This window comes from Idiomarina solivarensis (assembly GCF_033052755.1).
Taxonomy (GTDB): Bacteria; Pseudomonadota; Gammaproteobacteria; order Enterobacterales; family Alteromonadaceae; genus Idiomarina.
In genome coordinates, this window is the sequence record NZ_JAVFHZ010000002.1 from 288,358 (window position 1) to 346,028 (window position 57,671).

At 47.8% G+C, this 57,671-nt stretch carries 51 protein-coding genes and 1 tRNA gene (1 of these 52 running past the window's edge); 28 read left to right on the forward strand and 24 right to left on the reverse strand.

The window, feature by feature from the left end:
• Positions 1-525 carry the beginning of a cryptochrome/photolyase family protein gene (locus RBK99_RS05365; protein WP_317503614.1) on the reverse strand. The gene continues 1,032 nt to the left of window position 1, outside the view, so only the first 525 of its 1,557 coding nucleotides appear in the window; it begins with the start codon at positions 523-525; its stop codon lies off the left edge, out of view.
• 119 nt (positions 526-644) lie between these two features.
• On the opposite strand from RBK99_RS05365, the gene RBK99_RS05370 reads away from it, so the two are divergent.
• Entirely contained in the window at positions 645-1,421 is a 777-nt protein-coding gene (locus RBK99_RS05370; RefSeq protein ID WP_317503615.1) for a glycosyltransferase, read from the forward strand.
• A gap of 5 nt (positions 1,422-1,426) precedes the next feature.
• Entirely contained in the window at positions 1,427-3,412 is a 1,986-nt protein-coding gene (locus RBK99_RS05375) for a 3-deoxy-D-manno-octulosonic acid kinase (RefSeq protein WP_317503616.1), read from the forward strand.
• Between the two features lie 71 nt (positions 3,413-3,483).
• Here the strand turns inward: RBK99_RS05375 and RBK99_RS05380 are convergent, their stop codons facing one another.
• The 4 genes from RBK99_RS05380 to mutY all read right to left on the reverse strand — a co-directional run bounded on the left by RBK99_RS05380 (position 3,484) and on the right by mutY (position 7,328).
• Positions 3,484-4,737, reverse strand: a complete 1,254-nt coding sequence (locus tag RBK99_RS05380; RefSeq protein ID WP_317503617.1) for a glutamate-5-semialdehyde dehydrogenase — start codon at positions 4,735-4,737, stop codon at positions 3,484-3,486.
• Positions 4,734-5,849, reverse strand: coding sequence for a glutamate 5-kinase (gene proB / locus RBK99_RS05385; protein WP_317503618.1), 1,116 nt, complete (start codon positions 5,847-5,849; stop codon positions 4,734-4,736). The genes RBK99_RS05380 and proB overlap by 4 nt, the downstream gene beginning before the upstream one ends.
• A 155-nt stretch (positions 5,850-6,004) precedes the next feature.
• On the reverse strand, positions 6,005-6,277 hold the full coding sequence (locus RBK99_RS05390; protein WP_317503619.1) for an oxidative damage protection protein: 273 nt from the start codon (positions 6,275-6,277) through the stop codon (positions 6,005-6,007).
• A 7-nt stretch (positions 6,278-6,284) separates the two neighbouring features.
• A complete protein-coding gene (gene mutY, locus RBK99_RS05395; RefSeq protein ID WP_317503620.1) occupies positions 6,285-7,328 on the reverse strand; it encodes an A/G-specific adenine glycosylase in 1,044 nt (347 codons plus the stop codon).
• A gap of 115 nt (positions 7,329-7,443) precedes the next feature.
• On the opposite strand from mutY, the gene RBK99_RS05400 reads away from it, so the two are divergent.
• Together RBK99_RS05400 and trmB are read left to right on the forward strand one after the other, a co-directional pair.
• The gene (locus tag RBK99_RS05400; protein WP_317503621.1) at positions 7,444-8,541 is read left to right on the forward strand and encodes an OmpA family protein; all 1,098 of its coding nucleotides are present in this window, start codon (positions 7,444-7,446) and stop codon (positions 8,539-8,541) included.
• A gap of 113 nt (positions 8,542-8,654) precedes the next feature.
• A complete protein-coding gene (gene trmB, locus RBK99_RS05405; protein WP_317503622.1) occupies positions 8,655-9,371 on the forward strand; it encodes a tRNA (guanosine(46)-N7)-methyltransferase TrmB in 717 nt (238 codons plus the stop codon).
• A gap of 22 nt (positions 9,372-9,393) precedes the next feature.
• Here trmB and hemW read toward each other — a convergent pair whose 3' ends face one another.
• Together hemW and rdgB are read right to left on the reverse strand one after the other, a co-directional pair.
• On the reverse strand, positions 9,394-10,545 hold the full coding sequence (gene hemW, locus RBK99_RS05410; protein ID WP_317503623.1) for a radical SAM family heme chaperone HemW: 1,152 nt from the start codon (positions 10,543-10,545) through the stop codon (positions 9,394-9,396).
• On the reverse strand, positions 10,542-11,153 hold the full coding sequence (gene rdgB, locus RBK99_RS05415) for an RdgB/HAM1 family non-canonical purine NTP pyrophosphatase (RefSeq protein ID WP_317503624.1): 612 nt from the start codon (positions 11,151-11,153) through the stop codon (positions 10,542-10,544). Before rdgB ends, hemW begins: the two co-directional genes overlap by 4 nt.
• Before the next feature lie 133 nt (positions 11,154-11,286).
• On the opposite strand from rdgB, the gene RBK99_RS05420 reads away from it, so the two are divergent.
• The gene (locus tag RBK99_RS05420) at positions 11,287-13,017 is read left to right on the forward strand and encodes a potassium/proton antiporter (protein WP_317503625.1); all 1,731 of its coding nucleotides are present in this window, start codon (positions 11,287-11,289) and stop codon (positions 13,015-13,017) included.
• Here the strand turns inward: RBK99_RS05420 and RBK99_RS05425 are convergent.
• The 4 genes from RBK99_RS05425 to RBK99_RS05440 are packed head-to-tail and all read right to left on the reverse strand — an operon-like array spanning position 13,014 to position 15,532.
• The gene (locus RBK99_RS05425) at positions 13,014-13,439 is read right to left on the reverse strand and encodes a DUF4426 domain-containing protein (RefSeq protein WP_317503626.1); all 426 of its coding nucleotides are present in this window, start codon (positions 13,437-13,439) and stop codon (positions 13,014-13,016) included. The genes RBK99_RS05420 and RBK99_RS05425 overlap by 4 nt on opposite strands.
• 22 nt (positions 13,440-13,461) lie before the next feature.
• Complete coding sequence (locus RBK99_RS05430) at positions 13,462-13,989, reverse strand: YggT family protein (RefSeq protein WP_317503627.1); 528 nt, start codon at positions 13,987-13,989, stop codon at positions 13,462-13,464.
• An 8-nt stretch (positions 13,990-13,997) separates the two neighbouring features.
• Positions 13,998-14,822, reverse strand: a complete 825-nt coding sequence (proC, locus tag RBK99_RS05435) for a pyrroline-5-carboxylate reductase (RefSeq protein WP_317503628.1) — start codon at positions 14,820-14,822, stop codon at positions 13,998-14,000.
• A complete protein-coding gene (locus RBK99_RS05440; RefSeq protein WP_317503629.1) occupies positions 14,822-15,532 on the reverse strand; it encodes a YggS family pyridoxal phosphate-dependent enzyme in 711 nt (236 codons plus the stop codon). Before RBK99_RS05440 ends, proC begins: the two co-directional genes overlap by 1 nt.
• A 36-nt stretch (positions 15,533-15,568) precedes the next feature.
• Here RBK99_RS05440 and RBK99_RS05445 point away from each other — a divergent pair, with 36 nt between their 5' ends.
• Together RBK99_RS05445 and RBK99_RS05450 are read left to right on the forward strand one after the other, a co-directional pair.
• The gene (locus tag RBK99_RS05445; protein ID WP_317503630.1) at positions 15,569-16,603 is read left to right on the forward strand and encodes a type IV pilus twitching motility protein PilT; all 1,035 of its coding nucleotides are present in this window, start codon (positions 15,569-15,571) and stop codon (positions 16,601-16,603) included.
• Complete coding sequence (locus tag RBK99_RS05450) at positions 16,603-17,643, forward strand: metallophosphoesterase family protein (protein ID WP_317503631.1); 1,041 nt, start codon at positions 16,603-16,605, stop codon at positions 17,641-17,643. Before RBK99_RS05445 ends, RBK99_RS05450 begins: the two co-directional genes overlap by 1 nt.
• Here the strand turns inward: RBK99_RS05450 and RBK99_RS05455 are convergent.
• On the reverse strand, positions 17,621-19,177 hold the full coding sequence (locus RBK99_RS05455; RefSeq protein ID WP_317503632.1) for an amidase: 1,557 nt from the start codon (positions 19,175-19,177) through the stop codon (positions 17,621-17,623). The genes RBK99_RS05450 and RBK99_RS05455 overlap by 23 nt on opposite strands.
• Before the next feature lie 126 nt (positions 19,178-19,303).
• Between RBK99_RS05455 and tsaD the strand changes: the two genes are divergently transcribed.
• Positions 19,304-20,341 (forward strand): tRNA (adenosine(37)-N6)-threonylcarbamoyltransferase complex transferase subunit TsaD, encoded by a 1,038-nt coding sequence (gene tsaD / locus RBK99_RS05460; RefSeq protein ID WP_317503704.1) that lies wholly within the window; start codon positions 19,304-19,306, stop codon positions 20,339-20,341.
• On the opposite strand, the gene plsY is transcribed toward tsaD, so the two are convergent.
• Positions 20,325-20,915 carry a glycerol-3-phosphate 1-O-acyltransferase PlsY gene (plsY, locus tag RBK99_RS05465; RefSeq protein ID WP_317503633.1) on the reverse strand — a complete coding sequence of 197 codons (591 nt, stop codon included), beginning with the start codon at positions 20,913-20,915 and terminating at the stop codon, positions 20,325-20,327. The two genes, tsaD and plsY, sit on opposite strands and share 17 nt — an antisense overlap.
• A gap of 97 nt (positions 20,916-21,012) precedes the next feature.
• Here plsY and folB point away from each other — a divergent pair, with 97 nt between their 5' ends.
• Positions 21,013-21,396, forward strand: coding sequence for a dihydroneopterin aldolase (gene folB, locus RBK99_RS05470; protein WP_317503634.1), 384 nt, complete (start codon positions 21,013-21,015; stop codon positions 21,394-21,396).
• 12 nt (positions 21,397-21,408) lie between these two features.
• Complete coding sequence (folK, locus tag RBK99_RS05475) at positions 21,409-21,918, forward strand: 2-amino-4-hydroxy-6-hydroxymethyldihydropteridine diphosphokinase (RefSeq protein ID WP_317503635.1); 510 nt, start codon at positions 21,409-21,411, stop codon at positions 21,916-21,918.
• Here the strand turns inward: folK and RBK99_RS05480 are convergent.
• Positions 21,915-23,027 carry a tRNA nucleotidyltransferase/poly(A) polymerase-related protein gene (locus tag RBK99_RS05480; RefSeq protein WP_317503636.1) on the reverse strand — a complete coding sequence of 371 codons (1,113 nt, stop codon included), beginning with the start codon at positions 23,025-23,027 and terminating at the stop codon, positions 21,915-21,917. The two genes, folK and RBK99_RS05480, sit on opposite strands and share 4 nt — an antisense overlap.
• Positions 23,028-23,138: 111 nt before the next feature.
• Here RBK99_RS05480 and RBK99_RS05485 point away from each other — a divergent pair, with 111 nt between their 5' ends.
• The 4 genes from RBK99_RS05485 to RBK99_RS05500 all read left to right on the forward strand — a co-directional run bounded on the left by RBK99_RS05485 (position 23,139) and on the right by RBK99_RS05500 (position 27,597).
• Positions 23,139-24,554 carry an ExeA family protein gene (locus tag RBK99_RS05485; RefSeq protein ID WP_317503637.1) on the forward strand — a complete coding sequence of 472 codons (1,416 nt, stop codon included), beginning with the start codon at positions 23,139-23,141 and terminating at the stop codon, positions 24,552-24,554.
• A 3-nt stretch (positions 24,555-24,557) separates the two neighbouring features.
• Positions 24,558-25,277: a general secretion pathway protein GspB gene (locus RBK99_RS05490; RefSeq protein WP_317503638.1), complete on the forward strand. Its 720-nt coding sequence runs from the start codon at positions 24,558-24,560 to the stop codon at positions 25,275-25,277.
• A 108-nt stretch (positions 25,278-25,385) separates the two neighbouring features.
• Positions 25,386-27,170 carry an acyl-CoA dehydrogenase C-terminal domain-containing protein gene (locus RBK99_RS05495; protein ID WP_317503639.1) on the forward strand — a complete coding sequence of 595 codons (1,785 nt, stop codon included), beginning with the start codon at positions 25,386-25,388 and terminating at the stop codon, positions 27,168-27,170.
• Positions 27,157-27,597 carry a hypothetical protein gene (locus RBK99_RS05500; RefSeq protein ID WP_317503640.1) on the forward strand — a complete coding sequence of 147 codons (441 nt, stop codon included), beginning with the start codon at positions 27,157-27,159 and terminating at the stop codon, positions 27,595-27,597. The genes RBK99_RS05495 and RBK99_RS05500 overlap by 14 nt, the downstream gene beginning before the upstream one ends.
• A 46-nt stretch (positions 27,598-27,643) precedes the next feature.
• On the opposite strand, the gene putA is transcribed toward RBK99_RS05500, so the two are convergent.
• Positions 27,644-30,811: a bifunctional proline dehydrogenase/L-glutamate gamma-semialdehyde dehydrogenase PutA gene (gene putA, locus RBK99_RS05505; RefSeq protein ID WP_317503641.1), complete on the reverse strand. Its 3,168-nt coding sequence runs from the start codon at positions 30,809-30,811 to the stop codon at positions 27,644-27,646.
• 225 nt (positions 30,812-31,036) lie between these two features.
• Between putA and RBK99_RS05510 the strand changes: the two genes are divergently transcribed.
• Positions 31,037-32,536 carry a CYTH domain-containing protein gene (locus RBK99_RS05510; RefSeq protein WP_317503642.1) on the forward strand — a complete coding sequence of 500 codons (1,500 nt, stop codon included), beginning with the start codon at positions 31,037-31,039 and terminating at the stop codon, positions 32,534-32,536.
• 7 nt (positions 32,537-32,543) lie between these two features.
• Complete coding sequence (glnE, locus tag RBK99_RS05515) at positions 32,544-35,390, forward strand: bifunctional [glutamate--ammonia ligase]-adenylyl-L-tyrosine phosphorylase/[glutamate--ammonia-ligase] adenylyltransferase (RefSeq protein ID WP_317503643.1); 2,847 nt, start codon at positions 32,544-32,546, stop codon at positions 35,388-35,390.
• On the opposite strand, the gene lpxL is transcribed toward glnE, so the two are convergent.
• On the reverse strand, positions 35,384-36,310 hold the full coding sequence (lpxL, locus tag RBK99_RS05520; RefSeq protein WP_317503644.1) for an LpxL/LpxP family Kdo(2)-lipid IV(A) lauroyl/palmitoleoyl acyltransferase: 927 nt from the start codon (positions 36,308-36,310) through the stop codon (positions 35,384-35,386). The two genes, glnE and lpxL, sit on opposite strands and share 7 nt — an antisense overlap.
• A 99-nt stretch (positions 36,311-36,409) precedes the next feature.
• Positions 36,410-37,792, reverse strand: a complete 1,383-nt coding sequence (gene tolC, locus RBK99_RS05525; protein WP_317503645.1) for an outer membrane channel protein TolC — start codon at positions 37,790-37,792, stop codon at positions 36,410-36,412.
• A gap of 185 nt (positions 37,793-37,977) precedes the next feature.
• Here tolC and RBK99_RS05530 point away from each other — a divergent pair, with 185 nt between their 5' ends.
• The 6 genes from RBK99_RS05530 (at position 37,978) to rraB (ending at position 44,417) form a co-directional block, all read left to right on the forward strand.
• Positions 37,978-38,595 (forward strand): NUDIX domain-containing protein, encoded by a 618-nt coding sequence (locus RBK99_RS05530; protein WP_317503646.1) that lies wholly within the window; start codon positions 37,978-37,980, stop codon positions 38,593-38,595.
• A gap of 9 nt (positions 38,596-38,604) precedes the next feature.
• Entirely contained in the window at positions 38,605-39,066 is a 462-nt protein-coding gene (locus RBK99_RS05535) for a DUF1249 domain-containing protein (protein ID WP_317503647.1), read from the forward strand.
• Between the two features lie 66 nt (positions 39,067-39,132).
• Positions 39,133-41,025: a DNA topoisomerase IV subunit B gene (parE, locus tag RBK99_RS05540; protein ID WP_317503648.1), complete on the forward strand. Its 1,893-nt coding sequence runs from the start codon at positions 39,133-39,135 to the stop codon at positions 41,023-41,025.
• A gap of 26 nt (positions 41,026-41,051) precedes the next feature.
• Positions 41,052-43,295: a DNA topoisomerase IV subunit A gene (gene parC / locus RBK99_RS05545; RefSeq protein ID WP_317503649.1), complete on the forward strand. Its 2,244-nt coding sequence runs from the start codon at positions 41,052-41,054 to the stop codon at positions 43,293-43,295.
• Between the two features lie 13 nt (positions 43,296-43,308).
• Positions 43,309-44,049 carry a 1-acylglycerol-3-phosphate O-acyltransferase gene (locus RBK99_RS05550; protein ID WP_317503650.1) on the forward strand — a complete coding sequence of 247 codons (741 nt, stop codon included), beginning with the start codon at positions 43,309-43,311 and terminating at the stop codon, positions 44,047-44,049.
• Positions 44,046-44,417 (forward strand): ribonuclease E inhibitor RraB, encoded by a 372-nt coding sequence (gene rraB, locus RBK99_RS05555; RefSeq protein WP_317503651.1) that lies wholly within the window; start codon positions 44,046-44,048, stop codon positions 44,415-44,417. The genes RBK99_RS05550 and rraB overlap by 4 nt, the downstream gene beginning before the upstream one ends.
• Positions 44,418-44,430: 13 nt before the next feature.
• On the opposite strand, the gene RBK99_RS05560 is transcribed toward rraB, so the two are convergent.
• The 4 genes from RBK99_RS05560 to pepA form a co-directional block, all read right to left on the reverse strand.
• Positions 44,431-44,868, reverse strand: coding sequence for a hemerythrin domain-containing protein (locus RBK99_RS05560; protein ID WP_317503652.1), 438 nt, complete (start codon positions 44,866-44,868; stop codon positions 44,431-44,433).
• Between the two features lie 120 nt (positions 44,869-44,988).
• Positions 44,989-47,838, reverse strand: coding sequence for a valine--tRNA ligase (locus tag RBK99_RS05565; RefSeq protein WP_317503653.1), 2,850 nt, complete (start codon positions 47,836-47,838; stop codon positions 44,989-44,991).
• Positions 47,839-47,845: 7 nt separating this feature from the next.
• The gene (locus RBK99_RS05570; protein WP_317503654.1) at positions 47,846-48,295 is read right to left on the reverse strand and encodes a DNA polymerase III subunit chi; all 450 of its coding nucleotides are present in this window, start codon (positions 48,293-48,295) and stop codon (positions 47,846-47,848) included.
• Position 48,296: 1 nt separating this feature from the next.
• On the reverse strand, positions 48,297-49,802 hold the full coding sequence (gene pepA / locus RBK99_RS05575) for a leucyl aminopeptidase (RefSeq protein ID WP_317503655.1): 1,506 nt from the start codon (positions 49,800-49,802) through the stop codon (positions 48,297-48,299).
• A 133-nt stretch (positions 49,803-49,935) separates the two neighbouring features.
• Here pepA and lptF point away from each other — a divergent pair, with 133 nt between their 5' ends.
• Together lptF and lptG are read left to right on the forward strand one after the other, a co-directional pair.
• Entirely contained in the window at positions 49,936-51,045 is a 1,110-nt protein-coding gene (gene lptF, locus RBK99_RS05580; RefSeq protein WP_317503656.1) for an LPS export ABC transporter permease LptF, read from the forward strand.
• Positions 51,045-52,115 (forward strand): LPS export ABC transporter permease LptG, encoded by a 1,071-nt coding sequence (gene lptG / locus RBK99_RS05585; protein WP_317503657.1) that lies wholly within the window; start codon positions 51,045-51,047, stop codon positions 52,113-52,115. Before lptF ends, lptG begins: the two co-directional genes overlap by 1 nt.
• Positions 52,116-52,135: 20 nt before the next feature.
• Here lptG and RBK99_RS05590 read toward each other — a convergent pair whose 3' ends face one another.
• Positions 52,136-52,645, reverse strand: a complete 510-nt coding sequence (locus tag RBK99_RS05590) for an RDD family protein (protein WP_317503658.1) — start codon at positions 52,643-52,645, stop codon at positions 52,136-52,138.
• Between the two features lie 185 nt (positions 52,646-52,830).
• Between RBK99_RS05590 and RBK99_RS05595 the strand changes: the two genes are divergently transcribed.
• Positions 52,831-52,916: transfer RNA gene (locus RBK99_RS05595), tRNA-Leu, on the forward strand.
• 69 nt (positions 52,917-52,985) lie between these two features.
• Here RBK99_RS05595 and RBK99_RS05600 read toward each other — a convergent pair.
• Positions 52,986-53,573: a CBS domain-containing protein gene (locus tag RBK99_RS05600; protein ID WP_317503659.1), complete on the reverse strand. Its 588-nt coding sequence runs from the start codon at positions 53,571-53,573 to the stop codon at positions 52,986-52,988.
• 36 nt (positions 53,574-53,609) lie between these two features.
• The gene (locus tag RBK99_RS05605) at positions 53,610-53,966 is read right to left on the reverse strand and encodes a hypothetical protein (RefSeq protein ID WP_317503660.1); all 357 of its coding nucleotides are present in this window, start codon (positions 53,964-53,966) and stop codon (positions 53,610-53,612) included.
• A 199-nt stretch (positions 53,967-54,165) separates the two neighbouring features.
• Between RBK99_RS05605 and rnr the strand changes: the two genes are divergently transcribed.
• From rnr to RBK99_RS05620, 3 genes are read left to right on the forward strand one after another with little or no spacing between them, the layout of a single operon-like run.
• Positions 54,166-56,472, forward strand: a complete 2,307-nt coding sequence (gene rnr, locus RBK99_RS05610) for a ribonuclease R (RefSeq protein ID WP_317503661.1) — start codon at positions 54,166-54,168, stop codon at positions 56,470-56,472.
• Positions 56,469-57,215 carry a 23S rRNA (guanosine(2251)-2'-O)-methyltransferase RlmB gene (gene rlmB, locus RBK99_RS05615; RefSeq protein WP_317503662.1) on the forward strand — a complete coding sequence of 249 codons (747 nt, stop codon included), beginning with the start codon at positions 56,469-56,471 and terminating at the stop codon, positions 57,213-57,215. Before rnr ends, rlmB begins: the two co-directional genes overlap by 4 nt.
• A complete protein-coding gene (locus tag RBK99_RS05620; RefSeq protein WP_317503663.1) occupies positions 57,205-57,636 on the forward strand; it encodes a signaling protein in 432 nt (143 codons plus the stop codon). The genes rlmB and RBK99_RS05620 overlap by 11 nt, the downstream gene beginning before the upstream one ends.
• Positions 57,637-57,671 lie beyond the last annotated feature (35 nt).

Below are 57,671 nucleotides of genomic sequence, written 5' to 3' on the forward strand. Positions count from 1 at the left end.
GCCTCCAAGCGGGCGCCCGGCCTCCATTAAAATGTCATACTTTTTACGTACCTTTCGGTAGAAGGTTTCCATTAAGTAGTTATCGCTGTCGGGGAAATAGTCTTTTAACGAGTTTCTTCCCGTAAGGAAGTGCTCGGAATCAAACCAGCTTAATGACAGGTTATGGGCTCCGGCCCAACTCTTAAGTTGATGATCAAGCCGATATTCGTCGGGCTGCTGACACTCCAGCATAGAGGTATCGTACTCTTCCATTATGTTCAGCAGGTTCTGGGTCAGGCTGTGTTGGTTTCTGTCGTCATCAAGCGTTATATAGTGCACTTGATGTCCAGCTGCCTCAAGTGCGTCAGCAAAGGCACGCATGGCGCTAAAAAACGCTAACACTTTCTGCCGATGATGAACGACGTAGTCAGTTTCCTGTCTTAACTCCATCATCACATAAAGAGTGCCCGAGTTCTTTTGTCTGAACCAAGAGTGCCGGGCATTAAGCTGATCACCCAGTATTAGCCGAACGGTATGAATTTTCATAATCAACGGTGTGTTAAAGCGTGTAGCCTTGATACGTTTGCTTGATGAGTTCAGATCGGCATACCTAAATACACTAAAATATGGCATTATGCGCGGTAGTTTAAGATTCAGGAGCGATTATGAGCCAGGTTGAAACGAACGCCAGTTCTTCAGAACAAAAGCCAGTCAACGTGATTTGCATTAAATGGGGTAAAAAATACGGCTCCGATTATGTGAATACTCTGCATTCTATGGTCAGTCGGCATCTTAGCCGGCCGTTTCGGTTTGTGTGCTTTACTGATGATTTTGAAGGCATCGACGACACTATAGAAGTTAAAGCGATTCCTAAAATTGGCTTTAAGGACTTTGATGAGCAAGTGCCATGGACGAAAGGGCATGGCTGGCTCAAGCTGACCTGTTTCGCTAACCCGTTGTACGATCTTGAAGGGCCGACTTTATTCCTTGATCTGGACATTATTATTGTCGGAAGCCTGGATGAGTTCTTTGAACCTGAAGGGGACTTTATGGTGATCAAAGAATGGGATAAATCAGACGCAACCGGCAACACGTCGGTGTTCCGCTTTGATATCGGTGCACACGATGATGCGTTAGAACATTTGAAAAAGGATCCAGAAGCAGCAACAGCTGAAGTACGAAATGAGCAGGAGTACATTACGCATTTTGTTGACCGCCAAAACAAGCTGAAATATTGGCCAGAAAAGTGGTGCCGTAGCTTCAAGCGTCATTGTCTACGCCCATTTCCTTTAAGCTTTTTTCAGGAACCTCGTATTCCGGAAGACGCTAAAGTGATTATTTTTCACGGAAAGCCACATCCGGATGACGCCCTGGAAGGTCGCAGCGGGAAGTGGTACCGGAAGGTTCTGCCTACCAAGTGGATCGCCGAATACTGGCGTTAAGCACAATGAAACTGTGGCTCTATGGAATGCTATTGCGGCTGGTCACTCCAGCCGTTTTTGTCTGGCTGTGGTTACGGGGTAGAAAAGACCGTCGTTATCGCCATCATTGGTCCGAGCGACTGGTTCTGGGGCCTGCCGACACGACGCTGCAAGGATGTCTGCTTATCCATAGTGTTTCTGTTGGTGAAACCTTAGCGGCTAAGCGACTTATCGATCATTTCTTGAGTCAGTACCCTGAGAAAAAGGTGCTGATTACCTGTATGACACCCACTGCGCGCGCGCTTATCCAGCAGCATTTCGGAAACTCAGTGAGTTGCCGTTACTGGCCATTTGACACACCAGGTGCGGCTAAACGATTTGTGCGTAAATTTAGTCCAAAAGCGGTGTGGATAATGGAGACTGAACTTTGGCCGCAAATGCTAAGTCAGTTATCCCGGGCAAATACGCCAGTTGCCTTGTTAAATGCCAGGCTTTCGGCACGCTCTGCTGCTGGGTATCGTCGGTTTCATTGTGTTATGAAGTCGGTGTGGAAACATCTGGCGATAGTGTCGGTTCAAAATAGAGGAACGGCTCGCAGAATGCGTGTGTTAGGGGTGCCAGAATCCAGGCTATTCGTTGACGGGAATCTTAAGTACGACATAGCGCTTTCCGAAGCCGATATTGAAAAAGCAGAGTCATGGCGGCAAAACAACTCAAATCGTTTTATTTGGTTGGCCAGCAGCACCCATCCTGGCGAGCACGAGGTTCTTCTCGAAGCCTATAAGCTGATAAAAAAAGAGCGGCCAAACTGCTGTCTGATAATTGCGCCAAGGCACCCAGAGCAGTTCGAACCGGTCGCAGAATTGATACAACAGTCGGGTTTTAAATTGGCTCGGCGAAGTGTTAATAAGAGAATACCTGAAGATTGCGACGTTTTTCTGGCAGACAGCATGGGTGAGATGATGCTGTGGGGGCAACTGGCTTCGGTGAGCTTTGTGGGTGGTAGTCTTATTGACCGAGGCGGGCATAACCCCCTTGAAGTTATTGCTGCTGGCTCCAATGTTATGTCTGGAAGGAATGTATTTAACTTTCCGCATGTTTACGCCGAGCTGGCAAAAGCGGGTGCAGTGCGTTGGGTTGATAATGCTGAAGATATTCAGGAAGCTGTCAATTTAATACAGCAAGCAGCGGTCATGAAAGAACAACATGACGCTGCAAAAAGCGTCTTACAGACGCACCAGGGTGCCACGTTACGAGTACTGAAACGGGCACTGGAATATACTCTGACAGGAAGCGGTATGATAAAAACAGAGCAGAGTCCCCAAGGGCTTATTCGCTACGACAGCGATATTATTGAAACCATCGAAGATAAGCATTTTACAGCCCAATACTGGCAGCAACAAAAGGCGATAGCCGGTAATTCAACGGGCCGCGCAACTGTCTGGTTTATTCAGCAAGGTGACTTAGGCCTTTTGCTGCGCCATTACTATCGTGGTGGCTTAGTTGGTAAAGTTAACAAGGACCGTTTTTTACGAGAGCCCGCCGACAAAAGCCGCGCTATCCATGAGTTCGATTTGCTGCTGAAATTGAGGGGACTTGGGTTGCCGGTTCCACGGCCTGTGGCTGCGAGAATGGAAAAAACAGCGGCTTTTAGTTATAAGGCAGATATTCTGGTAGAAGTGATTCCCGGTGCCGTCGATGTGTATCGTTTGCTACGTGAAAAGCAGCTTTCAGCGGAACTTTGGCAAAAACTGGGAAGTGTTATCAAGGAGCTACATGACACGGGGGTCTATCATTCCGACTTAAATTGTCACAATCTGATGTTGGATGACAAGGATAAAGCTTGGATTGTCGATTTTGATAAGTGTGATTTCCGCGAAAGTGGCGACTGGAAAGAAGCGAATATTCAGAGATTATTACGTTCTTTGCGCAAAGAAAAAGAGAAGAATGAAACCTTTTATTGGAAAGAGTCGCGTGACTGGCCTGAGTTATTAACGGGCTATCGACGATAAGAGGTCCGAGGGATAAAAAAAGCCCCGGCTCAATGAAGAAGCCGGGGCTTTTTTGTGTGTTAAACACTGAGTTAATCGCGTACCTGACCGTTGCCGGTCACAACGAATTTTTCAGTCGTCAGTGCTTGCAGGCCCATTGGACCATAAGCGTGAAGCTTACTGGTAGAAATACCAATTTCAGCACCTAGGCCTAACTGTCCGCCATCTGAGAAGCGAGAGGACACGTTAGCCATTGTCACTGCTGAATCCACTTCACGAATGAAACGTTTTGCCGTGTCATCGTTTTCGGTAATGATAACTTCTGTATGACCACTACCAAATTCCTGAATATGCTCAATAGCACCTTCGTAGTTATCAACGGTTTTAACCGCAATTTCCAGAGCAAGGTATTCTTCGCCGAAGGCGTCATCGGCAATTTCGTCGGCACCGTCAAAGTAACCCACTGAACGCTTGTCCGCGTGGATTGTTACGTCCTTCTCAGCCAGCGCTTTGGCAGCCATAGGTAAGAATTTATCGGCAACATCCTGATGGACTAATAGGCCTTCAAGCGCATTACATACGCCGGTGCGTTGCGTTTTACCATTAAGCAAAATAGCCAGGGCTTTATCAAGGTCAGCGTCTTTATCTACGTATAGGTGGCAAACACCTTTGTAGTGCTGGATGACTGGGATTTTACTGGTGTCGCTGACAAAGTGAATAAGGCCTTCACCGCCACGAGGAATCACCAGATCGATGTAGTCTTTTTGCTGTAGTAACTCGGTCATTAATTCGCGATCAGGTGTTGGCACCACGGTAATCACGTCTTTCGGTAAGTTACTGGCTTCTAATGCTTCGTGCAGTGCTTCAGCAATGGCTTTACTGCTTTCAATTGCTTCACGGCCGCAACGCAAGATTACAGCGTTACCTGATTTGAAGCACAATGCGCCGGCATCTGCAGTTACGTTAGGGCGCGCTTCGTAAATCATGCATATGACGCCTAGCGGGATACGCATTTTTTCGATTTTCATTCCGTTCGGACGCTCATCAAGAACGTAGCTGTCGCCGACCGGATCTTTTAACGCAATGATTTCTTCTATGGCAGAAGCCATGCCTTCGACGCGTTCCGGTGTGAGCTCAAGGCGATCCATCATGGCATCGCTTAAGCCTTTTTCTTTGCCCGCAACTAAGTCTTTTTTGTTTACTTCAATAATCTTATCCTGGCGCTTACGAAGGGCGTCTGCCATTTTCTGCAGTACACTATTCTTGTCTGCTTCAGATAAGGTTGCTACTGACCGCGCAGCTTTTGCGGCGCGTTGTGATATTTCTTTTGCTATTTGCTGGCTCATGCGTCCTCCAAAATCATTAAATCGTCGCGGTGAATGACCTCTGTAATTGGGCTATAGCCAAACTTTTCCGCTATATCTTCTGTTTGTTGCCCTTTAATGTGCATTAGTTCGTGCGCGCTGTACTGACAAATACCTTTTGCGATAGCGTCAGTATCATTAGCACTGCGAACCAGCACGGCGTCACCGCGATCAAAGTCGCCTTGTACGTCAACGATGCCAGAACTTAAGAGTGAAGCACCGTTCTCAATGAGTGCTTTCTCAGCACCTTCATCAACCAAAATCTCACCTTGTGCGACCAAGGTATGTCTTAACCAATGTTTTTTATTGCTAATTGGATCAGATTGACGACGGAATAATGTGCCAGGGATGTCTCCCTGCAATAACGATTCAAAGGTTTCCCCTTTGCGACCGTTAACAATGTAAGTATCGATACCATGCGATGTGGCTTTTTCTGCAGCCTCAATTTTTGTGCGCATGCCTCCGGTACCGACTGAGCTCACTGAACCACCAGCCAGTGAGTAAATGCTTTCGTCAATTTGTTCAACCACCGGGATTTTCTTCGCATCCGGGTTCAGGTTAGGGTCTGAATCATATAGACCATCAATATCAGAGCAAATAAACAGGGCGTCAGCGTCAACTAGCGTGGCTATCATGGCTGACAAGTTGTCGTTGTCACCGACTTTCATTTCATCGGTGGCCAGAGCATCGTTTTCGTTTACTACCGGTAAAATGTTGTGCTCTAACAATCTATTCAGGGTGTTCTTAATGCTGACGTAGCGAGCTCTGTCGCGTAAGTCACTGTGTGTCATTAGCAACTGGGCGCAGGGGAAATCAAAAAAGCGCGACCAGTAGCCCATCATTTCATTTTGGCCGACAGCCGACATTGCTTTGCGAACAGCAACAGGTACTTTTTTGTGCTCAAAATGGACATGTTTACGGCCGGCAGCAACACTGCCTGATGAGACTAAGACAACTTCTTGTCCACGTTCTCGACATTCGTTAATAAAACGAGCGATGGGTAAAAGGTATTTGGTACTAACCCCAGTTTCATCTGGCGCGATGAGCGCACTCCCCACTTTCAGTACGGCTCTTCGCCAGGATGGCGCTTTCATAGAGACTCCCTTTTGTTGAATTCGTTAGTAGTCTAACAGATCGGCTATCTAAGCTCCAGTGAGGCCCATAAGCCATACCTATTGTCAATATATTAGACAATAATTCAGATTGACAAGAAAAAAGCGTTTTTCTTGTCAATCATCAGGCGAATAAGTTAACTTTCCGGAGGCGTGTAGCCTTCAATTTCCAGGTCTTTTCCTTCAAATAAAAACGCAGTCATTTGCTTTTCAAGAAATTCGCGATCGGTGGGATCCATCATGTTTAATCGCTTTTCGTTTATCAGCATAGTCTGCTTTTTTTGCCATTCAGCCCAGGCTTCTTTTGATATGTGGTTAAAAATGCGTTCGCCCAGTTCTCCCGGATAAAGCTGAAAATCCAGCCCCTCGGCTTCTTTTTGAAGGTGCTCGCAAAATACGGTACGGCTCATGGCGTGCTCACTTTTTGGTTATTAACTGTTTCATCAGTTTAACGGTTGGCGCAGCAAAGCCCAAGTCCTTATTGGTGTCAGGCGTGACCCATCGGTAGTGTTCTTCGTTGAGCGGGCTGGCCGAGGGTGTCACATCGATGAGCAGGGGGGAGCAGTCAAGATGAAAGTGGCTAAAGGTATGTCGGAACTCCGGAAGCATTTCCCGAGCTTCCTCGGTAAGCGCTAACTTCTCAGTGAGACAAGCAGTTTGCGTCTCTCCATCGCTTTGAGGAAACCCCCAGAGTCCCCCCCAAATACCGGTTTGAGGCCTTTTTTCCAGCAAGATCTGACCATTATATCGGAACATAAGCATGTAAGTCGTTTTGACTGGTTTGAGTTTTTTAGGCTTTTTACCCGGGTATTGATCAATAGTTTCATGGGCCCTGGCTAAACATGAGCTATTAACCGGGCACTGTTCACATAGCGGTTTGTTACGAGTGCATATCATTGAACCGATATCCATCATCGCCTGATTGTATGGGCCGGAATTTTGCTCTGGGGTCAGTTGTTCGCTCAGTTGCCAAAGCTTTCTCATTACATCAGCTTTACCGGGCCAGCCTGCGACCGCAAAATGGCGAGCCAGAACACGTTTAACGTTACCATCCAGGATCGGGGCGTATTCATTGTGGCCAAGGGAGCGAATAGCTCCGGCCGTTGAACGCCCGATACCCGGTAACTGCTCGAGATCATGAACTTTTTTTGGAAACTCACCGTTAAAGCAGGTGCAAATACGTTTTGCAGTTTTATGAAGATTTCGGGCTCGGGCGTAGTAGCCCAGTCCTGTCCACAGGTTCAGAACCTGATCTTGTGGTGTGGAAGCCAACTCCTGTACGGTTGGAAAAGTTTTCATAAAACGTTCGAAGTACGGAATGACGGTGGTGACCTGGGTTTGCTGAAGCATAATTTCTGATACCCAGACACGGTATGGCGTCACATTTTTCTGCCATGGTAGGTGTTTGCGACCATACTGATGAAACCAACTGAGAACCTGTGAGCTGAATGTGTGAGTCAACTGTAAATCTCTGCAAATTGAAATGACTAAAATGAAGAATGAACTATTCTTTATAGCATACACAGTGTCTCATATTCCGAGCATGATTGTTATTGCAATTAAAAGGAGCTTTGCAATGAAAACTTTAAACTTAATGACTTTATCTTTGCTTACCGCTGGATTAACCGCTCCAGTTTTTGCGCAGCAAACCGAAGTTGAGAAAAACGATTTTTACATGGGTGCACGTCTGGGCGTATTTTCTGCCGATAGCGAGCGAGTGGCACTAAAAAACGGGCAAGCATTCTTTGTCGATGACGGTGTGGAAACCATCACATCAGGCATAGAAGCCGGTTTGATGTTGACAGAGGCTTGGGAAAGTCGCCTTTACTATGACTACATGGATGCTGATTTAGTTGGCGGTGGTGGTAGCTCTGGCGGGAGTTACGGTGTTGATATGTTGTATCACTTTAATAACAGCTTTTATGCTGGCTTAGGTGTGAATAATACCGAAATCGGCGATATAACGGATATTGGCGGCCGTCTGACTTTAGGTCACCGCAGCTTTATTAATGATAATTTGGCGTGGCGATTAGAAGGTGGTGTTCAGCGAGGCTGGGAAGAAGGCTACTCAGAAATGTTTGCTAATATTGGTTTGCAGTGGTTCTTTGGGGGCCGTGATACCAGTCCTGAACCGAGAACCCGTCCAGAGCCACGTCCAGAACCTCAGGAAATGGCTCCAGAACCTAAGCCTGAACCTGAACCGGTGGATTCTGATGGTGATGGTGTGATGGATCCGAGGGACAACTGTGCAAACACACCAATGGATTATTCTGTTGATGAAAATGGCTGTATTCTTTATGAAAACGAAACCATCACTGAAGAGTTGTTAGTTGAGTTTGACTTAAACTCGTCAAATATTCGAAGTGATGAGCGGAATGATATTGAAAAAATGGCAGAGTTCATGAAAGAACATCCGCAACTGAATATTACTATTCACGGCCATACTGATACAACGGGTAAAGCCGAGTATAACCAATGGTTATCTAAGCGTCGCGCAGAGGCAGTAGCTAAGGTATTGGTCAATAAGTACGGTATCGCTGATAGTCGCGTAGACTCTATCGGACATGGTGAGTCACAGCCTAAAGTTCGCGAGAACAGTGCGGCTGACCGTCAAACAAACCGTCGTATTGAAGCGACTCTGAAAGTGGTGAACCGAGTACCTAAAACTCGTTAATACGCATTGTATTGATTGCTTGAAATAGCGATAATAGTTTTACTGTAAACAGGCCTGATTTTTCAGGCCTGTTTTTTTCGTGTCAGCTAATTCGCTAATTTTGCAGGAAGGTCATGAGCCACTTTAAAAGCGCTGAAGAAGCCGCAGCCGCGGGCAAATATGTCAGGACGGTTCGCAGTTTTGTTAAAAGGGAAGGAAGACTGACAAAGGGACAGGCGGCCGCTATCGAGCGTCTTTGGCCCTCAATAGGATTAACGGTGGAATCGGGGAAGCTTGAGTTACCCCATGTTTTCGGTCGTCAGGCGCCAATCACTTTAGAAATTGGCTTTGGCATGGGGCACTCGTTGGTTGAGATGGCAGCCAATGCTCCCGAACGTGATTTTATCGGTATAGAGGTTCATGAGCCCGGTGTGGGAGCCTGCCTTATGGCCGCCGGAGAAGCCGAAGTGAATAACCTCAGAGTGTTTCACGAAGATGCTGTTGAGGTATTGAAGCAGTGTATTCCGGACGCAAGCTTAAACTGTGTTCAAATATTTTTTCCTGACCCCTGGCACAAAAAACGCCATCACAAGCGCCGTATTGTGCAGCCAGAGTTTGTGCAGCTGTTAACTCAAAAACTGGAAGCAGGCGGTACTATCCACCTTGCGACCGATTGGGAAAACTACGCTGAACATATGTTGGAAGTATTGAATGGTGCCCCTAACCTAGACAACCTGTCCTCCTCTGATGACTATGTGCCGCGTCCTGAAAGTCGCCCGAAAACCAAGTTCGAGCGCCGCGGAGAAGGTAAAGGGCACGGCGTCTGGGATTTACAGTTTAAGGTCAAGTAGTAGAACGATAAGCGCTTCTGGTTCAATCCAGAAGCGTATCCAGAACTGAGTTTAAGAAACGATGACCCCGCTGAGTCAATTGCCAGTGATGTTCAGTTTCAACCACAAGCTCCAGCGATTTGGCTTTGGTTAAGTGCTTTGAGGCGTCCGTTGCCAGCAATCCTGTTGTTTGCTCAAAGTTCTTTTTTTCGACAGGCTCCAGTAGGCGGAACTGATTCATAAAGAACTCAAACATCCGCTCATCAGTTGGAACTTCCTTTAGCTGGTAACGCAACGCTTTGGTTAAATCTAAATAGCCTTTTGGATGCTTCACTTTTTCGCAGCGTAGAATTTTATCCTGCTGTAAGAGTGTGACTTTACTATGCGCTCCGCAGCCAATGCCCAAATAGTCGCCAAACTGCCAGTAATTTCGATTGTGGCGGCTTTGGTGTCCCGGTTTGGCGTAAGCGCTCACTTCGTACTGATGATAGCCGGCGGCTTCTAACAGCTGGTGTCCCTGTTGATAAATTTCCCATAAGGTATCGTCGTCAGGCAGTTCCGGTGGCTGACTGGCAAACAACGTATTGGGTTCGATGGTTAATTGATACCAGGAAATATGTGGTGGATTCAGAGCTATCACTTGCTGCAAATCATCCAGCGCCATGTCGACGGTCTGATCGGGTAACCCGTGCATAAGGTCGAGATTAAAGCTGGAAAGCGGTAACTCGCCGGCATGAGCTGCAGCGTCTTTTGCCTGTTGAGGGTTATGGATACGCCCCAGCCTTTGCAATTGGTGCTCTTGTAAGCTTTGAATACCAATAGACAGACGATTGATACCGGCGGCAACGAAGGCAGAGAACTTTTCGGTTTCAAAGGTGCCCGGATTGGCTTCCATGGTAACCTCGCAATCCGAACTGAGCGTAACGACTGCCCGAACGCCGTCCATTAACTGTTGTATAGCTTGTGCAGACAGTACGCTGGGGGTACCTCCGCCGATAAATATCGACTGTATCTGGCGCCCTTGCACCCATTCCGTATCAGCGCGTAAATCTTCCAGAAGCCTGCCAACATAGCTTGCTTCCGGCACATCGCCGGTTAGCTTATGAGAGTTAAAATCACAATAAGGGCATTTTTGAATACACCAAGGAATGTGTATATAGAGCGACAAGGGTGGCAAGAGTAGTGGGGAACTCATGCCGTTAATTGTCCGAGTAGCTGCTTTAACGCTTGTCCGCGATGGCTGAGTGCCTGCTTTTCTGTTTTGTTTAGCTGTGCGGCTGAGCTGTTTTTCTCTTCAACCCAAAATATGGGGTCGTAGCCAAAACCTTCTTCACCCTTAGGCTGCGTTAAGATACGACCGTTCCAACGGCCCTGGCAGATGATGGGGGTAGGGTCGTCAGCACTTTGCATGTAAACCAATACGCAATAGAAACTGGCTTGTCTGTGACTTTCTTCAATGCCGTCTAAAGCGTCTAGCAATTTATTGATATTATCAGCGTCTGTTGCGTTGCTTCCAGCGTAGCGGGCAGAGTAAACGCCGGGTGCACCGTTAAGAGCCGAAACCGAGAGCCCTGAATCATCGGCTATAGCGGGTAAGCCGGTCTGCTCACACGCGTGGCGAGCCTTAATAATTGCGTTCTCAACAAAGGTAGTGCCAGTTTCATCTGCTTCTGTAAAATCCCACTCGGACTGCGGACGGACTTGCCAGTCGGCAGTGGCTGTTGTTTGACTTAGCATATGGCGCAATTCAGCAACTTTGCCTTTATTGCCGGTAGCTAATACCAACGTTTTTTGTGACGTCATAATATGAACCTGTACACTGAATTTATATAACGGGCACAGGATAAAGGGTTTTTGCGAGATTTGAAATCTTACATTAGCGTTGAATTAAACCTGTTATGATAAATAAGCAAAGACAAAGATAAGGAGATTTTGTTTGGATTCGGCCAACACCCTAATTTTATTGTGCGGTTTGCTGCTGGTTGTGAGTATTTTAGCGGCGGTTGCCTCCAATCGGCTAGGCGCTCCGGTACTACTGACCTTTTTGCTTGTCGGTATGTTGGCCGGCGAACAAGGGCTACTGGGCGTCGAATTCAACAATCCGGATATCGCCTTCTTTATTGGTTCTGCTGCGCTGGTCATTATTCTTTTTGACGGGGGCATGAGAACTCATCCCGAGCGTTTCAGGGTGGCTTTATGGCCGGCCATCAGCCTGGCAACAATAGGGGTGGCTCTGACGTGCACCCTGGTCGCGTCTGCAGCGGTTTATTGGTTTGGTCTACCCTGGCCGGCAGCCTTGTTGATGGGAGCTATACTCAGTTCAACGGATGCCGCTGCCGTGTTTGGTATATTCCAGTCGCGTGGGTTGCAAATTAAAGACCGGGTCGCTTCAACGCTTGAGATAGAGTCGGGAAGTAATGATCCTATGGCGGTTATTTTGACCTTAACCATGACGGCAGCGGTAGCTAGTAGTAGCTTTCCGGATTGGTATTGGGTTGGTTTGGATATTATCTGGCAATTGATTGGCGGTCTCACAATAGGTTGGTTAGGGGGGCGTTTGTTCATAATCGCGGCCCGCAAATTGCCGTTAAGTTTCAGCTTTTTCCCGTTATTGGCCATCGCCTGCGCTATATCTGTTTACGCTTTAACCGCCAAATTACACGCCAGCGGATTCCTGGCAGTTTATCTTATGGGCTTTGTTATCGGTAATGCGAGACTTCCGCAGTTGGTGCATATACTGCAGGTCCAGGATGGGCTGGCCTGGCTAAGCCAGATAGCCATGTTCCTTATTCTGGGACTGCTCGTGGTGCCCTCTCATTTGTTGGCCAATGCGCCGGTGGCTATCGGTATTGCTTTTACTCTCATTTTTATTGCTCGTCCGTTAGCCGTAGTGGTCAGCTTATTGCCTTTCAGCTTTCCCTGGCGAGAGCAGGTATTTATAAGCTGGGTTGGATTACGAGGCGCCGTTCCAATCATATTGGCTTTGTTCCCCTGGCTTAGCGGGGTGCCTAATCAGGAACTGTATTTCGATATCGCTTTTGTTGTGGTGATGATTTCGCTCATTATTCAGGGATGGAGTATTTCTCCGGTGGCGCGGTGGTTAGGACTGGAAGTGCCGTTAAAGGCCAAGCCACAACAACGTATGCCGTTGTCGTCGGTTCCTAGTAAAGAGGCTCTAGAGGTCTGGCTCTACCGTATTGATAAGAACTCTCCTGCCTGTGATCACACTTGGAAAGAATTGAAACTCACTGCCCCTGCAACCTTCGTCGGGCTGATTCGCGATGGAGAGTGGCTTCAGCCGGAAACTCAACCTATGGTGGAAGAGGGCGATGGGTTATTAGTGGCGGCAACGGTTAAAGATATTGATGAAGTGAGTCGCATTCTGGCTTCCGGTGGTAAGGGCTTACAAGTTTCTGAAAAAGACTTCTTTGGTGACTTTACCTTGCGTGGCGACCTGACTCTGGCCGATGTCGGTAGTTTTTATCCGTTGGGCGATTTAAATGAAAGCCTGCTAAGCACGAGCATTGCCGATTACTTTTCACATAAATTTCACCGGCGTGTCGTTATTGGCGACATGATACGCTTAGGCGATGTCATTTTGACGGTAAGGGATATTAGTGACAAAGGCGATATTCAGTCAATTGGCGTGAAACCGGTAAAGAGCTAATCGTTCAACCAAAATTCTTGGTTAAACTTTAAGATCTGCTGCTCACCAATTTGAATGGTAAAGCGTAAGGTCTCTGCATTGGTGTAATCAAATTGTGCCAAGTAATAGTTAGCGTCACCTTCCTTCACGTGCTGAAATTCAAGTTGCTGCACCTGTCCCAGCGGATTAATAGCCTGGCCGGTTACTCCGGGTGTTTGTGACTGTTTGGTGTCCTTGTCCAACACCGCAACGTTGAGTACGCCTTTGGATGCACTTCGGGTCAGGTCGTACTGGGTCGCAATAGCCGGGGATAAAAAGGTGGAGTTAAAAGCATTGTAATGAACATCCCATTGGCCGAGGCTTTGTTTTTGTTCAGCGGCTACGCTTGCTGAAAATAACATTGAGACCACCAAAGCGAATTTGATAAAGAATGTTTTATTCATTGCTTTTCCTCCACCAATATTTTTATACACCAATAAATATGCGTAAAAACTGCAGCGCAATAATAACCACCAGAACCGATAAATCTAAGCCCCCAATGGGTGGTATGATTTTACGGACAGGTGCCAATAAGGGTTCCGTAATTTGATGTAACATGGCTTCTACTGGGTTATACCCCTGAGAGAACCAACTGAGTATGGCACGAATGATCAATACCCAGAACAGCATCGACAGCAAGCTGCTAATGGCGGTGAGTATCCCCTGGACAACAATCACTAAAGGACCCACGGCTAAGCCATTAAGCCAAACCAGAGCCAGTACTTTGAGCATACCTAGTGCAATCGCTAATACCAAACTCGCGGTATCAAGCTTACCCAGCATGGGCATGAAACTGCGAAGCGGGCCTACAATTGGCTGCGTTGCTTTATAAACAAATTGACTGACGGGATTATAAAAGTCAGCCTGAGTTAATTGCATCCAGAGCCGCAACAGAACAATGACCAGATAAAGGTCAATTAAGGTTGCAACTAAAAATGTAAGGGCGTTATTCATATTGACTCCTAAAAGAGTTTCGCCATTTCCTGATTACGGTTGACCGCCGCTTTCACAGCTTTTTCCGAAATACCGTGTAAGTCAGAGTCCTGATAAGCTTCAACGCCTTTAGCGGTTGAGCCGCCTTTACTGGTGACCTGCTTGCGCAAATCTTCCAGTGAGAGTTCGCTTTCTTTGGCCATTTGTGCGGCGCCTAAACAAGTTTGCTGAACCATTGCGCGGGCTTTTTCTGCATCAAATCCAAGCTCGGTTGCGGCTTTCGCCAGGCTGTCCATAAACTCGAAAAAGTAAGCTGGGCCACTGCCTGCAACTGCACCCAGGATATCGAGCTGATCTTCATCGCTGACCCAAAGGGTTTCGCCGACACCGTTAAAGGCTTCTGTTACAAAGTTTTTGTCTGACTCGTCGACGGAATCATCCGTGACTAAACCTGACATGCCCTGACCCACCAGTGAGGGCGTATTCGGCATTACCCGGATAATACGGATATTTTCACCTAAATATTCGCGGTACTTAGGAATACGAATGCCTGCCGCAATGGTGATAATGAGTTTGTCAGTCAAATTGTGAACATTTTCACGTAAGTGAGCACAAACTTCCGCCATCAACTGGGGTTTAACCGATAGTACGATGGCATCTGCGCTGTTGACTACTTCCAGATTGTCATTGCTGGTATTCACACCCAGCTCGGACTTCATTTTCTCTAATTTGGCATCACTGGGGTTACTGACCCAGACTTTGTCAGCGGGGTAACCGCTTTTGCACATACCGCCGACAATGCTTTGTGTCATGTTACCTGCGCCGATAAAGGCAATATTGCGAATGTCTTTCATTAGGACTCCCGTTCTCCGAAAATTGCTGTTCCAATACGTACCATGTTAGCACCCTCAAGCACTGCTTGTCGCATATCAGCAGACATGCCCATGGACAAGGTATCAATTTGCTCGCCATAAGTTTGCTGCAGCCGCTCATATAGGCGAAACATGTGTTGAAAGCTATGCGCACGTTGTTCTTTCGTTGTGCCAGCTTTAAGAATCGTCATAAGGCCGCGCAATTTGAGTTTAGGGCAGCTCATAACATACCCTGCTAATGCATCGACTTGTTCCGGCGCTAAACCCGATTTATTGTCATCGTCATCAATATTAACCTGTAACAAAACGTTGAGCTGGTCGAGGTTGCCAGGTCGTTGTTCGTTCAAACGACGTGCAACTTTCTCGCGCTCTACGCTCTGTACCCAATCAAAATATTGTGCGATATCCTTCGTTTTATTGGACTGAACCGGGCCAATAAAGTGCCACTGTACGGGTTCAGTTATCTGTCCTTTTAGCTGATTTATTTTATCGACGGCTTCCTGGACATAGTTTTCACCAAAATGCATCTGTCCGGCAGCAATGGCGGCGTTGATTGCCTCTAATGGGTGCTTTTTGCTCACGGCAAGCAATTGAACCGACTGCCCATGTGATGACTCCTCGGCCAAAATCTGCAATTGCTGACGTATTTCTGCAAGATTATTTGTTATCTTTTCTGATACCTTAGTTGTCATTGCTACCGTCATCTCACTGATTCAGGGATTAGAAATATGAATGTTAACGAATTACTCGCCTTTAGTGTAAAACAAAATGCTTCGGACTTGCACTTGTCGTCCGGCAGTGTGCCTATGGTTAGAGTGGATGGGGACATTCGGCCTTTAAATCAACCCGAGCACCGGCCGGATGAGTTAAAAGAGATGCTGTTTGAGGTGATGACGAAAAGCCAATGGCAGGAGTTTGAAGAAAAGTTTGAATGTGATTTTTCGTTTGATCTTGAGGGGATTGCTCGTTTTCGTGCTAATGTTTTTACGCAGCGCAAAGGCATAGCCGCAGCGTTTCGCATGATCCCAAGCGAAGTTACAACTCTGGAGCAACTGCATGCTCCGGAAATTTTCAAAGATATTGTCAGTGCTAATCGTGGCTTAGTTTTGGTCACAGGCCCCACTGGATCAGGTAAATCAACGACATTGGCGGCAATGGTCAATTATTTGAATCAGACCCGTTCACTGCATATTCTGACCATTGAAGATCCGATTGAGTTTGTGCACGACAACCAGAAAAGTTTGATCAGCCAGCGCGAAGTTCACCGGGATACTCGTAGTTTTAGTGCGGCGTTGCGATCGGCGTTGCGTGAAGACCCGGACGTTATTCTGGTGGGAGAAATGCGCGATTTGGAAACCATTCGTTTAGCCATGACCGCAGCAGAAACCGGGCATCTGGTATTAGGTACATTGCATACGACCTCAGCACCGAAAACTATCGACCGCATTATTGATGTTTTCCCGGGGGACGATAAACCGATGATCCGATCTATGTTGTCTGAATCATTGCGCGCGGTTATCTCACAAAGTTTACTCAAACGCATTGGTGGCGGGCGTGTGGCGGCACATGAAATTATGCTGTCATCACCGGCTATTAAGAACCTCATTCGCGAAGATAAGGTTGCACAAATGTACTCCTCTATTCAGACAGGTTCCGAGCGCGGAATGCAAACTCTGGATCAGGCACTCAAGAAATTGGTTGCACGTGGCGATATAGAAGCAGAAGACGCTCGCCGGTGTGCGGTGAACAAAGAGGATTTCTAATGCGGATTCGGAGCATTTGGCTGTTTCTACTATTGGTGTTGGCATTTGGAGCATCAGCACAGCAAACAACTCGGGTAGCTTTTGGCTGTTGCATTGACCATACCAAGCGACAGGAGATATGGGACGCCATTAATCATGCACAGCCAGAAGTCTTTGTGTTTCTGGGCGACACGGTCGATGTGGATGCAGACGACATGGATGACTTGTTGGACGCTTATGAAGTCTTCAATCGTTATCGGGGACCGCGGGTTCTGCGTCGCAACTCGGCGGTGATGTCTGTCTGGAATCGCAACGATTATAGCCTGGATGGAAAAAGCGGAAAAAATAACCCGAATCGCTATGCTGTCCGTAACCACTTTCTGACCTTTTGGCGTGAGCCGGTGACGTCAGAGCGCCTTTTTCAGGAACATGGAATAGCGAAAAGCGTTATCTTTGGCAATGAGCCGCAACGAGTACAGGTTATTGTGCTGGATGGTCGTTGGAACCGGGATGCATTAAATACCGTTGGCTGGATAGAGCGTCAGACGCGCCGGTTTAATGCCGACTTGGGTCCGTACCAGGCGAATAATACCGGCGATTTACTGGGTAATGAACAGTGGCAGTGGCTTGCTGAGCAATTAAAGAAACCGGCTGAGGTGCGCATTCTTATGAGTGCAACGCCGATAATCTCTCCGGCAAATGGCTACGATAGCTGGGCTCTTTATCAGCGAGAGCTTACGCGCTTAAAGAATCTGCTGGCTGAATTACAGCCATCAGGTTTGCTCTTGGCTAGCGGCGCTCGGTTTTTTGGTGAGTTTGCTAAATCCAATGAGCTTTTGTCTTATCCGTTATGGCAGGTGACACCCGGTACTATCAATTCTGATGGCGCTACACCTTATCAATCCAGCTACCGTGACGGCGAAGCCTTTAATGAAAGCCGCTACGGTCAAATTGAAGTGATATGGAAAGAGCAGCCGGAGTTGGTTTTAACCCTTAGAGATGTGGATGGCCGGCCGCTCGATAGTCGTCGCTTTCCTCTTAGTCAGTTACAACCAGATTAGGTGGCTTGCGGTGTTTGGTTGCTTGTTCGTAAGCGAATGCAGCTTCTATTAGCTTTGCTTCAGAACGGGCGCCAGCGAAAAAGCTAATGCCGACCGGCAGAGCCGGTTCATTACCAATCTGGATATAACCCATAGGTACTGAAATGTGCGGGTAGCCGGCTACGGCCGCCGGGGAACTGGCAGAACCTGAATAGTTATCACCGTTCACATGATCGATTTTCCAGGCCGGTGTGGTTGTAGGAGCTATCAATACGTCGACATTATTGTTCTCAATCATTGCGTCGATGCCTTCTTTGCCGGCGAGTTTTTTACTGTTTGCCAGAGCATCCAAATAAGCGGCTCTATCATCCTGAGCATTGGCCATCTCAAAAAGCTCCTGGCCAAAGAGGCCTAGCTCTTGTTTGTCTAGCTGCTGATTGGCTTCGATTAAGTCACTGAGGTTGTCATAGGGCAGGTCTGTGCTGTCCAGATAGGCTGCTATGTCCTGCTTGAATTCATAAAGCAGCACAGTGAACTCATCATTGCCGTAGTCACCATAGGTGGGCATTTCTACATCGACAATTTCGGCACCCTGAGCCTTCAATACGCTGAGTTGCTGCTCAAACTGCGCGTCCAGTAATTCGTTGTAGCCCATTAAATTGCGAACAACGCCAATACGCTTTCCTTTCAGCCCGTCGGTTTTTAAATGCGAAGCAAAGGTTGTGTTAGTACGGTAGCCCGCGGGATCTTCCGGATCGTAGGCTTGCATGGCGTCCAGCATTAAAGCGGCACCCGTTACGCTACGGGCCATTGGGCCTGCGGTATCCTGACTGTGCGCGATAGGAATAATGCCATCGCGGCTGATGAGGCCCAAAGTAGGTTTTATGGTGACAATTCCATTGACAGCAGCCGGGCAAGTCAGTGAGCCATCGGTTTCGGTGCCAACAGACAGTGCGACTAAATCAGCAGCAACAGCCGTCGCAGAACCTGCGCTCGAGCCACAGGTTGAGCGAGTTCTGTCGTAAGGGTTAACGGCCTGACCACCTACCGCGCTCCAACCTGAACTTGAGCGAGTTGAGCGAAAGTTAGCCCATTCACTTAAATTCGCTTTGCCTAAAATAATAGCGCCGGCCTCACGCAATTGTTTTACAACAAATGCATCGTCCTCGGGGTAGTTTTCGGCGAATAGCAAAGAACCTGCAGTATTGGCCATGCCATCGGCCGTATCAATGTTGTCTTTTAAGAGTACAGGAATGCCGTGCAACGGGCCCCGAACCTTACCTTGCTGGCGCTCTTCATCAAGCCGTTTTGCGTCCGCCAGAGCTTTTTTACTGAGGCTGTTTATCGCTCGTAAGTTTGCACCCTGTTTATTATGAGTGTTGATCCGCTGCAGATAATATTGGGTGAGTCGCTCTGCGGTAAGATCGCCACGGCTCATGGCCTGTTGTAACTCAGGAACGGAAGCGTCCTGCCAGGCAAATTCTGTGTGCTCCCCGGGGGAGGTCTGGCATGCCGATAAGGTTAAAATAAAAAGGAATGCAACAAGTTGTCTCATGCTTAAGCCCTTGTAGTTTTTATGTTCCCACAAAGTGACATAACTTTGGCTGCAAGGCGAGTCACGCGAACAAAAATCAGGTAAAATAGCCACTATTATCGATAAAGAGCGGAATTGGTTAGCACTATGCGGGTATTGGGGATTGAAACGTCTTGTGATGAAACAGGTATTGCGGTGTACGACACTGAAAAAGGGCTACTGGCCCACCAATTGTATTCACAAGTTAAATTACACGCTGATTATGGCGGCGTGGTACCTGAGCTGGCCTCCCGCGATCATGTGCGGAAAACTTTGCCACTGATAAAAGCTGCACTCAAACAGGCGGGCATCTCGCATCAACAGCTGGATGGTATTGCTTATACGAAGGGGCCAGGACTCGTTGGTGCCTTGCTAGTTGGGGCTTGTATTGGTCGCAGCCTGGCATTTGGCTGGAACTTGCCTGCGGTGGGTGTACACCATATGGAAGGTCATTTACTGGCTCCCATGCTGGAAGAAAACCAACCGGAATTTCCTTTTGTGGCGCTACTGGTGTCCGGGGGGCATACCCAACTGGTACAAGTGAAAGGCATCGGTGAATACCATTTACTGGGCGAGTCGGTCGACGATGCTGCTGGCGAAGCCTTTGATAAAACGGCTAAACTGATGGGGTTGGACTATCCTGGAGGACCTCGGCTGGCGGCGTTAGCCGAGCAGGGGAACAGCGATCGTTTCACCTTTCCCAGACCTATGACAGACAGACCGGGCCTGAATTTTTCGTTCAGCGGACTTAAGACGTTTGCGGCCAACACATTGAAGGCAAACGACAATGATGAGCAAACCTTAGCCGACATCGCCCGGGCTTTTGAAGACGCGGTGGTTGATACACTGGTCATTAAGTGCCGTCGAGCGTTAAAAGAAACCGGTTATAAGCGCCTGGTTGTTGCCGGTGGTGTCAGCGCGAATAAGCATTTACGTGAAAGGCTGGAAGCGTTGTTGAAAAAACAGAACGGTCAGGTTTTTTATCCGCGGACAGAGTTTTGTACCGACAACGGAGCGATGATAGCGCTGGCGGGTGCCTTACGTTTGGAGGCCGGAGAACGTGAGTCTTTAGCGGTCAAAACGCACCCGCGATGGCCGATGATGGACTTGAAGCCAATGCAAAAACTAGCTAGCGACGGCGTTTAAAGGCTTTTTCTTCGCCAGAGGATAACCGCAAAATATTAGCCTGATGACGCCACAGTATCAGCAGGGAAATCATGATAACTGGGACGGTGTATTGCGGTTTTATCCAGTACGCGTAGAAAGGAGCCAGGCACACCGTTACCAGAGCCGCCAGAGATGACACGCGACTAATGCGGAAGACCACAAGCCAGGTCGCGATAAGCAGTAAAGCCATTTCCCAGGCAACCGGGAACATAGCACCTAAGGCTGTTGCAACAGCCTTGCCACCACGGAAATGAAAGTACAGTGGAAAAATGTGACCTAAACAGGCTGCAACGGCAATTAACCCCAGAAAAAACGGCTCTATGCCTAAAAAATAAGACCCCCAGACCGGCACCATGCCTTTTAAAACATCAAACCACAGGGTTAATAGTGCTGGGATTTTTCCGCCAACCCGGTAGACATTGGTGGTGCCCGGGTTACCTGAGCCTTCTTTGCGGGGGTCGGGTAAGCCCCAGAGTCGACAGATAACCACAGCACTACTGATAGAGCCCAGCAGGTAGGCTGAAAGTATCATCAGTAAAGTAAGCGCTGTCATGGGGTACGAATCCCTCGTTGGTTAAGGTAGACTGCGATTAAAAGTCAATGCCCTTAGAATAAGCGGTTTTTTGGGCAATTACCACGGGTTAACACAAATGGAACAAGCAGATATTGATGTCGTTAGTATTGAGGGCTTAACAGTCGACACTATTATCGGTGTCTACGACTGGGAAAAAGAAAAAAAACAGTCGTTAGTGCTGGATATTCAAATGAGTTGGGACAATCAACGTGCAGCGACCACCGACGAGCTGGAGGACGCGCTGGATTACGCTCTGGTCAGCGAAAGGGTTACGGGCTGGATTACTGAAAAGCCACGACAATTAATTGAAACAGTCGCTGAAGGCGTGGCCACTTTAATTCTCAATGAGTTCGGTGTACAAAATGTCGAGGTTCGGGTGGCTAAACCGGGTGCAGTGCCAAATGCAAATACCGTTGCAGTCTCCGTTCGTCGCAGTGTCTTTGACAGTCCGTTTGGATAAAAGGAAGGGGTTGTGGCCAGAGTTTTCCTCGGAATAGGCTCTAACACGGATCGTGAAAAACACATTCGGTCAGGGGCAGAAGCAATAGCAAAATGCTTTTGTTGGCGGCAGCGTTCGCGAGTCTTTCGCAGTGCCTCTGTGGGTTTTTCCGGTAGTGATTTTTACAATCTGGTTGTGGAGGTTGAAACAAAACAGACGGTTACTGAGGTGTTAGCTGAATGCAAACGAATTGAGCAGCAAAACGGGCGTGTGCCGGGGAGTGCTAAATTCAGTCCCAGAACTTTAGATATCGATGTCTTGTTGTATGACAACTTGATACGAGACGAACAACCGCAGTTACCACGCGCGGAAATACTCGAAAACGCTTTTGTTCTCTGGCCGCTATCCGAAATAGCAGGAAGTCGCCTGCATCCGTTACTGGGTGTTAGTTATCAAGCGCTCTGGGAGCAATATCAGGAAACTCATAAACGCTCCCCACAACAGTTGGAACCGATTAAAGACACCAGTTGGCTGGATAATTAACTCAATGCTTTGGCGAGTATTTGCTCTCGCTGTTCCCGCAAAGCGTCACCAAGCGCTTTACCGGAAAGCCCTTTTGGCTGAATAGTCTGAGCTGAAAGTGTCGCTGCCTTTCCTGCTGCTAATCTAAGCTTTTCGTGCTGGCCAAAGATGCTTTCTTTGTACTTCGACTCACTAAATTCGGCTTCCCTCAAATGCAGTAACTGCTCCAGCTTTTCCGGTCGGCGCCAGTAATCAATGCGTTTTAATAGTGCTGAAAGAGCTGTTCTTTCCGGAAGTTTGGATTGGGTAATAAAATCTTCGGCATTCCTTGCCAAGACTGCGCAGTCGCGGTATTGGTTTGGAATAGCCAGCCGTTGGCAAAACTGCTTCAGGTTTTCGGGCGTTGGTTGGTTTATAAATAAAGACGCAAAGCGCAGTTGTGTGGAACAGGAGTCGTTTGAGACTCTTTGCAGTCGCTGCAATTGATCTCCGCTGGCCGAGATCCCGGGCAGCACTTGAGAAAGCGCACCAAGTTCTTTTAATAAACTTAAAAATATTGCCGGTGTTTTGCTAGATAAGGCTTTTTGCCACTCTCGCCAAACTCGCTCGGGAACCAAATGAGAGAGTTCTTTGCTGTCTGACATTGTTTTCAACAGCTGAAAGGTTTCGTCAGCGACGGTAAATCCTAAATGGGCAAAGCGTGCGGCAAAACGAGCCACTCGAAGGACGCGTAGCGGATCTTCTGTAAAGGCCATGGAAACGTGGCGAAGTTTGCGGGCTTCAATATCCTGCACACCGCGGTAGGGGTCTATTATTTCGCCGCTTTCACTTTGTGCTATGGCATTTATGGTGAGATCGCGTCGGGCTAAGTCATCCTCCAGAGTTACCTCGGGTGAAGCATAAACTTCAAAGTTTGTATGTCCTTTTCCTGACTTTCGTTCGGTGCGGGCCAGGGCATACTCGTCGTGTGTATCCGGATGTAAAAACACCGGAAAGTCTTTACCGACTTGCTGAAACCCCTGAGCCAATAAGTCTTCCGCACGAGCACCAACCACCACCCAGTCATGTTCGTGTACCGGTAATTTCAGAAGTTTATCGCGCACCGCGCCGCCAACTAAGTATACGTCCACTGCTCACCTCTACTTTGTTTCACCTGATCATGTCGAATCACTGGTCGATGTGCAAGCAAGTCGTTACACTGTTGAACAAATAATAACATCAGCACAAGATAGCGGACCGATATGTATCAAAACTATTTTGGTCTTCAGGCAGAGCCTTTTTCCATTGCCCCTGACCCAAACTACCTCTACCTGAGTGAACGCCACCAGGAAGCGTTAGCGCACCTGACCCAAGGGTTGCAGGGCAGTGGTGGTTTCATTTTATTAACTGGAGAAGTCGGCACGGGTAAAACGACCGTATCCAGAGCTCTACTGGAGCAGTTGCCGGAATCCACGGAAACGGCGTTTATACTTAATCCTATGCTGAATGAGGATGAACTGCTGGCAAGCCTGTGTGATGAGTTCGGAATCCGTTATCAGAAGCGCTCAGCAACCCGGAAAACGTTGACGGATAAGCTCAGTCAGTTTTTTCTAAAAGCCAATAATGAATCGCGCCAGTGCGTAGTACTCATCGACGAAGCTCAACATTTGCGGGCACAAGTGCTGGAGCAGCTAAGATTACTGACGAATTTAGAAACACATGACCGCAAACTGCTTCGGGTCATTCTCATTGGCCAGCCGGAACTTCAGGACTTATTGCGTCGGCAGGAGCTGCGCCAGTTAGCGCAACGTATTACCGCACGCTACCACATTTTGCCTTTGACCGAGCAAGACACACAGCGCTATATCGCCTATCGGCTTCAAGTGGCAGGAGCGAATCGACCGTTATTTAGCGCCGCCGCAGGGCGCAAGGCGCACCAGCTGACTCAGGGCATCCCGCGTTTGTTGAACCTGTATTGCGACCGGGCGTTACTGGCGGCTTATACTGAATCGAGTGCTGAGGTTCTGCCAAGACATATACAGCAAGCGCATATTGAGTTGAACGGAACGACAGGCTCAATTGCCAGAAAGCCACGCTCAGCTCTTTGGCGATGGTCTGCTGCCGTCTTGTTATTAATAGCCAGTGCGATCGGTAGTTATAGCCTAGTTAAAAACACTGAAGATTTCCCTAAAACGGCTTCGGTTGGGCAATACCAAGCCGCTAAATCACTTGCCAGTGTATGGGGTTTGCCGGAGCCCCCTGCAGAGGAAGCATTCTGTCAGTGGGTGAAGCACTATGACCTTGCGTGTCTTGAACTGAACCAAAGTTTGCAGCAGCTGCGGCGTATTAATTATCCAGCGCTATTGTATAAACGCGATAAGACAGCGGAGCTTGTGACGGATGGTACCGCTATTGATACGAACGGATGGAGTGGGGCGTTTTTGATTTTGTACCAGCAACCGTTCACGGAAAACGCTGATGCGCATCAACAATGGGTTCGTGAACAGCTTGAAAGACATTTAGAGCAACAGTGGCACAGGAAATCTTCCGCAGAGCAGTTTAAGGCATTGCAGAAGAACCAGGGTCTGCGTGTGACTGGAGAGCTTGATAAAGCAACCATGGCCTGGTTGGCGTCGCGGGCCTCGGATTTTGGGCCCAGGCTGAGTAAAGAGGGTTAATTGATGTCATCTTTATTAAAAGCACTAAAACAACAGCAGTCGCCGCTACTAAAGCAAACATCAGCGCTGGATGCTTCCTTAATGGCAAGTGAGAAAGGCCGCTTTAGTTGGGAATGGCTGCTCTGGCCTGCGGTACTTATTTTGGGGGCTGTGTTGGGCTCTGCTGCTGCTTGGTGGAGTGACAAAGATCAGCCCACGGAGGAAGTGCGGGCAGCAACTCATTTTAGCTGGGGAGAAACGGCCAGTGTTGAGCCCGTTAGCTGGTTAGCTAAACCTGAACCAGAACCAGAAAAAACTGAGCAGCTAACGCAGAAAAGCAACCCGTCTGAGCGGTCTAACGGCAACCCAATAAATCGGCCAGCGGAAACTAAAACAGAGCGAGAAGCACTTGATTTATCCAAAGTATCGCCAGATTTACTGCAGCGCTTTGAAGCGGCGGTCAGCGATACAAAAGGAGAGGGAAGCGAGCTCGATAGCAGTGTGATACCGCCCTTAAGTGAGTTATCTAAAACCTTTCAACAGCAAGTGCCTGCCTTTAGTTACGACAGTCATATGTATCGTTCCAGCGCATCTGAACGTTGGATAGAGCTCAATGGGCGCCGTTTGTACGAAGGGAATGCGTTGGGACCATTAACAATACTGAGAATTGATCCACAACGCGTGGTGTTCATTATGGATTCGCAGGCGTTTTCACAGGCCGCTCTGGAAAACTGGCAACCGTAGAAAATATTGACATCCCGCAAAGGGATTCATACTCTTATGCGATAAAGTTCAAACAGGCGTTTAAATTGTTGGTTTAAATGTTTTGTAACCCCTATAAGAGGTAATGATATGGCTGACTACAGAGCCCCCCGTGACGATATGGATTTTGTCCTGCATGATGTATTCCGCGTTGCCGAAGACTGGCAGCAGGTTCCTGAATTGGCGGACATGATGGACGTTGAAACTGCCGGTGCAATCCTTGATGAAGGTGCAAAGGTAGCCGAAAACCTGGTTGCTCCTAACGCGCGCGAAGCGGATGAGGAAGGGGTGAAGTTTGAAGAGGGTGTCGTCACGACACCAAAAGGTTACAAAGAAAATTTCCGTCAGCTGGCCGAAGGGGGGTGGGTTGGTGTCACGGCGAACCCTGACTTTGGTGGCATGGGTCTGCCTAAGTCACTTTCCGCACAATACGAAGAAATGCTGTGCAGTGCGGATATCGCGTTTTCACTGTATCCGGGGTTAACATCCGGTGCGATTATGGCGATTAATTCACACGGCAGTGAGGAATTAAAACGCCATTATTTGCCGCGCATGGTATCGGGTGAGTGGACCGGCACCATGTGTTTGACCGAGTCTCATGCGGGAACCGATTTAGGTATTATCCGCAGTAAAGCGATGCCGGCAGAAGACGGCAGCTTTGCCATTAGCGGTACCAAGATATTTATTACGGGTGGTGAGCACGACTTAGCCGACAATATCGTTCATTTGGTCCTGGCCAAGTTGCCGGATGCTCCAGCCGGGACAAAAGGCATCTCCTTGTTTGTGGTGCCGAAGTTTTTATCGGATGAACAAGGTAATCTGACCGAGCGCAATATGGTCAGTTGTGGAGCCATCGAACACAAAATGGGAATTCATGCTTCGGCTACCTGTGTTATGAATTTTGATGGTGCAAAAGGCTGGCTGGTAGGCGAGCCGCATCGTGGTCTGCCCGCCATGTTCACTATGATGAACTATGAGCGTTTAGGGGTTGGTATTCAGGGGCTGGGCGCAGCCGAGCGTTCGTATCAAAATGCGTTGGAATATGCCAAAGATCGCATTCAGGGTCGTGGCGCAAAAGAAACTCGAAACGACCAGGCTGAAGCGGATTCTATTTTAGTGCATGGCGACGTACGGCGTATGCTATTGACCATGAAATCGCTGACTGAAGGTGGTCGCGCCTTTTCAACCTGGGTTGGGCAGCAGCTTGATCGGGCGAAGTATGCACAAAGCGATGAAGTAAGAGAAAAAGCAGAAGCTATGGTGGCGTTACTGACACCGGTTGCCAAAGCATTTCTGACGGACACCGGGTTAGAATCAACCATCCATGGACAGCAGGTTTTCGGTGGTCATGGTTATGTTCGGGAGTGGGGTCAGGAACAATTGGTTCGTGATACCCGTATCGCCCAAATCTACGAGGGCACCAATGGTATTCAGGCACTGGATCTTCTTGGCCGCAAGGTATTTGGTTCACAAGGTCATTTGTTAACGCCGTTTAGTGATGAGATACAGTCCTTTTTAAACACAATCGCAGCCAGTGGCAACTGGATAACTCAACGCGAACAGTTACAACAAGCGCTGAACATACTCAATGGTGTTAGCGAAGAAGTATTGCAAAAGGCCGCTGGTGATCAGAACCTGATTAACAGCGTTGCGGTTGAGTATCTGCATCTGGTGGGTTATGTTTCTTACGCTTACTTGTGGCTGAAAATGGCAATTACTGCCGAACCGCTGGTAAACGATAAACCATACCTTGCAACTAAAGCAAAAACGGCTCGTTTCTATTTTGCGCGTATTCTGCCACGGATTCACAGTCTGGCATTAGCGATAAAAGATGGTAGTGAGAGCCTTTACTTACATAGTGATGATGAATTCTAAAAACAAAAAAACAAAAGATAATGTACTGACGTTTTATCGTGACAGTCGTCGCCCCCAAGCCTGGGGCGGCTTTTTTTTAGCGATATGGATGGCAATTTATATTGGTGATGCCGTGCCTCTTTGGATCATCATTATAGGCGCACTGACGACTATGGCTGTGGTTATGGCGATAGTGGTGAAGTTTAGACCGCTCCAACCGGCTGCATTTTACCGAGACCATGAGTTGACTGAAAAACGACTTATACTACCCCCAAGAACCCATCAGTTAGAGAGTCCGCCGGAGTTAAGTCAATACGAAGAAGATTTAGCCGGGCTGAACTTTGTTGATGATAAAGGACGCCGACACGAAATTATTGTGGTTTTTAATAACCGCCTCAAACATCAATTAGATGACTACGATATTCCATTGAGAAATGAACAGGAATAAAAAAAGCCAGCGAGGTCATCGCTGGCTTTTTGCTTTCTGAGGCCTTCTAGTCGTCTAAAGACAACAGCGTGGCGTTACCACCAACGGCGGTGATGTTATCACTGCGCGTTTTCTCGGTAATAAAGCGGGTAAGGTAGTGAGGTCCACCTGCTTTGGGGCCGGTACCTGACATGCCGCGTCCACCAAAGGGTTGAACACCGACAATTGCACCTATTTGGTCACGGTTGATATAGACGTTACCAACATCAATACGGCTTGCAACGTCATAGGCAAAGGTCTCATTACGGCTGTGAATACCGAATGTCAGGCCAAAGCCGGTATTGTTGATGCTGTCGATGACGTCATCAATTTCACTGGTTTTATAACGAATAACATGAAGAATTGGACCAAAGTTCTCCTTTACCAACTGACTGATACTGTCAATTTCAATTGCTGTTGGAGCAACGAAATTACCGCCCATGGTGTAATCCGGCATGGGTGCTCGAGCAATTAAACGGCCAGCTTGCTGGATATCGGAAATATGCTGTTCCAGGTTGGTTTTTGCGATTCCGTCGATAACCGGACCTACGTCAGTTTCGTGTAATAACGGGTCGCCAACCTGCAGTTCTTCCATAGCGCCACGAAGCAGGTCGATAATGCGATCAGCGACGTCATCCTGCACAAACAGCACTCGAAGCGCAGAGCAACGTTGTCCGGCACTTTGGAACGCACTGGCAACCACATCGGTGACCACTTGTTCCGGCAAAGCGGTAGAGTCAACCATCATGGCGTTCTGTCCACCGGTTTCAGCAACCAGAGGCACGATTGGGCCGGTGCGTGCAGCTAATGCGCGGTTAATGGCTTGAGCCGTATAGGTTGAACCGGTAAAGCACACGCCACCGATGTCTTCCTGGCTGGTGAGGTAACTACCCACTTCAGCACCGCTGCCCGGCATAAAGTGTAATACATTACCGGGAATGCCGGCTTCTAAAGCTAATTGTACCGCACGGTAAGCAATTAGGCCTGTTTGTTCTGCCGGTTTTGCAATGACCGAGTTACCGGTAACCAAAGCAGCAGCAACCTGACCAACGAAGATGGCTAATGGGAAGTTCCATGGACTGATACAGATGAACGTACCACGACCTTCAACAAGCAGCTCGTTTTCTTCACCGGTAGGACCCGGCAACTTGATGGGCTGACCCATGAGCTCGCGAGCCTGCTTAGCGTAGTAGCGACAAAAATCGACTGCTTCGCGAACTTCGTCAATACCATCTTGTAAACCTTTACCCGCTTCTACTGAGCACAGAGCAATCAGGTCATTGCGGTTGGCTTCCATGAGATCGGCAAATTTTTCTAAGCACTGAGCGCGTTCTTCAGTCGGAACGTCACGCCATGCTTTATAGGCGGCATTTGCACTCTTCAGTGCCTGTTCGGCCAACTTTTTGTCGCCCCAGTAAATGCGGCCAGCTTGTTTTGCGGTTTCCTGTGGGCTGCTAATACTAACGTGATGGTCAGTTTCAACGGTTTTTCCATCAACGATGGGACCGCCTTGCCATTGTTTGTCACGGTACTGTTGCACCGCTGCAATAAAATCATCTGCTTGTGAGTGAATATTCATATTCAATCCTAACGAATTTGTGCGATCCCCTAACATTTGCGGGGGAAGAGGAATTTTGCTGTTGGCGTACTTCTCGTACCCTGACGCGGTTTTCATTGGGTGCTTAACGAGTTCGTTGACCTCTGTATCCGGATCCAATAATTTATGGACAAACGAGGAATTAGCACCGTTTTCTAATAACCGGCGTACCAAATACGGCAGCAAATCTTTGTGCGGGCCTACCGGGGCGTATATACGCACAACCATGCCGGGATTCTGCTCCATGATGGTGTCGTAAAGACTATCACCCATACCGTGCAAACGTTGATACTCAATGCGCCGCTGATAGCTTTCATTCATTTGTTGAATGGCCATGAAGGTTTGTGCATTGTGGGTCGCAAATTGAGGATAGATTGCACCGTCGGTATCATTGCTCAGTAAATAATGCGCGCAAGCCAGGTAAGAAATATCGCTATGTGACTTGCGGGTAAATACCGGATAACCAAGCAAACCATTTTCTTGAGTCCACTTAATTTCGTTATCCCAGTAAGCGCCTTTTACAAGTCGCAATGGGATCTCGTCCCCGCATTCCTTTGCCAACGCCGTTATCCAACAAAGTGTGGGCAAAGCACGCTTGGAATAAGCCTGCACAACCAAGCCGAAACGTGGCCAGCCTTTACAGACTCCGCTGCGATACACTTTTTCAAATAGCTCCAACGACAATTCATGTCGGTCAGCTTCTTCAGCGTCTATTGTCACGCCGACATCGGCTTCTTTTGCCAGTTTGACAAGATCTGTCAGCGTTGTCGCCAGTTCAGTCAGTACCCGTTCATGATTGGATGCTTCATAACGCGGATGCAGCGCCGACAATTTAATTGAAATAGTAGGGCGCGGTGCGTCTGGGTTGTTGAACTCTTCTTTGGTAATGGTTTTGATTGAATTAACGTATTGCTGTTTGTAGTACTCTGCATCTTCCATTGTCAGTGCAGCTTCGCCCAGCATGTCGTAAGCGTGAGTGTAACCTTTATCACGATTGTCACGACTTTCTTTCAGAGCTTCCTCAATGGAACGCCCTAAAACAAACTGCTTACCCATTATCTGCATTGCAGTATAAGTGGCTTTGCGGATAACCGGTTTTCCGAGTTTGCGGATTAAGCGGCGAAAAGCACCTCGCGGGGTTTCCATGGCCTTTCCGGTTGGGTTGGTCACACTGTTTGTCAGGGCCAGTCCCCACGTACCCGAATTGACTAACCAGGATGCGCTTTGGCCCATATGTTTCTGCCAGTCACCACCGGAAAGTTTGTCCTGTATTAATGCGTCCGCTGTATAGCTATCGGGTATACGTAACAGTGCCTCGGCAAGACACATTAAAATGATACCTTCTTTGGTATCGAGGCTGTACTCTTGCAGAAACGAGTCAACGACGCCGTTGTCTGCTTGTTCCCTGACCTGCTCAACTAATTTAGCTGCGCGCTCGGTAACTGCGCTAACCGTGTCATCATCGGCAGGAACCAGCGGCAATAACTCACGCATATATTGGTCTTCATCAACAATATAGTTGTCAGTAATAGCCTGCTGTAAGGACTTTAAATCCTCAGCCTGATGCTGTTTGGATAGCACCTCACTCGCTTTGAACATAGCATCTCCTGTGTAGCCAGGCCGAAGCTCGGCGTGCTTCCCCAATGTTGGGAATCGGCGCAAGTATAAGCTTATTTTTACGCCGGTAAAAACCCTTTATGGTCTGATCTCACGGTGCAACTTTTCACCCGTAGTGTCAAGTGAACTAAATGCCCGTGTTTGTTGACCGTTAGCCGCCAAGCCAGTACCTTTAATCTAACTTATTAAACGCATCGGAATCGATTTATGTCACAAGAAGTTGAGCTCAAATTACTTATCGCTCCAGAACAACGAGAAAAAGCGCTCGAAGTTTGCCAGTTATTGGCCAATGCGAACCAGGCAAAGCCTGGGAAAGAGCAATTTGAACTCAAAAATGCGTACTTTGATACGTCCGATTTACGTTTACGTCAGTTCGATATTGGATTACGGATACGCACCAATAAAGATCATAAAGAGCAAACAGTAAAATTGGCTGGTCGGGTCATGGGCGGCATGCACCAAAGGCCTGAGTACAATATTGAAATTGATAGTGACAAACCGGACTTGACTCTATTTGACAATGAAATCTGGCCTGAAGATTTTCCTGTTTATGATATCCAGCGCGATTTAGACATTTTGTTTGTGACCGACTTCACTCGCACTCGCTGGAAGCTTCCCAGTGGCGAAGGCATTATCGAAATGGTTTTTGACCAAGGTTATATCGAGTCAGGCGAAAGTCGAGAGTCAATAGCGGAAATTGAATTGGAGATGCAAGGCGGCTCTTTAAAAGAAGCCTACCGCCTGGCTTTTGAGTTGGTGAAAAAGGCCGGTGCCCGTGTAGGCTCTCTGAGTAAAGCGGCAAGAGGTTATATGCTGGCAGGTAAGAGCCTACTGGAGCCGTTTACGCAGATGCATTATGTTCCCCTGCAACCAGACTTTAACGTGGGGCAGGCACTTTATCGCTCGCTGGAGTCCGGACTTCGGCATTGGCAACATAACGAAGCCTGCCTGGATTTTCAGCCGAGTGTACGGGCTGTTCAGGGGATGTCTGATGGCATTCAAATGGTCAGGGTTGTGCTGGAACAGCTAATTGAAAATGGTGTCGGTGAACGGAGATTACTGTCGAATCTTTCACAAATAACGGATCGGCTACAGTGGCTAAAGCGCTTTGAGGGACTCGACGAGCTAACGGCAGAAGATGGCGCTTATCACCGCGCTCTGAAACGCTATAGTAAGCTGTATGAATCTCTGGTTGATAGTCAGGAAGACGTTATCAGACTGAATGAGGTTACGGAGCTGGTTCACTCGGCGAGTTATCAAAAAACCGTGTTGGAGTTGTCTGAACTCCTGTTAAGAGAGGAGATGACTGAGGAGTTAGAACAGCCAGTGCTCCCCTGGAGTAGTCAATTGTTGAAGAGTGATTGGCAGTTAGTACAGACGGCTTTCTCTGAGCATGAGCGGCTGAATGAAGAGGGCTATCTGAAATTACTGACACCGTTACAGAACAGCCTGCTCATGGGCACGTGTTTTGGGCATCTATTTGATGCGGATTTACGCGAAAGTTTCCGTCTTCCATGGCAGGATCTGGCTAGAGGAATACGAGAAATTACGGCTTTGCATATTTTGCACGAACGGATCCGTGAGAGTGATGATGAAATTGACGAAAAGCTAATGGATTGGCAGAAAGTTCAGCGTGAATCCTTACTAAAAGCACTGGAATATTCACGTAAAGCCTCACTGAAACGTGAGCCATACTGGTTTAATTAAGGTGATTATGCTGTCTCCCAATGAAGACCTAATGCGTGATAGTGAAACGGCGTGGCAACGATATCAAGACGTGGCGAGCAATATCACTCTAACCGATGAGCAAGAACAGATGTTGAGAGCTTTAGTTGCTGTCAGTTCATTTATCGGGCGTGTCGCGGAAAGTTATCCTGACTCTCTAATGAAAGATTTCTTTATCGGCAGCGGTACAGAAATCAAACTGCCTGAGGCTGATAATTATGGTGACCTTATTAGTGAGGCTCTTGGAGGTCTAAATAGCGAAGATGAGGCTAAAAAATGCTTGCGTCAACTTCGTCACTGCTGGATGGCGAAGCTGGCAGCCGCCGATATGTTGCAGCAGATATCGTTAAGAGAATCACTGGTTCATTACAGTGCATTTGCTGATGCCGCAATAAGCAGAAGCTTGGACTGGCTGTTTCAGCGCTTTATTGATCGCCATGGAAAGCCACTTGATTCGAATGCGCAATTAATGCCTCTTTTGGTTATTGGCATGGGGAAACTCGGGGGCAGGGAACTTAATTTCTCATCCGATATTGATCTGATCTTTACGTTTCCAGAGCAAGGCGAAACACAGGGTCCGGGTCGTAACTTAGAGCACGGTGTGTTTTACAAGAGGCTCGCGCAATCGCTTATTGGTTTATTGGACGAAACCACAGCAGAAGGCCAAGTCTTTCGGGTGGATATGCGACTGAGGCCGTTCGGCCAGTCAGGCCCGCTGGTGGCCAGTATTAACGCACTTGAGCATTATTACCAGGAACAGGGGCGCGACTGGGAACGTTATGCCATGGTTAAAGCTCGCATGATTGGCGCCGCTGAGCAATATCAACAGGCCTTTCAGCAACTGATTCGGCCGTTTGTTTATCGTCGTTACATCGATTTTGGCGCGATTGAAGCGTTGCGAAAAATGAAGTTATTAATTACTCAGGAAACGCGTCGCCAAGGTGTGAAAAATAATATCAAACTGGGTGCTGGCGGTATTCGTGAAGTTGAATTTATCGTTCAGGCTCATCAGCTGATCCGCGGCGGTCAGGAAAAGTCACTGCAAACACGCTCGGTTTATAAAGCAATGGCTGAGCTGACTAAGTTAGATTTAGTCGGGCAACAAGCGGCGGATCAGCTATTAGAAGACTACGAATACTTGCGCGTTATTGAGCACCGCCTGCAACAAATGGATGATCAGCAGACTCAACAGTTACCAACGCAGGAGATGGATCGCGCTCGTTTATGCGCAATGCTGGATGAACCCGACTGGCAAAGCCTGCAGGCTAAAGTTGACCAATGTATGGCGCGTATTCACGCCGAATTTCAGCAGGTAGTCGGTGAGGAGTCTGAGGAGGACGAGGACGAACAAGGCTTGCAAGTTTTATGGCAAGACATGCTGGACGACGACGCGGCGATAGAAATCATAGAAAGTGAAGGTGTCGATGAACCTCAGGCTATGTGGACACTGATTCAAAACTTTCGACAAGAAAGCCGACGTCGCAGCTCTGGGCCAAGGGGACGTTCTGCATTAGCAAGGTTGATGCCTATGATGCTGCGTCATGCGATTCAGCACCAGCACCCGGAACGTCTGCTGGAAAGACTGCTGTCCATTATAAAGGCAGTGATGAGCCGCACCGCTTATATCGAATTATTGGCAGAAAACCCCGGTGCCCGTGAGCAGCTTTGTAAACTGTGTATGGCAAGCCCCTGGATATCAGAACAATTGGCACGACACCCTATTCTGCTTGATGAATTGATTGATCCTCAGCAACTTTACAGTCTGCCAGAATCAAAAGATTATGCCGCCGTGTTAAGAGAGTATTTGGTGCGTATTCCTGAACAGGACTTAGAGACGCAAATGGATGCTCTGCGTCAGGCAAAGAAGGCCCTGCAACTAAAAATAGCAGCAGCGGATATCAGTGGTGTTTTAGAACTAATCAATGTCAGCGATCATCTTAGTGCGCTTGCCGAAGCAATTATTGCGGAGGTGGTTGGGATGGCATGGCAACAGATGACCCAACGCCATGGCAAGCCAGAGGGAACCAGCATTGATAACACGGGGTTTGCCGTACTGGCGTATGGTAAGTTGGGCGGACAGGAGCTTGGTTACGGCTCCGATCTTGATTTAGTTTTTGTAACCGATGCCAATTATAAAGGACAAACCGACGGTCAACGACCTATTGAAGTTCAACAGTTCTATTTGCGACTCGCACAGAGGATTTTGCATTTATTCACCACCCGGACCGTGGCCGGAATATTATACGACGTTGATTTACGTTTACGCCCTTCAGGCCAGGCAGGGCTGCTGGTTACTCAGGTCTCCTCTTTTGCTCGTTATTTAAGGGAAGATGCCTGGACTTGGGAGCTACAAGCGCTTGTTCGTGCCAGGCCTGTCTTTGGCGTACCGGCGTTGCGGGATACGGTGATGGACATTCGACGTAGTGTTTTATCTCAACCCCGGGATGAACAGGAATTACGGCAGAGTATTGTTAATATGCGCGAAAAAATGCGCGAGCATTTAACCCAAAGCAACAGCAAGATGTTTGATTTAAAACAAGATCCCGGCGGCATAGCCGATATTGAGTTTATTACCCAATATTTAGTTTTACGTTATGCGAATCAGCACCCCGAGCTTTGTAAATACAGCGATAACATCCGGCTGCTAAGCGAAGCTCAGCAGTTGCATCTATTGTCGGATGTGGATGCGCAGAATTTAATTAATGCTTTCCGGATATTTCGTTGTGAAAGTCATTCGCTGGCGCTGCAGGGAGAGCAGTTGCTGGAACAGCACAACCTGGACGCTGAGCGCCAGGCGGTACTGAGTTGTTGGAACCATTTATTGGTCGATCACTGATAGTAGCTTGGCATGTCCGGATCGGGGCGAGTCTTAAATCGACGGTGAACCCAGAGGTACTGTTCAGGCGCTTTGCGTATAGCGTCTTCGGCTAGGCGATTAACTCGCTCTGCATCTGCTTTGTCATCGCCACTTGGGAAGTTTTCAAGTGGCGCATCGTAATGAAGATCGTATCCACTGCCATCATCCCGTCTGACGCAACGACTCACGATCACTTTGCAATTAGGGTGACGGGCAAACAGCATGGTGCCTAATGTCGTTGAGGCGTCCGGGACCTGGAAAAACTTAACGAACTCGACACGACGGCGGCCGTAATCTTGATCAGGCAGGTAGCCTGCAATATCCCCTTGAGTTAGTGCGGCCATCATTGCTTTAACGTCACGTCGCTGGATCATATATTTATTTGAGCGTCCGCGGCCCCGGGTCTGAAGAAACTCCATAACGGCGTTATTATGCGGTCGATATAAGCCAACAGCAGGCTCTACGAATCCGTGCAGACGGGCATGAACTTCCAGACTGAGAAAATGAAACAGTAGCAAGAGAATGCCACTACCATCGTCTTGTGCCTGACGGAGATTTTCTTCCCCATGCACGTGCAGCTTGCGCTTTATACGCCAGTTGGGCCACCACCAGGCCATGCCAACTTCAAAGTAGGCGATTCCGGTGTTTTTCATGTTTTCCGTCAGTAACGCTTCAATTTTGTCGTTGCTGTACTCAGGGAAACAAAGTTTTAAGTTGGTTCGTGCAATTCCAACACGTCGCGGCATAACTTTTTTTAATAGTAAGCCCAAGCCACGGCCCATAGCGAGTTGTAACCGGTAAGGTAACCATGAAACCGTATACAGGACAAAAACACCCAGCCAGGTAAGCCAAAACTTAGGGTGTAAAAAATAGAACTTAAACTTGGGAGGTTCGATCACAACGGATGCCGCTTAATATTCGTAATTTAACGCGGATAGTAACATAGATTAATCGAAAGAAGGCACCGCTTGTAGTCAGCGATGCCCTGGTCGGGGCAGTTAATCTGCCGCTGTGCCTTCCGCGCTTTCAGACAGGCTGCTGTTTATTGCCAGCAAGTCTTTTGCCTGCAATTGACCTGCAGCTTCTTCAAGGCTCAGTACCTGACGAATGTAACCGTAACGGGCTTCAGACAAGTTGCGTTTTGCGTCGTAAAGGTTACGTGTACTGTTCAGCACATCAACAATAGTCCGGGTACCCACTTCGAATCCGGCTTCTGTTGCTTTTAGTGCACTTTCTGCAGAGACAACGGCTTGTTGAAATGCATTAATGCTGGCAATAGAAGCGGTAACTTCGTAGTACGCACTGCGAACTTGACGCTCTACATCACGGCGTGTCTGTACCATTTGTTGGCTACTGGCCACATAGTTATGACGTGCCTGAGTCACTTCAGATGAGGTTCGGAAGCCCGAGAAAATAGGCACGCTGAGGTTTACGCCAATTGAGTGGCTATCAAGACGCGGCAAATTGGTCGTTTGCTCGCCGTTTTCGTTACCAAAAGTACGTTCATTATCGCTGGTCGAATAACTCGCCCGAAGTGAAACCGTTGGATAATGACCACTCTGGCGCAGCTCTATTTGCTGTGCTGCAATTTCAACCTGAATTTTACTTTCTATGAGGCTTAAATTGGCGTTCTCGGCTTTCTTAACCCACAAGCCGACATCGTCAGGGACGGGGTTGCTGGGTGAAAATGTTTCCGTGTTCAACGCTGCGAGATCTTGCGGATACTGTCCGGTTATTTCACGAATGCCTTCCATCGCGAGTTTTAACGCATTACGCGCCTGAATTTCTCGAGCGACTGCACTGTCATATTGAGCTTGCGCCTCGTGAACATCGGTAATGGCAGTTAAGCCGACCGAAAAACGTTGTTTGGTCTGCTCTAACTGACGGGCGATGGCTTTTTTCTCTGCTTTCGCGAACATTAAATCATCGCGTGCCTGCAACGCTTGAAAATACGCGTTAACAACGCGAAGCATTAAGTTTTGTTGGGCGTTGCTGTAGACAACCTCTGCCTGATAAGCCTGCTTTTCTGCAATGGCTGAGTTCTTCCATACACTCCAGTCAAAAAGACTTTGAGTTAGGGTAACCCCCGCTTGCCAACCGGTGCTTTCACTGTCGTAAACCTGAATACCTGATTCGAAAACCTGCGGCGATTCGCTGGTTGACTCTGTGTAGCCGGCTTCTCCCGAAATTTGAGGAAGGAAACCTGACTTAGCGATATCAACATTTTCTTGTACTGAGTCTCGCTCCGCAGCGGCTCTTAATAAAGCAGGGTCGTTATTAACGGCTAAACGGTAAATTTGAGCCAAATCTTCAGCATTCGACGTAAAAGAGACTGTGGTCAATGCCAGACCGACAGCAGCCGACAAAAGATGCTTTTTCATGGTAGTCAGTTTCCTGTTACTTGACATGCAATTGTTCAATGATTGCGCTTAGTTTACATACAGCGTTGAATGATTACCAGTGTAAATGATTTGCGCACACAGTTTAAGAAAAACATGGTTTCAGAATTCGCTCAAGTGTAACAGAATGTTTGTCTGAGTTTACTCTCAAGCAAAGGATAATCAGTATGACAATTCGTTTTAAACGAGATGATGTGAAAATAAAGGAAAAGAGACCGCTTTATCAAGGCTTTTTGTCGGTTTATCGCTATTCTTTACAACACCGTTTATTTTCCGGTGACTGGAGTCCGGTCATCGACAGAGAATTAATGGAGCGGGGCCACGCTGTTGTCGTGATTCCTTACGATCCTGTCAGAGATGAACTGGTGGTTCTTGAGCAGTTTCGGCCGGGCGCATTGGATAATATGAATGGCCCCTGGTTGTTCGAGTTTGTAGCAGGCATGTTCGATGCTGATGAAAGCGCGGAAGAAGTTGCAACTCGGGAACTGGAAGAAGAAGCGGGGCTAAAAGCGAAACGATTAATTTACGCGACCAGCTATTATTCGAGCCCGGGTGGTACGGACGAAAAACTAACCATTTATGTTGCTGAAGTCGACAGTCAAGCGGCTGCCAGCTTTGGCGGGCTTGCTGAAGAAAATGAAGATATTCGCGTACATGTTTTACCCAGAGCAGAAGTTATTGGCATGCTCGAGCGTGAAGAAATCAACAACGCTGCCAGTGTAATTGGGTTACAATGGTTATTGTTACATCGTGATAAGGTGTTCTCTGATTTAGAACAAAACTGAGGTTTTATTATGCAACAGCGCTATGTTGTCGACGTTGCGGAATTGCACCGACTTAATGAACTGAATTATGCTGGCTTGCTACCCTTGCTGTCTCAACTTGAGTCTGAAGCTCAGGTTACTATTTATGCTGGTGAGAACTTAGCGTTTAATTTGCGCCGTGTCAGTGAAGCGCGATATACCTCAGATATTGAAATTGAACAATTGAAGCCGAACTGGGCTGATTACCTGCATGCTAAAATGACGGTGAGGTTATACCATGATGTGCGTATGGCAGAGATCACGTCGAGTCAGGGAGTGACCCGGTTAGCGGCGCGTTATCAGCAGCCTAACCGCGACATGCGGCATCAGGATGAAAAGCACCAGGTGAATCAATTCCTGGCTGACTGGTTGACGTTATGCCGCAAGCAAGGCCATATTCAGCCCAAGCTGAGCGAAATGGCTCAGAAATTTATGCCGCACTACTTCAAATAGGTGGCAGTTAGCGGTAAATTGACACACACGTTTCGTGGATCGAGCCAATAATAAAAACAGGGACTCATGACAGACTACAAATCCGACTCCATTGAGGTACTGAACGGGCTGGAACCGGTTCAGCGCCGCCCCGGTATGTACACTGACACCTCACGACCTAACCATTTGGGTCAGGAAGTGATTGATAACAGTGTCGATGAAGCTCTGGCGGGGCATGCCAAATCACTGCTTGTTATTTTGCATAAGGATCAGTCGCTGGAAACAACGGATGACGGGCGCGGTATGCCTGTCGATATCCACCCGGAAGAGGGAGTTCCTGGGGTCGAACTCATTATGAGCAAGTTGCACGCTGGTGGTAAGTTTTCGAATAAAAACTACCAGTTTTCGGGCGGTTTGCATGGTGTTGGTATCTCTGTTGTTAATGCCTTATCGAAGCGCGTGGAACTGAGCATAAAGCGCGACGGTCAAGTGTATGAAATGGCGTACGAAAATGGCGATAAAGTCAGCGAGTTGGAAGTCACCGGAACGGTCGGTAAAAGAAACACCGGTACCCGAGTGCACTTTTGGCCCGATCCGAAATATTTTGATTCTTCAAAGTTTTCTGTCACAAAGCTAAAGCATATATTGCGCGCTAAAGCGGTGCTTTGTCCTGGGCTGACAATTACCTTCCGCAATAAAATTGATGATACCGAAGATACCTGGTTTTATCAGGACGGTTTAACCGATTACCTGGTGGAAGCGGTAAAAGACGTACCGACTTTGCCTGAAGTGCCGTTTGACGGCAGTTTTAGCTCACAAACTGAAGGCGTTGACTGGGCGGTTACCTGGCTCCCCGAAGGCGGGGAAGGTGTCTCTGAAAGTTACGTTAACCTTATTCCGACAACGCTCGGCGGCACGCATGTTAATGGGTTACGCCAAGGGTTGCTCGAGGCTATGCGCGAGTTCTGTGAGTTTCGCAACTTACTGCCCAGAGGCGTAAAACTAACACCAGAAGATGTTTGGGAACGTTGCAGTTATATTTTGTCGACGAAAATGCAAGATCCGCAGTTTGCCGGTCAGACAAAAGAGCGTTTGTCGTCCCGGCAGTCATCGAGTTTTGTTTCTGGCGTTGTTAAAGATGCCTTCAGTCTATGGCTGAATGAGCACACCGATCAGGCGGAACTACTGGCTGATGTTTGTATCAGTAATGCACAACGACGCTTGCGAGCAAGCAAGAAAGTGGTTCGTAAAAAGGTCACTCAGGGGCCTGCGTTGCCCGGAAAGCTGACTGACTGTGCAAGTCAGGACACGGCGCGCAGCGAGTTGTTTTTGGTGGAAGGGGACTCGGCTGGAGGATCTGCTAAGCAAGCCCGCGATCGAGACTTTCAGGCAGTAATGCCGCTACGTGGAAAAATTCTCAATACCTGGGAAGTGGATCCGGAACAAATTTTAGCCTCGCAGGAAATTCACGATATCTCGGTTGCAGTGGGAGTAGACCCGAATAGCGTCGATTTAGACAAACTGCGTTATGGAAAAATTTGCATTTTGGCTGACGCCGACTCCGACGGTTTGCATATTGCGACCTTGCTGTGCGCTTTGTTTGTAAAACATTTCAGGCCCTTGGTTGAGAATGGCCATATTTTTGTCGCGATGCCACCGCTTTATCGTGTCGACGTGGGTAAAGAAGTGTTTTACGCATTAGATGAAGATGAGAAGCGCGGCATTCTGGACAGAATTGAAGCTGAAAAACGTAAGGGCAAAGTGAATGTCCAGCGGTTTAAAGGTTTGGGTGAAATGAATCCATTGACGCTGCGGGAAACCACCATGGATCCCAATACTCGTCGGTTAGTGCAACTGACCATTGATGATGCTGAAGTAATGGAAGAGCTAATGGATATGTTATTAGCTAAAAAACGCGCTGCTGACCGCCGTACCTGGCTGGAAAGCAAAGGTAACATGGCCGATTTGGCTGAACTGTAAGCACTTGTGAGCAAGGAGAAGTCAGAATGTCGACGGAAGTTACAGAAACCCGCCCACTGAGTCGCTTTACCGAAGAGGCCTACCTCAATTACTCCATGTACGTCATCATGGACCGGGCACTGCCACATATTGGTGATGGCTTAAAGCCTGTGCAGCGACGCATTGTTTACGCCATGTCGGAGCTAGGCCTGTCAGCACTCGCTAAATACAAAAAGTCGGCTCGTACTGTGGGCGATGTTTTGGGTAAGTTTCATCCTCATGGGGACAGTGCCTGCTACGAAGCTATGGTGCTGATGGCGCAGCCATTTACCTACCGTCATCCGTTGGTTGACGGGCAGGGCAACTGGGGATCTCCGGATGATCCTAAGTCGTTCGCGGCCATGCGTTATACGGAAGCGAAGTTGTCAAAATTCAGCGAAGTACTGCTGAGCGAATTGGGCCAGGGAACGGTCGACTGGATCCCGAACTTCGATGGCACGATGAAAGAGCCACAAGTACTGCCGGCACGTTTACCGCATATTTTGCTAAATGGTGTGACGGGTATCGCCGTCGGTATGGCAACCGATATTCCGCCACATAACGCACGTGAAGTTGCCAATGCTTGTGCCTTGTTGCTGGAAAAGCCAAACAGTCAGCTTGAAGATATTATGGCCTTGTTAAAAGGTCCTGATTATCCAACCGATGCTGAAATCATCACTCCTTCTGAAGATATCGTTAAGCTTTATGAAACTGGGCGCGGCAGCATTAAAATGCGTGCCTGTTATGATATTGAAGATGGGGAAATCGTTATTACCGCTTTACCCCATCAGGCGTCCGGAGCAAGAATACTAGAGCAGATAGCTCATCAGATGCAGGCGAAAAAGCTGCCTCTGGTGTCCGATTTACGAGACGAGTCTGACCATGAAAATCCGACACGCCTAGTGGTGGTCCCACGCTCAAATCGCGTGGATATGGAACAGTTAATGAACCACCTTTTTGCCACCACGGATTTAGAGAAGCAGTATCGGGTTAACCTTAATATTCTGGGCTTAGACGGCCGACCTAAAGTAAAACCTCTGGTGGGTATTCTTAAAGAGTGGCTGGAGTTTCGTCAGACCACTGTTACCCGACGCTTACAGTATCGTTTAGATAAAGTCCTTGCGCGTTTGCATATTCTGGAAGGCTTGTTAATTGCCTACCTTAATATTGATGAAGTTATTGAAATTATTCGTACCGAAGACAAACCGAAGGACGTGTTGATAAGTCGTTTTGCATTGACTGATAAACAAGCCGAAGCCATTTTGGAATTAAAGTTACGTCACTTAGCCAAACTGGAAGAAATGAAGCTAACCGGTGAGCAGGACGAACTGAATAAAGAGCGAGAGAAGTTAGAAACCTTACTCGGCTCTGACCGTCGCTTGAAAACATTAATTAAGAAAGAGCTACTCGCTGATGCTGAGAATTATGGTAACGAGCGCCGTTCGCCTATTGTCGAGCGCTCTGAAGCCAAAGCGTTAAGCGAACGCGATTTAACCCCAGCCGAAGCGGTAACCGTGGTGTTATCGAAAAAGGGTTGGGTACGCTCGGCGAAAGGGCATGACATTGAAGGCGACAAATTGAGCTATAAATCAGGGGATAGCTATCTGGCCTCTGCTGAAGGCAAAAGCAATCAGCCGGTGGTCTTCCTGGACACCTCTGGTAAGAGCTTTTCCTGTGAGGCACATTTGCTTCCTTCAGCGCGAAGTCAGGGCGAACCACTGACCGGACGCTTCAGTTTAGTGGCCGGGGAGAACGTTGAGCATGTGCTCATGGCGAAAGAGGAAAGTCACTTGCTGCTGGCGTCCGATGCAGGATATGGATTTGTTGGTCAATTCAGTGATTTAGTCAGCCGCAATAAAAATGGTAAAGCGATTATCAGCCTGCCGACAGGAGCTAAGATATTGCCGCCAAATTCAGTGGAAAACTTAGCCGATGACAAAGTAATTGTTATTTCTAATGAAGGCCGGATGCTGGTCTTCCCGGTTGCGGACCTGCCTCAGCTGAGTAAAGGCAAAGGCAATAAGCTCATTAGTATTCCGGCTCTGCGAGCGCAGTCGCGCGAAGAGTATGTCGTTGCACTGGCGACGGCGGCAGCTGATAAGGCTATTACTCTTATTGCCGGCAAGCGCAAGCTTACTTTGAAGCCTGCAGATTTAGAACACTATTATGGTGAGCGTGGACGTCGTGGTAATAAACTCCCTCGTGGATTACAACGTGTTGACCAGATAGTGGTTGAAGAGAACAAGGATTAATTGAGGAGTTTGAATGTTAGCCTTGTTGCGATGGTTGTTTCTTGGTGTTTTCGTTGTTGTGTTTGGTGTGGTCGGTTGCTTGTTCTGCATCGTTCGCCCTTTTCACCGTAATAACACCTACCGGTTTGCTCACATTTTTGGGTGGGCGATACGGGTTCTTGGCATGAAGCTGGAAGTCAGTCGTCACCCTGATATTGAAAAGGGTGGGCCCTATGTTTTTATTTGTAATCACCAAAATAGCTGGGAAATTTTTACAATAACGGCGATGCTGCCAAAAAATACGGTCACTGTTGGCAAGAAGAGTTTGCGTTGGATCCCCTTTTTTGGTTGGCTTTATTGGCTCTCAGGAAACATCCTCATTGATCGAAAAAATGCCGGAAAGGCGCATGGCACCATAGGACAGACCGCTGATGCTATAAAGCAGCGTGATATTTCAGTATGGATGTTTCCGGAAGGGACCCGAAGTTACGGGCGTGGCTTATTGCCGTTTAAAAATGGTGCCTTTCACACCGCTTTTCGGGCTCAGGCAGATATCGTTCCTGTCTGTGTGTCAGAGCTACACGGGAAGATAAAGATGAATCGCTGGAACAATGGTGTATTGAAAGTCGCCTTTCTTGAGCCGTTAAGAATCGCCAATTATCAGCGTGAAAATTTACGTGAGTTAAGTGGCCATTGTCATCAATTGATGGATGACAAAATTAAACAATTAAACGCAAGTATTGAGCAGGAACAGGCAGAAAAGGATAAACTATGAGCCGAGATCTTAATGATTTGCTAATGCAGAGTGAAGAAACCGTTGAAGCGTTAATTGCTGATGGCGCAGAAACCGATTTGCTTTATGAAATTGAACACCACTTGGCAAGTCAGGACTTTACTAAACTTGAAAAGGCCGCCGTTGAGCTGGTTAAGCAGGGGTATCATGTGGATGATGCCGACGAATTTGACGATGATCGTGGTAAACGCTGGTTTGCGTTTATGGCGGTCACTGATGCTGAGCTCGATAAGGATATTTTAAACCGCCAAGTTCGCGAAATAGCGGCAATTGCTGACGAATGTGGCGTAGAGTATGACGGTTGGGGAACTCTAATTGAAGATGATGAGTTTGATGACGGAGAGGAATAAACCTCTCCCTGGCTTATAAGCCCTTTTCTTTCATCATATTACGATAGTCTTTACCTAGCTTCTCTTTCTCTTCTTCGTTCAACACCTTGCCTGCTCGTTGGAAAAAGCCTTGTTCTTCATCTTCCAAATGATGTAAAACCTTATGCTGCAGGTTTTTAAAGTGTTGAAGCCAGGCTGGGGACGACATTTCAGTCTGTTCAAGAGTTTCAACAAGTTCATCAATTTCATGATGCTCAGCAATACCATGGCGCGACATTTCTATGGTGGCATCGTCTTCAATTAAAGGATTGTAGAAATACCGCTCTTCGGCCGCAGCGTGTTGATCAAGTTGCACTTTGAGTTGCTGATAATATTGTTTACGCTCGGGCTCATTGCCACTAGTGCCCAATAATAACTCGAGTAGCTTCCGTTGTTTATTATGATCTGTTCTTAATTCTTCAAAAATCGTCATCGTTGCTCTCCGTCCAGCTTGTCTATTTATTACTACGGGAGTCTGATTAAAATAGATTATTGCACAAAAAAGCCCAAATCAAATGACTTGGGCTTTTGGGATTACGAAACGAATGTAAATTTACAGAGCTTTAATTTTGTCTTGCTGCTCTTGCAGTTGCTTCAGCGTTGTTTCTGCTTCAGCGAGCTTTTCACGCTCTTTCGCAATAACGGCTTCAGGTGCCTTACTGACAAAGTTGTCGTTACTTAGCTTACCGTTTAAACGCTGCCATTCTTTGTTAGCTTTCTCAATGGATTTTTGAAGCCGCTGGAGCTCTGCCTCTTTATCAATTAATCCGGCCATTGGAATGTGAAGTTTTAACGTGTCCACCAAGGCCGTCATGCTGGCTGGTGCGTCGTTATCGCTTTCAATAAACTCTATCGATTCGAGTTTAGCTAAGCTGCTGAGAAAGCTTTGATTATTCTCGATACGACCTTTCGCCATGGTATCGGCATTAGATAACAGCAGAGGCAGCGGTTTATTGGGTGATAGGTCCATTTCACCACGAATGTTCCGAATGGCTAAAATAACGCGTTTTAGCCATTCCATGTCCTGCATCGCCTGATGGCTGACATTGTCTTCAACCTGAGGGAAAGGCTGTAGCATGATAGTATCATCAGTATTACCAACCAGTGGTTTTACGCGCTGCCAGATAGTTTCAGTAATGTAAGGCATCACCGGGTGCAACAGGCGCAATAACTGCTCTAGCGTATTGACCAGGGTATGGCGAGTACCACGTTGCTGCACTTCAGTACCGTTCTGTAGAACTGGCTTAGTGAGTTCGAGGTACCAGTCACAGAACTGGTTCCAGGTAAACTCGTAGGCTATGGCTGCGGCCTGGTCGAAACGGTAGCTATCCAGCGCCTGCCGGAAATCTTTTACCGTGCTGTTAAAGCGAGCGATGATCCACTCGTCGGCCAGTGACAGGGACATATCGTCACTCTCAAGACCGCAGTCGTGTTCTTCTGTATTCATCAGTACATAGCGGCTGGCATTCCACAGCTTATTGCAGAAGTTACGGTAGCCTTCTAAGCGTTTCATGTCCCAGTTGATATCACGACCAGTCGATGCCAGTGCGGTTAACGTGAAACGCAGCGCATCGGTTCCATGAGCCGTAATGCCTTCCGGGAACTCTTTGCGAGTACGCTTTTCAATTTTCTCACGCATTTTAGGCTGCATCATATTCGCTGTCCGTTTAGCGACTAGCTCATCAGCACTAATGCCGTCTATCATGTCCAGCGGGTCTAATACATTGCCTTTAGACTTAGACATTTTCTGGCCTTCTTCGTCGCGAATAAGGCCGGTCACGTAGACCTTTTTAAACGGGACTTGCGGTTGGCCTTCTTCATCTTTCATAAAGTGCATGGTCATCATGATCATGCGGGCAACCCAGAAGAAAATAATATCAAAACCTGTTACCAGTACGTCGGTCGGGTGGAAGGTTTTTAAGTCGTCTGTGTTTTTAGGCCAACCCAGGGTCGAGAACGTCCACAGTGCCGAAGAGAACCAGGTATCCAGCACATCTTCGTCCTGCTGTAGCGGCGTGTCGCCTAAGTTGTGCTTCTGCCGTACTTCATCTTCTGTACGGCCAACATACACATTGCCTTGCTCGTCATACCAGGCAGGAATGCGGTGTCCCCACCAAAGCTGACGCGAGATACACCAGTCCTGAATGTCACGCATCCAGCTGAAGTACATGTTCTCGTATTGTTTGGGAACAAACTCAATGCGACCGTCTTCGACCGCTTCTGTGGCCTGTTTAGCCATAGGCTCAACGCGAACATACCATTGATCGGTTAAATGTGGCTCAATTGGCACACCACCTCTGTCCCCGTAAGGGATTTTGTTGGTGTGCTTTTCAATTTTTTCCAGTAAGCCCAGATCATCAAACTCAGTAATGAGTTGCTTACGGGCTTCAAATCGCTCTTTTCCTGCGTATTGTTCCGGTAATGTGCCATCAAACCCGTCCAGTTCGCTAAGTGCTTCACCGGTACTGGTGTAGAGGCCCGCTTTTGTCATTACGTGTGCCGTGTCATCAAAAATTGAAATCATACCCGTTTGATGACGTTTACCAATTTCGTAGTCGTTAAAGTCATGTGCGGGGGTCACTTTTACGCAACCGGTTCCGAATTCGCTGTCAACATGGTGGTCGGCAACGATGGGAATGCGGCGGTTAACAATCGGCAAGTTAATGTGCTTACCAACCAGATGACCGAAACGTTCATCGTCCGGGTGCACAGCAACACAAACGTCACCCAGCATAGTCTCCGGGCGAGTGGTCGCTACAACTAAGTGCTCTTTACCGTCTTCGGTTTTTTCGCCATCGGCCAGCGGGTAACGTAAGTACCAGATAGAGCCTTGTTGCTCTTTGTTCTCAACTTCCAGATCTGAAATGGCTGTTTGTAAGGCAGGGTCCCAGTTGACTAAGCGTTTACCGCGATAAATAAGGTTGTCTTCGTGGAGTTTCACAAAGACTTCACGAACCGCATCTGAAAGGCCTTCATCCATTGTGAAGCGTTCACGATCCCAGTCAACAGAATCACCCAAACGACGCATCTGTTGAGTAATGGTGCCGCCGGACTGCTCTTTCCACTCCCAGATTTTGTCGATGAAGGCCTCCCGGCCGAGTTCCTGGCGCGTTTGTCCCTGAGCCGCTAACTGGCGCTCAACAACCATTTGCGTGGCGATACCGGCGTGGTCGGAACCCACTTGCCAAAGTGTATTAAGGCCGTCCATACGTTGGTAACGAGTGAGCGTATCCATAATAGTATGCTGGAAGGCGTGACCCATATGCAGGCTGCCGGTAACGTTAGGAGGCGGAATCATTATCGAGTAGGAGTCGCCTTTACCGGAAGGCTTAAAATAGCCTTTCTCTTCCCATTGTTGGTAGAGATCTTGTTCTATCGCTGCAGGGGAGTATGTTTTATCCATAGTAACCTTACTTCTGTTCGGATTTCAGGGGCTCGGTGTGCATTTGGCAACCGCGCGCTCTGTAATGTTTGTAACGCTCTCGAGCTATTTTTTTGCCATTGTCATCAGCTGGAACAATGTCATACAGCTGTTGGCTTTGCTGAGCTTGTACCGGAATTTCTTCTGCCAGGTTAAAGAGTGCGTACCCCGGCCGGTTTTTTACTGCGGCTGCTTCGGGCCAGCAAAACTCAACAGGGGCACCGGTCGCGGGGCCTTCACCATGTAAGTTATGCGGAATAAACGCATCACTTGGTTGCTGCCACAATAACTCATCTAACGCTTCAGCCTGCTGTTGATTGCGGGCCCAGACCCGCAACTTTTTATGCTTTCGATACAATTCCGCTATCTTATCGCAAATAAGTGAGTTTTGCTTATCTTCAGCTTCATCCGGCATTAAGAAAAAAGTAGCTGACGGCATTTTATTCCGCAGCCTCAGCACTGCACCGGTTAATTAAAAACTGAGTTAATAGGGGCACCGGGCGACCTGTTGAACCTTTGTCTTTGCCGCCTTGCCACGCCGTACCTGCGATATCCATATGTGCCCAGTGATATTTCTTAGTGAAACGCGAGAGGAAGCACGCTGCAGTAATCGTCCCCGCTTCGCGGCCACCAATGTTGGCCATATCAGCAAAGGGACTGTCCAGCATTGACTGGTACTCATCCCATAGCGGCATACGCCAGGCTTTATCACCACTTTGCTGAGCAGCATTAAGGATCTCGTGTGCTAACGGATTATGCTGACTTAAAACGGCCGATGCATGACTCCCCAGGGCAATGACACATGCGCCTGTGAGAGTCGCTAAGTCAATCACCGACTCCGGTTCAAAACGCTCGATATAAGTGAGCGTGTCGCATAGCACCAGCCGGCCTTCGGCGTCGGTATTCAATACTTCAACAGTCTGACCACTCATGGTGGTTAAGATATCGCCCGGACGATACGCATTGCCATCCGGCATGTTTTCGCATCCGGCGACAGCGCCAATGACGTTAATGGGCAGTTGTAGCTCGGCGAGCGCTTGCATCGCACCCAACACACCAGCAGCGCCGCCCATATCGTATTTCATTTCATCCATATTAGCGGAAGGCTTAATAGAAATGCCGCCGGAATCAAATGTCAGACCTTTACCGACCAACACGATAGGAGCCTGATCATCGGGAGCACCTTTATAATGCATTAGCGTTAATACTGACTCATGCTCTGAACCACGACCAACAGCCAGGTAGGCATTCATGCCCAGCTTTTCCATTTCTGCTTCTTCAACTGTTGAAACGCTCAAATTATCGTAGTTACTGGCCATTCGCTTGGCTTGGTCCGCCAAGTAACGGGGGGTACAGATGTTCGGTGGCATGTTTGCTACGTTGCGGCAAATATCCATGCCAGTAGCAACGGCCAATGCATGTTGTACAGCCTGTTCTCCCAAACCCAGTTCTTTACGGCTTGGGACATTAAAGACCAATTTACGTAGAGGGCGACGGGGTTCTTCTTTTTTACTTTTAAGCTCATTAAAGTTGTACAATGTTGCCCGGGCAGCTTCAACTGCCTGACGAACCTTCCAATAGGTGTCGCGGCCTTTAACGTGCAATTCACTCAAAAAGCAGACGGCTTCCATTGAGCCTGTTTCGTTCAGGGTATTCATGGTGCGGGCAATAATTTGGCGATACTGACGCTCGTCAAGTTCGCGCTCTTTGCCGCAACCGACCAGCAAAACGCGTTCGGCAAGTATATTGGGGACATGATGTAACAGCAGAACCTGGCCTGATTTGCCTTCAAGGTCTCCGCGGCGCAATAAATTGCTTAAATAACCATCACTGACTTTGTCTAATTGTTCGGCAACGCCAGACAGACGACGAGGTTCAAACACGCCAACAACGATACAAGCAGAACGTTGTTTTTCCGGATTACCACTTTTGACGCTGAACTCCATGACAGTGCTCCTGTTTCAGGTGGCTTAAATGCCTGCTATAGTTTCGCTATAAAGACACTTTGTTGTTAAAATAACAAGTTTACTTAAAAATCACAGCTATTCCAGTAAAAACCTAAGTTATGAGTGAACGCCAGTGCGCATATTCCGATATTTGATCAGTGAAACATTAAAGTCGCAGCTTGCTGTGCTTTTTATTCTGATGACGATTTTTGTCAGTCAGAAATTTGTCCGGGTGTTATCGGATGCATCGGAAGGCGACATACCCGGCGCCATCATATTTCAATTGTTGTCGTTGAACCTTCCGGCGTTATTGTCACTGATTTTACCGTTAAGTTTATTCTTAGGGATTCTGTTGGCTCATGGACGGATTTATGCCGACAACGAAATGACAGTTCTGCATGCTTGCGGAATAAGTGAATGGTATGTGACCCGAGTCACTTTGGTCTTATCACTGATTCTCGCTTTGGTCACTGCGTCGTTTACTTTGTGGCTAGTGCCCTGGTCGCTCGATCAGGAACAGAAGGTTGAGGATAAAGCTCGCTCGGAAAGCGGGTTAACAGCACTTATGCCCGGACGTTTTCAACAAGCAAGCAACCGCAAGGCGGTAATATTCGTACAAAGCGTTGGTGAGAATGGCGAGCTTGAAGAAGTGTTTGTTGCGCAGCACACTCATAACCAGGGTGAATTGCAGTCGGGCAGTGTGGTGATGGCTAAAACGGGTAAAGTCACCAGCGAAACGTCGGGCTCGCAATGGTTAGAGCTGGGTGAAGGCAAACGTTATGCTGGTGATGACGACAGTTACCAAATGATGTCGTTTGATAGTTATCAACTGCAAATTAAAGAGCAACAGGCGAGCGAGCAGTTGAGAAAACTAGAAGCGTATCCGACCATAGAGCTAATGTCGCAAAATGAGCCGGCTGCTATTGCCGAATTACAGTGGCGCATAGCGATTCCTTTGGCTATGCCGCTGTTGACCCTTATCGCGGTCCCATTAAGCCGGGTAAACCCTCGCCAAGGCAAGTTTGGTCGCATGGCTCCCGCCTTATTGATCTACCTGGGGTACTTTTTGTTGTTAATGGCCGCTAAGTCAGCTATTCGAGATGGCGTCATTCCGCCAGTTATCGGCCTTTGGTGGATACACTGTATCTTGTTGGTATTTGGTCTGGTGTTAGTCGGGAAAGGTCGGCCGATTGGTTTGAGGCTACTGGCAAACTTACGCTTTGGCGCGGCCAGGGGGCGGTAATGTTTAGTATATTAGATAAATACATCGGTCTTGCGGTATTGCGTACATCGCTATTAAGTCTTGCTGTGCTGACAGGATTGTCCTCACTGATACGTTTCGTAGAACAACTAAAATCGGTTGGTCGTGGCGATTACGACGTGACCGATGCCGCGCTATTTGTATTTTACAGTTTGCCGCGAGATATAGAGACCTTTTTTCCAATGGCTGCATTGCTCGGAGGGCTCATTGGGGTTGGTATGTTAGCCAGTAACTCTGAGTTGGTCGTGATGATGGCGGCCGGACGTTCTCGCTTGAACATTATTGGTGCGGTAATGAAGTCAGCAATCATTATGATGATTGCAGTAATGGCTATTGGTGAGTGGGTAGCGCCGCCGATGGAAAAACAGGGCCGGGCTATTCGCTCACAGGCAATTTCCGGGGGGAGTCTGATTTCTGCTCAACAGGGGGTATGGGCGAAAGATGGCTCTGATTTTATTAACATTGGAGAAGTAGAAGATACGGGACGTTTGAATGATGTATTAATCTACGATTTCAATGATAGTCGTGAACTTCAGAAAGTAACCTATGCCCGCACGGCCAGCTTCAATGATGATAAGTGGCGAATGCAGCAGGTAACGATTACTAAAATGACAGAAAATCGTATGCTGCGTAATGAAAAGCCGGTGATGATATGGGAGTCCAGCTTAACTCCCGATAAACTTGGTGTCGTGACAATAAAGCCTGAATCTCTTTCTATTACGGGACTCTTGGATTACCTGAACTATCTTGAGAGTAACCAACAATCTGCAGAGCGTTATGAACTGGCGTTATGGAGGAAGCTGTTCGCTCCTATTACTGTGGCCGTTATGTTGCTAGTCGCGTTGTCTTTTATTTTTGGACCACTTCGTTCTACGACTATGGGAGCAAGAGTGCTTTTGGGGGTTATTACCGGCTTTGGTTTTTATGTCAGTAATGAGATTTTTGGACCGCTGGCGCAGGTCTATCAAATTCCGGCTATTTTAGGGGCTTTACTGCCGAGTATTTTGTTTGCCGGAATTGCCGTTTATTTTATGCGCGGGCGCACGGCCTGACGTCAGGCCGTGCTTTGTAGTTAAAGTTCGTTCCAGTAGAACAGTTGATTCGCTTCTTTTGATAGAGTGACGACTTCCGTTCCTGCTGCATAATCCTGCCACGCGCGTTTATTCTTAAAATCGACTAAAACCCAAAGGTGGCCTAAGCCTGCGCAGCAGGTAAGCAGCCGGATAAAGACCTGACGGCTGGTCAACCGCGAACCATCACGATTTTGAAGTTTCAGGCGCCATGCGCGCATTCCCAAGGTTTGCCCTGAACGTTTCCAGAACCAACCAAAAAACACGCAAACAACCGTAATAAGGTAAAGGCTGTACCACGGACCCTGAGCTAACCAGGCCGCATGGTCCATCCCTTCGGGCAGTACTAACCAGTTAAAAGCGGTCAGTAATGCAGCGAAAAGTAAAGCCAAAGCGGAAGCCAGCATAATAATGGCTGCAGCAACCAAAAAGTCGTAAACCCAGGAGACAAAACGTCTGGGAAAATTTGCGCTGGGGAAGCTAGCATGCAGTTTTTGTGCTTCAGAACTCATGTGGAACTCATTAAAAATTGATCGTAATGGAATGATATCATGAGCAATGCAGGCTGACAGCTGTCTCATTTGTACAAGGAATCAACAGTTAGTCGATTTTCTCGAATTATCGCTTGATTAGCGCAAGTTCACGGGTATAATTCCGTTCCGTTGCTATTACGCAACTCATTCCTCTTATCTGGCATGGCGCTGTGGTGGAATTGGTAGACACGCCTGATTCAAAATCAGGTTCCTTCTGGGAGTGACGGTTCAAGTCCGTCCAGCGCCACCACTAAATAGTTTTCTTAAGATGTAGACTGAAAACTGCCAGAAGCACAAGCACTTCTGACAGAATTTCATTTCACTCAATAGCTTCTTTGTGATTTACCACAGAAATAATTTCCGCAAACGTTGAGGGTAAATGGAAAACATTGACGGACTCTCCTGTAAGTTCGGCCACTTTCAGGGATGATACTACACCGTAAACTTCATCTTGGTTAATCACCACAAGGAAGTCCCTGCCGCTGGCTTTAAGTGTTGCCGCCGCATCCCCAATGCGAGCTTTTTTTAGATCACTCAATTGAACCTGAGGTAATGCTGATAAAGGTATCATAAGATCCTTGACGCTCAGTTCTCTCCAGTTAGTTTGGGTGCGCGTGGCGACTTGGGTCGCCTTTCGGCCGTGTAACTCTCTAAGCGCCAACAACCCTATCATTTGCTCACTGCGGTTCTTTACACAAGCATAACGGCTTGCGGCGCCTTTTATCGCCGATTCAGCATCGCTGACTAGCGTTCCTTCTGATAGTTCGACGGCAGACAACGTTTTAAAATCATCCATTACGTGAAGGGCATTATCGTGCCAGCTTAACGTTTCGTTAGAATGATGACTGTGATGAATTGCTATTTTTTCGGCTGTAGAAGACCATTGAATCTCTTTAAACTCACTCATGACGTACTCCTTTAAAAAATGTAAGAACAGAATTTTTTAAAGGTGGGTAGGTGGCCCCCGAACAAGGTGCCAGTTCCATTTAGTGAGTAACGGGTTGACTCTGGTCTGGAAGTGATAGGTTATTGGTGGAAGGCTTTGGAACGTTTTTGACGTAGCATTCGCCGCTTTATCTAGCTCTGGTTCATCTGCCTGAACCTCTGAAATAGATGACGACAAGTCAATAATAAAAGCAGAGTCAGGAGCTTTTTGAGTCGTTAGGTATTTATCACTACTGTCATTTAAACTGGCGAAAGTTGCCGTATTAAAAGTGATAAGCAATAAACACAGCAACACCTTATAGCCCCATGTTGTAGACCATTTTAATTGATTGGTGTTTACTGCGTGTTTCTGCATTTCTTTACTTAGCCCAATAATGACTTACTGTTTGCAAACTAATGCATGTGAGTGAATTCGACAACGTATTTTTTTATCAATTAAATAAGATATGGGTACCTTTTGTTCAAAATACAAGCGAAGCACTGACATTATGAGATTCAGCACGTATACTGTTGCCCATCGGTCCTCCTTAACCGTGCAACTACAATAGGATTCTATGTCAGATAATCAGCAGAACAACAGTACGCCAGAATATGAAGTTGAAATTCCAGGCCGTGAGCAATTACTTGAGCTCGTTACATCGAACAATAAGCCGGTTCATTTCGACGAGTTTATTAGTCACTTTGGTTTAGACGATGAACGTCAGGCTGTTGGGCTGAAGCGTCGATTACGCGCTATGGAGCGTGACGGACAGCTTATATACAGTAAAGCCAATGCTTATGGTTTGCCTGAGCGTATGGATTTGATTAAAGGTCGAATTATTGGTCATAAAGACGGTTTCGGCTTCTGTCAGACCGAAGACGGCGGCAAAGATCTTTTCATTCCACATCATCAAATGTATTCGGTTTTACATGGCGATCGCGTACTGGTCAAAACCAGCGGTAAAGATAGTCGGGGCCGCACCGAAGGCCGTATCGTAAGGGTAACTGAGCCGCGGGACAGCAATATTGTTGGTCGCTATTTTATTGAGCATGGTTTAGGCATTGTGGTGCCTGACGATGGACGTATTAGTCAGGACATTCTGATTCCGGACCCGGATAAAAACGGTGCACGCCATGGCCAACTTGTGGTTGTAGAAATCACTCGCAGACCAAGCCGCCGTACCAGCCCAATCGGACGTGTGAGCGAAGTACTCGGTGACCACATGGCACCCGGCATGGAAATTCAGGTGGCTATTCGTGAACACGATATCCCGACCGAATGGCCATCAGAAGTTGATGAAGAGCTTAAGAAATACAGCGAAGACGTTCCGGCTGAAGCCTATGAAGGACGTAAAGACTTACGTGACTTGCCGCTTATTACTATCGATGGTGAAGACTCGCGTGACTTTGACGACGCTGTTTGTTGTGTCCAGGAAGATAAAGGCTGGCGTCTGTGGGTAGCAATTGCTGATGTATCTTACTACGTGCGTCCCGAGACGATTCTGGATAAAGCGGCAACAGAGCGCGGTAACTCGGTTTACTTCCCAAGCAATGTTATTCCGATGCTACCGGAAAAGCTCTCTAACGGCTTATGTTCATTGAATCCTGATGTTGATCGCTTGTGCATGGTCGCAGAAATGGAACTGGGCCCTCGCGGAAAGCTGAAATCGACTCAGTTTTACCCTGCTGTTATGAAAAGTCACGCGCGATTGACTTACAATAAAGTTAAGAAGCTTCTCGATGGCGACGAAGAGTTGCAACAACAGTATCAGCATGTAATGGACAATGTGCAGGAGCTGGAGCGACTTTATAATGCATTAAGTGCAGCGCGCAAGCGTCGCTCAGCTATTGAATTCGATACTCAGGAAACTCGTTTTATTTTCAATGCTCAGCGTAAAATTGAAAGTATTGAGCCTGTTAAGCGGCATGTGGCTCATAAAATCATTGAAGAGTGCATGATCATGGCAAACGTTGCTTCTGCTCAACTTATCGAGTCTGATAAGGAAGTTGGGGCATTGTTCCGGGTGCACGAAACACCTTCGGACGAGCGACTGAACAATTTCCGCAGCTTCCTTGGTGAACTTGGTTTGAACCTGGAAGGCGGGGATGACCCTTCTCCCAAAGATTACGCTACGTTGCTTGAGCAAGTTAAAGATCGTCAGGATCATGAGTTGATTGAAACCATGCTGTTGCGTTCTATGCAGCAGGCGGTTTATCAAGCAGAAAATAAGGGGCACTTTGGATTAGCGTTGAAATCATACGCGCACTTTACGTCACCTATCCGTCGCTACCCGGATCTCATCTTGCATCGCGCGATAAAAGCGATTCTGCGTAAGAAAAAGGGTGAAGAAAAAGGTCTAGTTGGTGCATGGGCGTACTCAGAGAAGCAACTCGATGAACTGGGTGTTCATACCTCGATGACGGAACGACGTGCCGACGATGCTACCCGTCAGGTTGACGAGTGGTTGAAATGTGAGTTTATGCTCGATCATATCGGTATGGAGTTTGAAGGCGTTATTTCTTCGGTGACTAACTTTGGTCTGTTTGTGCGCTTAAGCGACTACCAAATTGACGGTTTAATTCACATTAGTAACCTTGATAACGACTACTACCATTTTGATCAGCAAAAAGGGATGTTAGTCGGTGAGAACAGCAACAGCGTTTTCCGTTTGGGTGACAATGTGAAAGTGAAAGTGAAAGACGTAAACCTTGATGACCGTAAGATCGATTTAACGTTGCTTGAAGCGACAAGCCCTGGTGGTAAAAAACGCAGTATGCCAGCTAAAGGATCGGGAAAAGGCAAAAGGAAGGGACAACCTCGCGGCAAAGGCGGTCAAAGGAAAAATGCTAACCGCGGCGGTAAAGGGCGTAGTAAGTCATGAGCCAAAAAGTGACGGTGTTCGGCCTGCACGCCGTGCGGGCAATACTAAAAAACCATCCCGATCGCTTAGTGGAACTGTATGTTTCCAAGGAACGGCAAGATGACTCTGTGCGTGATATTGTTAACCAATGTCACGCCACCGGTGTCAGGCCGCAGTGGGTGCCAAAGCAAGCACTGGAGAAACGAGCTGAAGGGGGCAATCACCAAGGGGTCGTCGCGACGGTGCATTCACCACCCACATTGACAGAACATGATTTACCTAAGCTGTTAGAGCAGACGGATAAAGCGGGTCTGTTTTTAATTTTGGACGGTGTTACTGATCCACATAACTTGGGAGCCTGTCTGAGAACAGCTGATGCCGCCGGTGTTACAGGCGTTATTGTTCCTAAAGATAAATCGGCTCAGATTACGCCAACCGTGCGTAAAGTTGCATCAGGTGCAGCCGAGAACGTACCCCTTATTGTGGTTACCAACTTAGCCAGAGCATTAAGAGATTTACAAGAACTCGGTGTTTGGGTTTATGGAACGGCCGGGGAGGCGACTCAGTCTGTTTATGATGTTGATTATCGTGGCCCGGTAGCGTTAGTGATGGGTGCAGAAGGTAAAGGCATGCGACGTTTGACTCGGGAAACTTGTGACAATTTAATCTCTATTCCTTTGGCGGGTAGTGTCAGCAGCCTGAACGTTTCGGTCGCTAGTGGTGTCTGCTTATTTGAGGTCGTTAGACAACGAAATGGATCTTAAACGTCGTCTTTTGCCGATAGGCATTGCGTTGGCAATGATAGCCGTTTTGTTTGTAAGCTGGACTCCCAACTGGGAGTCAGCCACGTGGCTACGTTCAGAAAAGCCTTACGTTGCATTTCATTTTGAGCTGCCAGATGACGCAGGAAAGTCCGTCGAAAACCTTGCTTTTGACATCAGTAATCGACTTGAAGTAAGGCATGAGTGGCACCGAGTGGAAGATAGTGCGGCAGAATGGCAGGTGACGCTCCTGTTTCAGGAACAGGAAAATGCGGTGCAGATTGATGCAACGGTAAAGCGCCAGGAAGAGCTGGTTGATCACATTATTGTGCGAGGTGAAAAAGCTGTAGCCAATGAACTCGCTGGCCGGATTGTTGATTTACTCAGTACCCGTATTGAAAAAGCCCATAAAAACGTCGATTAATTTGCAATCGGCGCTCATTTTAGTTAGTATCGCGC

Coding starts and splice junctions, on each gene's coding strand:
- RBK99_RS05560 (WP_317503652.1), bottom strand. CDS start 44,868: ATGACGATTTTTGAAGAATTAAGAACAGATCATAATAAACAACGGAAG.
- RBK99_RS05535 (WP_317503647.1), top strand. CDS start 38,605: ATGCAACAGCGCTATGTTGTCGACGTTGCGGAATTGCACCGACTTAAT.
- glnE (WP_317503643.1), top strand. CDS start 32,544: ATGCTGTCTCCCAATGAAGACCTAATGCGTGATAGTGAAACGGCGTGG.
- RBK99_RS05590 (WP_317503658.1), bottom strand. CDS start 52,645: ATGAGTTCTGAAGCACAAAAACTGCATGCTAGCTTCCCCAGCGCAAAT.
- folB (WP_317503634.1), top strand. CDS start 21,013: ATGGAACAAGCAGATATTGATGTCGTTAGTATTGAGGGCTTAACAGTC.
- RBK99_RS05485 (WP_317503637.1), top strand. CDS start 23,139: ATGTATCAAAACTATTTTGGTCTTCAGGCAGAGCCTTTTTCCATTGCC.
- RBK99_RS05620 (WP_317503663.1), top strand. CDS start 57,205: ATGGATCTTAAACGTCGTCTTTTGCCGATAGGCATTGCGTTGGCAATG.
- RBK99_RS05450 (WP_317503631.1), top strand. CDS start 16,603: ATGCGGATTCGGAGCATTTGGCTGTTTCTACTATTGGTGTTGGCATTT.
- tolC (WP_317503645.1), bottom strand. CDS start 37,792: ATGAAAAAGCATCTTTTGTCGGCTGCTGTCGGTCTGGCATTGACCACA.
- RBK99_RS05455 (WP_317503632.1), bottom strand. CDS start 19,177: ATGAGACAACTTGTTGCATTCCTTTTTATTTTAACCTTATCGGCATGC.
- RBK99_RS05425 (WP_317503626.1), bottom strand. CDS start 13,439: ATGAATAAAACATTCTTTATCAAATTCGCTTTGGTGGTCTCAATGTTA.
- plsY (WP_317503633.1), bottom strand. CDS start 20,915: ATGACAGCGCTTACTTTACTGATGATACTTTCAGCCTACCTGCTGGGC.
- putA (WP_317503641.1), bottom strand. CDS start 30,811: ATGTTCAAAGCGAGTGAGGTGCTATCCAAACAGCATCAGGCTGAGGAT.
- RBK99_RS05600 (WP_317503659.1), bottom strand. CDS start 53,573: ATGAGTGAGTTTAAAGAGATTCAATGGTCTTCTACAGCCGAAAAAATA.
- RBK99_RS05570 (WP_317503654.1), bottom strand. CDS start 48,295: ATGCCGTCAGCTACTTTTTTCTTAATGCCGGATGAAGCTGAAGATAAG.
- tsaD (WP_317503704.1), top strand. CDS start 19,304: ATGCGGGTATTGGGGATTGAAACGTCTTGTGATGAAACAGGTATTGCG.
- pepA (WP_317503655.1), bottom strand. CDS start 49,802: ATGGAGTTCAGCGTCAAAAGTGGTAATCCGGAAAAACAACGTTCTGCT.
- rnr (WP_317503661.1), top strand. CDS start 54,166: ATGTCAGATAATCAGCAGAACAACAGTACGCCAGAATATGAAGTTGAA.
- parE (WP_317503648.1), top strand. CDS start 39,133: ATGACAGACTACAAATCCGACTCCATTGAGGTACTGAACGGGCTGGAA.
- proC (WP_317503628.1), bottom strand. CDS start 14,822: ATGAAAGACATTCGCAATATTGCCTTTATCGGCGCAGGTAACATGACA.
- RBK99_RS05390 (WP_317503619.1), bottom strand. CDS start 6,277: ATGAGCCGTACCGTATTTTGCGAGCACCTTCAAAAAGAAGCCGAGGGG.
- RBK99_RS05510 (WP_317503642.1), top strand. CDS start 31,037: ATGTCACAAGAAGTTGAGCTCAAATTACTTATCGCTCCAGAACAACGA.
- rraB (WP_317503651.1), top strand. CDS start 44,046: ATGAGCCGAGATCTTAATGATTTGCTAATGCAGAGTGAAGAAACCGTT.
- RBK99_RS05495 (WP_317503639.1), top strand. CDS start 25,386: ATGGCTGACTACAGAGCCCCCCGTGACGATATGGATTTTGTCCTGCAT.
- RBK99_RS05565 (WP_317503653.1), bottom strand. CDS start 47,838: ATGGATAAAACATACTCCCCTGCAGCGATAGAACAAGATCTCTACCAA.
- RBK99_RS05445 (WP_317503630.1), top strand. CDS start 15,569: ATGAATGTTAACGAATTACTCGCCTTTAGTGTAAAACAAAATGCTTCG.
- rdgB (WP_317503624.1), bottom strand. CDS start 11,153: ATGACGTCACAAAAAACGTTGGTATTAGCTACCGGCAATAAAGGCAAA.
- hemW (WP_317503623.1), bottom strand. CDS start 10,545: ATGAGTTCCCCACTACTCTTGCCACCCTTGTCGCTCTATATACACATT.
- RBK99_RS05440 (WP_317503629.1), bottom strand. CDS start 15,532: ATGACAACTAAGGTATCAGAAAAGATAACAAATAATCTTGCAGAAATA.
- lptG (WP_317503657.1), top strand. CDS start 51,045: ATGTTTAGTATATTAGATAAATACATCGGTCTTGCGGTATTGCGTACA.
- RBK99_RS05605 (WP_317503660.1), bottom strand. CDS start 53,966: ATGCAGAAACACGCAGTAAACACCAATCAATTAAAATGGTCTACAACA.
- RBK99_RS05375 (WP_317503616.1), top strand. CDS start 1,427: ATGAAACTGTGGCTCTATGGAATGCTATTGCGGCTGGTCACTCCAGCC.
- RBK99_RS05400 (WP_317503621.1), top strand. CDS start 7,444: ATGAAAACTTTAAACTTAATGACTTTATCTTTGCTTACCGCTGGATTA.
- parC (WP_317503649.1), top strand. CDS start 41,052: ATGTCGACGGAAGTTACAGAAACCCGCCCACTGAGTCGCTTTACCGAA.
- trmB (WP_317503622.1), top strand. CDS start 8,655: ATGAGCCACTTTAAAAGCGCTGAAGAAGCCGCAGCCGCGGGCAAATAT.
- RBK99_RS05370 (WP_317503615.1), top strand. CDS start 645: ATGAGCCAGGTTGAAACGAACGCCAGTTCTTCAGAACAAAAGCCAGTC.
- RBK99_RS05490 (WP_317503638.1), top strand. CDS start 24,558: ATGTCATCTTTATTAAAAGCACTAAAACAACAGCAGTCGCCGCTACTA.
- RBK99_RS05500 (WP_317503640.1), top strand. CDS start 27,157: ATGATGAATTCTAAAAACAAAAAAACAAAAGATAATGTACTGACGTTT.
- RBK99_RS05550 (WP_317503650.1), top strand. CDS start 43,309: ATGTTAGCCTTGTTGCGATGGTTGTTTCTTGGTGTTTTCGTTGTTGTG.
- RBK99_RS05380 (WP_317503617.1), bottom strand. CDS start 4,737: ATGAGCCAGCAAATAGCAAAAGAAATATCACAACGCGCCGCAAAAGCT.
- RBK99_RS05430 (WP_317503627.1), bottom strand. CDS start 13,989: ATGAATAACGCCCTTACATTTTTAGTTGCAACCTTAATTGACCTTTAT.
- proB (WP_317503618.1), bottom strand. CDS start 5,849: ATGAAAGCGCCATCCTGGCGAAGAGCCGTACTGAAAGTGGGGAGTGCG.
- rlmB (WP_317503662.1), top strand. CDS start 56,469: ATGAGCCAAAAAGTGACGGTGTTCGGCCTGCACGCCGTGCGGGCAATA.
- RBK99_RS05530 (WP_317503646.1), top strand. CDS start 37,978: ATGACAATTCGTTTTAAACGAGATGATGTGAAAATAAAGGAAAAGAGA.